Origin of the sequence: Pseudomonas sp. IPO3778 (assembly GCF_013386825.1) — a bacterium.
Lineage (GTDB): Bacteria > Pseudomonadota > Gammaproteobacteria > Pseudomonadales > Pseudomonadaceae > Aquipseudomonas.
In genome coordinates, this window is the sequence record NZ_JACARC010000034.1 from 372388 (window position 1) to 425513 (window position 53126).

At 61.2% G+C, this 53126-nt stretch carries 55 protein-coding genes and 7 pseudogenes (1 of these 62 running past the window's edge); 35 read left to right on the forward strand and 27 right to left on the reverse strand.

Translation table 11 applies throughout. From position 1 onward, the window contains the following. The 3 genes from alr to dadA form a co-directional block, all read right to left on the reverse strand. Window positions 1-882: the 5' portion of an alanine racemase gene (alr, locus tag HX855_RS17925; RefSeq protein WP_177086558.1), read on the reverse strand. It extends 195 nt beyond the left edge of the window; only the first 882 of its 1077 coding nucleotides appear in the window; it begins with the start codon at window positions 880-882; the stop codon falls past the left edge of the window. 79 nt (window positions 883-961) lie between these two features. Beyond that, window positions 962-1315, reverse strand: a complete 354-nt coding sequence (locus tag HX855_RS17930) for a RidA family protein (RefSeq protein WP_046034864.1) — start codon at window positions 1313-1315, stop codon at window positions 962-964. Beyond that, on the reverse strand, window positions 1287-2588 hold the full coding sequence (gene dadA / locus HX855_RS17935) for a D-amino acid dehydrogenase (protein WP_177086556.1): 1302 nt from the start codon (window positions 2586-2588) through the stop codon (window positions 1287-1289). The genes HX855_RS17930 and dadA overlap by 29 nt, the downstream gene beginning before the upstream one ends. 156 nt (window positions 2589-2744) lie before the next feature. Here dadA and HX855_RS17940 point away from each other — a divergent pair, with 156 nt between their 5' ends. Next, window positions 2745-3233 (forward strand): Lrp/AsnC ligand binding domain-containing protein, encoded by a 489-nt coding sequence (locus HX855_RS17940; protein WP_003206849.1) that lies wholly within the window; start codon window positions 2745-2747, stop codon window positions 3231-3233. A gap of 127 nt (window positions 3234-3360) precedes the next feature. Here HX855_RS17940 and HX855_RS17945 read toward each other — a convergent pair whose 3' ends face one another. Beyond that, complete coding sequence (locus tag HX855_RS17945; protein ID WP_177086554.1) at window positions 3361-3714, reverse strand: YkgJ family cysteine cluster protein; 354 nt, start codon at window positions 3712-3714, stop codon at window positions 3361-3363. 115 nt (window positions 3715-3829) lie between these two features. Here HX855_RS17945 and HX855_RS17950 point away from each other — a divergent pair, with 115 nt between their 5' ends. Beyond that, window positions 3830-5122, forward strand: a complete 1293-nt coding sequence (locus HX855_RS17950) for an FAD-binding oxidoreductase (protein WP_177086552.1) — start codon at window positions 3830-3832, stop codon at window positions 5120-5122. Window position 5123: 1 nt separating this feature from the next. Here HX855_RS17950 and HX855_RS17955 read toward each other — a convergent pair whose 3' ends face one another. After that, window positions 5124-5360, reverse strand: a complete 237-nt coding sequence (locus HX855_RS17955) for a DUF1127 domain-containing protein (protein ID WP_177086550.1) — start codon at window positions 5358-5360, stop codon at window positions 5124-5126. Window positions 5361-5525: 165 nt separating this feature from the next. Between HX855_RS17955 and HX855_RS17960 the strand changes: the two genes are divergently transcribed. Together HX855_RS17960 and HX855_RS17965 are read left to right on the forward strand one after the other, a co-directional pair. Next, window positions 5526-6950, forward strand: coding sequence for a PLP-dependent aminotransferase family protein (locus tag HX855_RS17960; RefSeq protein WP_177086548.1), 1425 nt, complete (start codon window positions 5526-5528; stop codon window positions 6948-6950). A gap of 62 nt (window positions 6951-7012) precedes the next feature. Next, window positions 7013-8575, forward strand: a complete 1563-nt coding sequence (locus tag HX855_RS17965) for a phospholipase D family protein (protein ID WP_177087105.1) — start codon at window positions 7013-7015, stop codon at window positions 8573-8575. A 125-nt stretch (window positions 8576-8700) separates the two neighbouring features. Here the strand turns inward: HX855_RS17965 and HX855_RS17970 are convergent, their stop codons facing one another. The 3 genes and pseudogenes from HX855_RS17970 to HX855_RS17975 all read right to left on the reverse strand — a co-directional run bounded on the left by HX855_RS17970 (window position 8701) and on the right by HX855_RS17975 (window position 11500). Continuing rightward, window positions 8701-9843, reverse strand: coding sequence for an MFS transporter (locus HX855_RS17970; protein ID WP_177086546.1), 1143 nt, complete (start codon window positions 9841-9843; stop codon window positions 8701-8703). Window positions 9844-9885: 42 nt separating this feature from the next. After that, a pseudogene (locus HX855_RS33370) lies at window positions 9886-9975 on the reverse strand (outer membrane lipoprotein carrier protein LolA); the annotation flags it as partial. Window positions 9976-10006: 31 nt separating this feature from the next. Next, window positions 10007-11500, reverse strand: coding sequence for an aldehyde dehydrogenase (locus HX855_RS17975; protein WP_177086544.1), 1494 nt, complete (start codon window positions 11498-11500; stop codon window positions 10007-10009). Window positions 11501-11730: 230 nt separating this feature from the next. Between HX855_RS17975 and HX855_RS17980 the strand changes: the two genes are divergently transcribed. Then, entirely contained in the window at window positions 11731-12093 is a 363-nt protein-coding gene (locus HX855_RS17980) for a cupin domain-containing protein (protein WP_177086542.1), read from the forward strand. Between the two features lie 72 nt (window positions 12094-12165). Here the strand turns inward: HX855_RS17980 and rpmG are convergent, their stop codons facing one another. Together rpmG and rpmB are read right to left on the reverse strand one after the other, a co-directional pair. Beyond that, complete coding sequence (gene rpmG, locus HX855_RS17985) at window positions 12166-12321, reverse strand: 50S ribosomal protein L33 (RefSeq protein ID WP_003176906.1); 156 nt, start codon at window positions 12319-12321, stop codon at window positions 12166-12168. An 11-nt stretch (window positions 12322-12332) separates the two neighbouring features. Further along, complete coding sequence (gene rpmB / locus HX855_RS17990) at window positions 12333-12566, reverse strand: 50S ribosomal protein L28 (protein ID WP_007920377.1); 234 nt, start codon at window positions 12564-12566, stop codon at window positions 12333-12335. Window positions 12567-13024: 458 nt separating this feature from the next. Here rpmB and HX855_RS17995 point away from each other — a divergent pair, with 458 nt between their 5' ends. After that, window positions 13025-14617: an ABC transporter substrate-binding protein gene (locus HX855_RS17995; protein WP_177086540.1), complete on the forward strand. Its 1593-nt coding sequence runs from the start codon at window positions 13025-13027 to the stop codon at window positions 14615-14617. A 116-nt stretch (window positions 14618-14733) separates the two neighbouring features. On the opposite strand, the pseudogene radC reads toward HX855_RS17995, so the two are convergent. After that, window positions 14734-15407, reverse strand: a pseudogene (gene radC, locus HX855_RS18000) (DNA repair protein RadC). 130 nt (window positions 15408-15537) lie between these two features. Here radC and coaBC point away from each other — a divergent pair. The 4 genes and pseudogenes from coaBC (at window position 15538) to argB (ending at window position 19809) form a co-directional block, all read left to right on the forward strand. Then, window positions 15538-16746, forward strand: a complete 1209-nt coding sequence (coaBC, locus tag HX855_RS18005) for a bifunctional phosphopantothenoylcysteine decarboxylase/phosphopantothenate--cysteine ligase CoaBC (protein WP_088422070.1) — start codon at window positions 15538-15540, stop codon at window positions 16744-16746. Between the two features lie 5 nt (window positions 16747-16751). Beyond that, window positions 16752-17207, forward strand: coding sequence for a dUTP diphosphatase (gene dut / locus HX855_RS18010; protein ID WP_046070088.1), 456 nt, complete (start codon window positions 16752-16754; stop codon window positions 17205-17207). A 258-nt stretch (window positions 17208-17465) separates the two neighbouring features. Then, window positions 17466-18881, forward strand: a pseudogene (locus tag HX855_RS18015) (phosphomannomutase/phosphoglucomutase); the annotation flags it as partial. Between the two features lie 22 nt (window positions 18882-18903). After that, window positions 18904-19809, forward strand: a complete 906-nt coding sequence (argB, locus tag HX855_RS18020) for an acetylglutamate kinase (RefSeq protein ID WP_003213275.1) — start codon at window positions 18904-18906, stop codon at window positions 19807-19809. 150 nt (window positions 19810-19959) lie between these two features. Here argB and pyrE read toward each other — a convergent pair whose 3' ends face one another. Continuing rightward, window positions 19960-20607, reverse strand: coding sequence for an orotate phosphoribosyltransferase (gene pyrE, locus HX855_RS18025; protein WP_177086536.1), 648 nt, complete (start codon window positions 20605-20607; stop codon window positions 19960-19962). 82 nt (window positions 20608-20689) lie between these two features. Here pyrE and HX855_RS18030 point away from each other — a divergent pair, with 82 nt between their 5' ends. After that, the gene (locus tag HX855_RS18030; protein ID WP_003195493.1) at window positions 20690-21469 is read left to right on the forward strand and encodes an exodeoxyribonuclease III; all 780 of its coding nucleotides are present in this window, start codon (window positions 20690-20692) and stop codon (window positions 21467-21469) included. Window positions 21470-21527: 58 nt separating this feature from the next. On the opposite strand, the gene HX855_RS18035 is transcribed toward HX855_RS18030, so the two are convergent. After that, window positions 21528-21896, reverse strand: coding sequence for a DUF4870 domain-containing protein (locus tag HX855_RS18035; RefSeq protein WP_177086533.1), 369 nt, complete (start codon window positions 21894-21896; stop codon window positions 21528-21530). A 22-nt stretch (window positions 21897-21918) separates the two neighbouring features. Next, the gene (gene rph / locus HX855_RS18040) at window positions 21919-22641 is read right to left on the reverse strand and encodes a ribonuclease PH (RefSeq protein WP_003213280.1); all 723 of its coding nucleotides are present in this window, start codon (window positions 22639-22641) and stop codon (window positions 21919-21921) included. Window positions 22642-22857: 216 nt separating this feature from the next. Here rph and HX855_RS18045 point away from each other — a divergent pair, with 216 nt between their 5' ends. From HX855_RS18045 to HX855_RS18075, 7 genes are all read left to right on the forward strand, one after another. Continuing rightward, complete coding sequence (locus tag HX855_RS18045) at window positions 22858-23721, forward strand: YicC/YloC family endoribonuclease (protein ID WP_177086531.1); 864 nt, start codon at window positions 22858-22860, stop codon at window positions 23719-23721. Between the two features lie 11 nt (window positions 23722-23732). Further along, entirely contained in the window at window positions 23733-24353 is a 621-nt protein-coding gene (gene gmk / locus HX855_RS18050) for a guanylate kinase (RefSeq protein WP_010168203.1), read from the forward strand. 167 nt (window positions 24354-24520) lie between these two features. Then, window positions 24521-24784 carry a DNA-directed RNA polymerase subunit omega gene (rpoZ, locus tag HX855_RS18055; RefSeq protein WP_003176920.1) on the forward strand — a complete coding sequence of 88 codons (264 nt, stop codon included), beginning with the start codon at window positions 24521-24523 and terminating at the stop codon, window positions 24782-24784. Between the two features lie 60 nt (window positions 24785-24844). Beyond that, entirely contained in the window at window positions 24845-26950 is a 2106-nt protein-coding gene (spoT, locus tag HX855_RS18060) for a bifunctional GTP diphosphokinase/guanosine-3',5'-bis pyrophosphate 3'-pyrophosphohydrolase (RefSeq protein ID WP_008439435.1), read from the forward strand. Between the two features lie 24 nt (window positions 26951-26974). After that, entirely contained in the window at window positions 26975-27355 is a 381-nt protein-coding gene (locus HX855_RS18065; RefSeq protein ID WP_003213288.1) for a RidA family protein, read from the forward strand. Between the two features lie 63 nt (window positions 27356-27418). Next, on the forward strand, window positions 27419-28162 hold the full coding sequence (locus HX855_RS18070) for a hypothetical protein (RefSeq protein ID WP_177086529.1): 744 nt from the start codon (window positions 27419-27421) through the stop codon (window positions 28160-28162). A 149-nt stretch (window positions 28163-28311) separates the two neighbouring features. Further along, window positions 28312-29046, forward strand: coding sequence for a hypothetical protein (locus HX855_RS18075; protein ID WP_177086527.1), 735 nt, complete (start codon window positions 28312-28314; stop codon window positions 29044-29046). A gap of 5 nt (window positions 29047-29051) precedes the next feature. Here the strand turns inward: HX855_RS18075 and HX855_RS18080 are convergent, their stop codons facing one another. After that, entirely contained in the window at window positions 29052-29903 is an 852-nt protein-coding gene (locus tag HX855_RS18080) for an SDR family oxidoreductase (RefSeq protein WP_177086525.1), read from the reverse strand. A gap of 189 nt (window positions 29904-30092) precedes the next feature. Here HX855_RS18080 and exbB point away from each other — a divergent pair, with 189 nt between their 5' ends. From exbB to HX855_RS18125, 9 genes are all read left to right on the forward strand, one after another. Beyond that, a complete protein-coding gene (gene exbB / locus HX855_RS18085; protein WP_177086523.1) occupies window positions 30093-31079 on the forward strand; it encodes a tonB-system energizer ExbB in 987 nt (328 codons plus the stop codon). Between the two features lie 6 nt (window positions 31080-31085). Next, complete coding sequence (gene exbD / locus HX855_RS18090; protein ID WP_017476711.1) at window positions 31086-31511, forward strand: TonB system transport protein ExbD; 426 nt, start codon at window positions 31086-31088, stop codon at window positions 31509-31511. Continuing rightward, window positions 31508-32257, forward strand: a complete 750-nt coding sequence (locus HX855_RS18095) for an energy transducer TonB (protein ID WP_177086521.1) — start codon at window positions 31508-31510, stop codon at window positions 32255-32257. Before exbD ends, HX855_RS18095 begins: the two co-directional genes overlap by 4 nt. 167 nt (window positions 32258-32424) lie before the next feature. Then, the gene (locus HX855_RS18100; RefSeq protein WP_177086519.1) at window positions 32425-32760 is read left to right on the forward strand and encodes a cupredoxin domain-containing protein; all 336 of its coding nucleotides are present in this window, start codon (window positions 32425-32427) and stop codon (window positions 32758-32760) included. Window positions 32761-32763: 3 nt separating this feature from the next. Then, window positions 32764-33582 carry an FTR1 family protein gene (locus HX855_RS18105; RefSeq protein ID WP_177086517.1) on the forward strand — a complete coding sequence of 273 codons (819 nt, stop codon included), beginning with the start codon at window positions 32764-32766 and terminating at the stop codon, window positions 33580-33582. Window positions 33583-33602: 20 nt separating this feature from the next. Continuing rightward, entirely contained in the window at window positions 33603-34133 is a 531-nt protein-coding gene (locus tag HX855_RS18110; protein ID WP_024078112.1) for an iron transporter, read from the forward strand. A gap of 113 nt (window positions 34134-34246) precedes the next feature. After that, entirely contained in the window at window positions 34247-35167 is a 921-nt protein-coding gene (locus tag HX855_RS18115; RefSeq protein WP_003213305.1) for a hydrogen peroxide-inducible genes activator, read from the forward strand. A gap of 8 nt (window positions 35168-35175) precedes the next feature. After that, a complete protein-coding gene (recG, locus tag HX855_RS18120; RefSeq protein WP_177086515.1) occupies window positions 35176-37251 on the forward strand; it encodes an ATP-dependent DNA helicase RecG in 2076 nt (691 codons plus the stop codon). 228 nt (window positions 37252-37479) lie between these two features. Continuing rightward, window positions 37480-38880 carry an aminoacyl-tRNA deacylase and HDOD domain-containing protein gene (locus HX855_RS18125; protein WP_177086514.1) on the forward strand — a complete coding sequence of 467 codons (1401 nt, stop codon included), beginning with the start codon at window positions 37480-37482 and terminating at the stop codon, window positions 38878-38880. Window positions 38881-39027: 147 nt separating this feature from the next. Here HX855_RS18125 and HX855_RS18130 read toward each other — a convergent pair whose 3' ends face one another. Together HX855_RS18130 and HX855_RS18135 are read right to left on the reverse strand one after the other, a co-directional pair. Continuing rightward, complete coding sequence (locus HX855_RS18130) at window positions 39028-39408, reverse strand: helicase (RefSeq protein ID WP_177086512.1); 381 nt, start codon at window positions 39406-39408, stop codon at window positions 39028-39030. Between the two features lie 125 nt (window positions 39409-39533). Further along, a pseudogene (locus HX855_RS18135) lies at window positions 39534-39707 on the reverse strand (type VI secretion-associated lipoprotein TagQ); the annotation flags it as partial. Here HX855_RS18135 and HX855_RS33895 point away from each other — a divergent pair. The 3 genes and pseudogenes from HX855_RS33895 to HX855_RS18145 all read left to right on the forward strand — a co-directional run. Next, window positions 39702-40193: pseudogene (locus tag HX855_RS33895) on the forward strand (RHS repeat-associated core domain-containing protein); the annotation flags it as partial. The pseudogenes HX855_RS18135 and HX855_RS33895 sit on opposite strands and share 6 nt — an antisense overlap. Beyond that, window positions 40181-40570, forward strand: a complete 390-nt coding sequence (locus tag HX855_RS33900) for a hypothetical protein (protein ID WP_256353029.1) — start codon at window positions 40181-40183, stop codon at window positions 40568-40570. The pseudogene HX855_RS33895 and the gene HX855_RS33900, both read left to right, overlap by 13 nt. Beyond that, window positions 40563-41324: a pentapeptide repeat-containing protein gene (locus HX855_RS18145; protein ID WP_177086510.1), complete on the forward strand. Its 762-nt coding sequence runs from the start codon at window positions 40563-40565 to the stop codon at window positions 41322-41324. Before HX855_RS33900 ends, HX855_RS18145 begins: the two co-directional genes overlap by 8 nt. Before the next feature lie 182 nt (window positions 41325-41506). Here the strand turns inward: HX855_RS18145 and HX855_RS18150 are convergent, their stop codons facing one another. The 3 genes from HX855_RS18150 to HX855_RS18160 all read right to left on the reverse strand — a co-directional run bounded on the left by HX855_RS18150 (window position 41507) and on the right by HX855_RS18160 (window position 43319). Beyond that, on the reverse strand, window positions 41507-41782 hold the full coding sequence (locus HX855_RS18150; RefSeq protein WP_003213368.1) for an HU family DNA-binding protein: 276 nt from the start codon (window positions 41780-41782) through the stop codon (window positions 41507-41509). A 191-nt stretch (window positions 41783-41973) separates the two neighbouring features. Then, window positions 41974-43122: an NAD(P)/FAD-dependent oxidoreductase gene (locus HX855_RS18155; RefSeq protein ID WP_177086507.1), complete on the reverse strand. Its 1149-nt coding sequence runs from the start codon at window positions 43120-43122 to the stop codon at window positions 41974-41976. Window positions 43123-43151: 29 nt separating this feature from the next. Beyond that, entirely contained in the window at window positions 43152-43319 is a 168-nt protein-coding gene (locus HX855_RS18160; protein ID WP_017476746.1) for a rubredoxin, read from the reverse strand. A 196-nt stretch (window positions 43320-43515) separates the two neighbouring features. Here HX855_RS18160 and HX855_RS18165 point away from each other — a divergent pair, with 196 nt between their 5' ends. Both HX855_RS18165 and ubiA read left to right on the forward strand, forming a co-directional pair. Next, window positions 43516-44079: a chorismate lyase gene (locus tag HX855_RS18165; RefSeq protein ID WP_177086505.1), complete on the forward strand. Its 564-nt coding sequence runs from the start codon at window positions 43516-43518 to the stop codon at window positions 44077-44079. Then, window positions 44079-44969 carry a 4-hydroxybenzoate octaprenyltransferase gene (gene ubiA, locus HX855_RS18170; protein WP_177086503.1) on the forward strand — a complete coding sequence of 297 codons (891 nt, stop codon included), beginning with the start codon at window positions 44079-44081 and terminating at the stop codon, window positions 44967-44969. Before HX855_RS18165 ends, ubiA begins: the two co-directional genes overlap by 1 nt. A 32-nt stretch (window positions 44970-45001) precedes the next feature. Here ubiA and HX855_RS18175 read toward each other — a convergent pair whose 3' ends face one another. After that, window positions 45002-45382, reverse strand: a complete 381-nt coding sequence (locus HX855_RS18175; RefSeq protein WP_177086500.1) for a hypothetical protein — start codon at window positions 45380-45382, stop codon at window positions 45002-45004. Between the two features lie 152 nt (window positions 45383-45534). On the opposite strand from HX855_RS18175, the gene phoB reads away from it, so the two are divergent. From phoB to HX855_RS18190, 3 genes are all read left to right on the forward strand, one after another. Then, window positions 45535-46224, forward strand: a complete 690-nt coding sequence (gene phoB, locus HX855_RS18180; protein WP_003195617.1) for a phosphate regulon transcriptional regulator PhoB — start codon at window positions 45535-45537, stop codon at window positions 46222-46224. A 79-nt stretch (window positions 46225-46303) separates the two neighbouring features. Beyond that, window positions 46304-47590: a phosphate regulon sensor histidine kinase PhoR gene (gene phoR / locus HX855_RS18185; RefSeq protein ID WP_218175864.1), complete on the forward strand. Its 1287-nt coding sequence runs from the start codon at window positions 46304-46306 to the stop codon at window positions 47588-47590. A 124-nt stretch (window positions 47591-47714) separates the two neighbouring features. Next, entirely contained in the window at window positions 47715-49055 is a 1341-nt protein-coding gene (locus tag HX855_RS18190; RefSeq protein ID WP_076013189.1) for a hemolysin family protein, read from the forward strand. Between the two features lie 117 nt (window positions 49056-49172). On the opposite strand, the pseudogene HX855_RS18195 reads toward HX855_RS18190, so the two are convergent. From HX855_RS18195 to pstB, 6 genes and pseudogenes are all read right to left on the reverse strand, one after another. Then, window positions 49173-49556, reverse strand: a pseudogene (locus tag HX855_RS18195) (M23 family metallopeptidase); the annotation flags it as partial. Continuing rightward, on the reverse strand, window positions 49550-49849 hold the full coding sequence (locus HX855_RS18200) for a helix-turn-helix domain-containing protein (RefSeq protein ID WP_177086496.1): 300 nt from the start codon (window positions 49847-49849) through the stop codon (window positions 49550-49552). The gene HX855_RS18200 and the pseudogene HX855_RS18195, both read right to left, overlap by 7 nt. 4 nt (window positions 49850-49853) lie before the next feature. Next, window positions 49854-50173: pseudogene (locus tag HX855_RS18205) on the reverse strand (type II toxin-antitoxin system RelE/ParE family toxin). Between the two features lie 190 nt (window positions 50174-50363). Further along, window positions 50364-51263, reverse strand: coding sequence for a response regulator (locus HX855_RS18210; RefSeq protein ID WP_177086494.1), 900 nt, complete (start codon window positions 51261-51263; stop codon window positions 50364-50366). Between the two features lie 124 nt (window positions 51264-51387). Then, entirely contained in the window at window positions 51388-52149 is a 762-nt protein-coding gene (phoU, locus tag HX855_RS18215) for a phosphate signaling complex protein PhoU (protein ID WP_177086492.1), read from the reverse strand. 72 nt (window positions 52150-52221) lie between these two features. Next, the gene (gene pstB / locus HX855_RS18220; RefSeq protein ID WP_065883786.1) at window positions 52222-53055 is read right to left on the reverse strand and encodes a phosphate ABC transporter ATP-binding protein PstB; all 834 of its coding nucleotides are present in this window, start codon (window positions 53053-53055) and stop codon (window positions 52222-52224) included. Between the last annotated feature and the right edge of the window lie 71 nt (window positions 53056-53126).

Sequence of the window (53126 nt, forward strand, 5' to 3'; positions counted from 1 at the left end):
GCTGCGCTGGCCGGCTACCAGCACCGGCGTACCCGTCGGTGCATGACGCGGGTAGCCGTCGGCATACCCCATGGCCACCACACCGATGCGCATCGGTTTCGGCGTGATGAATTTCGCGCCATAACCCACCGGCTCGCCGGCCGGCAGTTCACGCACGCAGATGACTTTCGATTCCAGGGTCATCACCGGCTGCAAACGCGCGGCAATGGCCTGGTCTTCGCCAAACGGCGTGGCGCCGTAGAGCATGATGCCCGGGCGTACCCAGTCGCTGGAAACGTTCGGCCAACCCAGCACGGATGGCGAATTGCGCAGGCTGACCTGGGCCGACAGGCCCTGGCGCGCCGCTTCAAACACGGCCACCTGTTCGTCGCTGCTGGTGCTGTCCAGTTCGTCGGCCCGGGCGAAGTGACTCATCAACACGATTTTCGCGACTTTGCCGCTGGCCAGCAGGCGCTGGTAAGCGTCGTGATAATCCTTGGGATGCAAGCCAACACGGTGCATGCCCGAGTCGAGCTTGAGCCACACGGTCAGCGGCTTGCTGAGTGGCGCCTGTTCGATCGCGTCCAGCTGCCACAGCGAATGCACCACGCACCAGAAATCATGCTCGATGATCAGCGGCAGTTCGTCGGCTTCAAAAAAACCTTCCAGCAACAGCACCGGCCCGCGAACCCCGGCAGCTCGCAGCTCCAGCGCTTCCTCGATACACGCCACCGCAAACCCGTCCGCCTCGGCTTCCAGCGCCTGGGCTACGCGCACGGCACCGTGGCCATAGGCATCCGCCTTGATCACGGCGAGGGCCTTGGCCCCACCCGTGACTTCACGGGCCAGTTGGTAGTTATGGCGCAGGGCTTGGAGGTCGATCAGGGCACGGGCAGGACGCATGGCGGCAGGCTTCTAGGCGGCAGTGAGAAGAAAAAACCGGCACCCGCTGACAACGCAGGCGCCGGGAGAGGAGTTTGGCTTAAGGCAGAGCGGCCACAACCGACAGCTCCACCAGGATTTCCGGTTCGCAGAGTTTCGCTTCAACCGTGGCACGGGCCGGCGCGACGCCTTTTGGCAGCCACTTGTCCCATACCGCGTTCATCCCGGCGAAATCGGCGTCGATGTCTTTCAGGTAGATGGTCACCGACAGCAACTTGCTCTTGTCGGTACCGGCCAGGTCCAGCAAACGCTCGATATTGACGAGGGTTTCGCGGGTCTGCTGTTCAATTCCGGCACTCATGTCGTCGCCGACTTGCCCTGCCAGATACACGGTACCGCTGTGAACAACGATCTGGCTCATGCGCTCATTGGTGAGCTGGCGCTGGATTGACATGTTTTGCGGACTCCTGGTGGTTGCCGTAACGGGAAATATCGAGACCGGCGGCGCTGATTTGCGGGGTTTTCTTCGCCATCAGGTCGGCCAGCAAACGACCAGAGCCACAGGCCATGGTCCAGCCGAGGGTGCCGTGGCCGGTGTTCAGGAACAGGTTTTTGAACGGGGTAGCACCGACAATCGGCGTGCCGTCTGGCGTGGTCGGGCGCAGGCCGGTCCAGAAACTGGCCTGGCTCAAATCACCGCCCTGAGGATAAAGGTCGTTGACGATCATCTCCAGGGTTTCCCGCCGACGCGGGTTCAGCGACAGGTCAAAACCGGCTATTTCAGCCATGCCACCGACGCGGATGCGGTTGTCGAAACGGGTGATCGCGACCTTGTAGGTCTCGTCGAGAATGGTCGAGGTCGGGGCCATCGCCGCGTTGGTGATCGGCACGGTCATCGAGTAACCCTTGAGCGGGTACACCGGCGCCTTGATCCCCAGTGGCTTGAGCAGTTTCGGCGAGTAGCTGCCGAGGGCCAGCACGTAGCGGTCGGCGGTTTCCAGCTTGCCGTCGATCCACACGCCGTTGACCCGGTCACCGGCGTAGTCCAGGCGCTGGATATCTTGCTCGAAGCGGAATTCGACACCCAGTTGCTTGCACATATCGGCAAGGCGGGTGGTAAACATCTGACAGTCGCCGGTCTGATCATTCGGCAGGCGCAGGGCGCCGGCGAGGATGTCGGTGACGCTGGCCAGGGCCGGCTCGACGCGGGCGATACCGGCGCGGTCCAGCAGTTCGTAAGGCACGCCGGACTCTTTCAACACGGCGATGTCCTTGGCGGCACCGTCCAGTTGGGCCTGGGTGCGGAACAGCTGCGTAGTCCCCAGGGTGCGACCTTCGTAGGCAATGCCGGTCTCGGCCCGCAGTTCATCGATGCAGTCGCGGCTGTACTCGGACAGGCGCACCATGCGCTCCTTGTTCACCGCATACCGGCTGGCGGTGCAGTTGCGCAGCATCTGCGCCATCCACAGGTACTGGTCGATGTCGGCGGTGGCCTTGATCGCCAGGGGCGCATGGCGCTCCAGCAGCCATTTGATGGCCTTGAGCGGCACACCCGGTGCAGCCCATGGCGAGGCGTAGCCCGGCGAGATCTGCCCGGCGTTGGCGAAACTGGTCTCCATGGCCACAGCCGGCTGACGGTCAACCACGACCACTTCAAAACCAGCTCGTGCCAAATAGTAGGCACTGGCCACGCCAATGACACCGCTACCCAAGACCAGAACGCGCATGTTTATTCCCTCATCACGGCTTGACCGCTGACGTTTGTTGTTCAGCACAAAGATGTGGGCAGTATAAAAAGCAATCACCAGTGCATTTCACTATATAACTGCCTATATTTGGCGACAATTCTCGGCAAAAACCCTTTTCACGGAGGAGCATCCCCTATGCGGACCAACACTCAGACCAAGCGGGAACTGGACAAGATCGACCGTAACATCCTGCGCATCCTGCAAGCAGACGGGCGAATTTCGTTTACTGAGCTGGGGGAGAAGGTCGGCCTGTCGACCACGCCGTGCACCGAGCGGGTCCGGCGCCTGGAGCGTGAAGGGATCATCATGGGCTACAACGCCCGGCTCAACCCGCAGCATTTGAAGGGCAGTTTGCTGGTGTTTGTCGAGATCAGCCTCGACTACAAGTCCGGCGACACCTTTGAAGAATTCCGACGTGCCGTACTGAAATTACCCCACGTGCTGGAGTGCCACCTGGTCTCCGGGGACTTCGACTACCTGGTCAAGGCACGGATCTCGGAGATGGCGTCGTACCGCAAGTTGCTGGGCGATATCCTGCTCAAGCTGCCCCACGTGCGCGAATCCAAGAGCTATATCGTGATGGAAGAGGTGAAGGAGAGCCTGAACCTGCCGATCCCGGATTAAGACAGCACCACTGGTCAATGTGGGAGCGGGCTTGCTCGCGAAGGCGGTGGATCAGTTGCTATAGGGTTGGCTGACACACCGCCTTCGCGAGCAAACCCCTCCCGCATTATTTGACCGGGGACAGCCGCTAGACCAATACCTGACGCGTCGACGCCATATATTCGTGAATCTGCTTCTCCACCCGTGGATGAATCAACTCCACCGGGCGCCGGTCGTTGGGGCATGGCAAGGTGGGTGTGGTGCCGAACAGCCGGCAAATCAGCGGGCGTTCGTCATACACGGTGCAGCCGCTGGGGCCCAGGTGCACGCAATTGAGTTCGTCCATCGCCGCTTCCTGCTCGGCAGCAGTCTTGCGTGGCAGGCGGGACATTTCCTCGGTGGAGGTGGTGACCGGCCCACAGCAGTCATGGCAACCCGGGACGCACTCGAACGAGGGAATCTGCCGGCGCAGCGCGTTGACTTTCTGGCTGTTGCAACTCATCGACACAGGGACCGAACGGCGAATAGACGTGGATTCTGCCCTAAAAGCCCCCGGTGAGACAGCTTCGCCCGACCGCTGTATCCTGCGTCAAATTTTCCAAACAGGGAGGCTCCCCATGACCGCCAGCGCCCGGCACGCCAACTCCTACTACGCCGCCAGCAGTTTCCCACAGCCTGATTATCCGGTGCTCACAGGGGAAATCGTGGCCGATGTGTGCGTGGTCGGCGGCGGTTTTTCCGGGCTGAACACCGCCCTGGAACTGGCCGAGCGTGGCTTCAGCGTGGTGCTGCTGGAAGCCCGCAAGATCGCCTGGGGCGCCAGCGGGCGCAATGGCGGGCAGTTGATCCGTGGCGTCGGGCATGGCCTGGATCAGTTCACTAACGTCATTGGCACCGACGGCGTGCGCCAGATGAAACTCATGGGCCTGGAGGCGGTAGAGATCGTGCGCCAGCGGGTCGAGCGTTCGCAGATCGCCTGCGACCTGACCTGGGGCTACTGCGACCTGGCCAACAAGCCCCGCGACCTGGAACACCTGGCCGCCGACGCGCAAGAGCTGCGAAGTCTGGGCTACCGCCATGAAGTACGCCTGTTGCAAGCGGGCGAGATGGGCAGTGTGATCGGCTCCAACCGCTACGTCGGCGGCATGATCGACATGGGTTCCGGCCACCTGCACCCGCTGAACCTGGCCCTCGGCGAGGCGGCTGCCGCACAGCAGCTGGGCGTCCAGCTGTTCGAACACTCCGAGGCGGTGCGCATCGACTACGGCCCTGAGGTCAACGTTCACACGGCCCAAGGCAACGTACGCGCCAAGACCCTGGTGCTGGGCTGCAACGCTTATTTGAACGGCCTCAACCCACACTTGAGCGGGAAGGTGCTGCCCGCCGGCAGCTACATCATCGCCACCGAACCGTTGAGCGAAGCCCAGGCGGCCGAGTTGCTCCCACAAAACATGGCGGTGTGTGACCAGCGGGTGACGGTGGACTACTTCCGGCTGTCAGCCGACCGACGCTTGCTGTTCGGCGGTGCCTGCCATTATTCCGGACGCGACCCACAGGACATCGGCGCCTACATGCGGCCGAAGATGCTGCAGGTGTTCCCGCAACTGGCCAGCGTGAACATCGACTACCAGTGGGGTGGCATGATCGGCATCGGAGCCAACCGCCTGCCGCAGATCGGCCGGTTGGCTGACCAACCCAATGTGTATTTCGCCCAGGCCTATGCCGGTCACGGCCTCAATGCCACCCACCTGGCGGGCAAACTGTTGGGCGAAGCCATCAGCGGCCAGCAAAGCGGGCGTTTTGACCTGTTTGCCAAGGTGCCGCACATCACCTTCCCGGGCGGCAAGCATTTGCGCTCGCCGCTGCTGGCGCTGGGTATGCTCTGGCACCGGTTGAAAGAACTGGTCTGAATCAACCGCGCCAGAAGGGTTTCAAGCCTTCCCGGCGCGCCTGCTCGGCGCTCAGGCCCACGTCACGCAGTTGCTCCGGGGTCAGCTCCAGCAAGGTCTTGCGCGTGTGCATACGGTGCCAGAACAACGCCCATGAACTGAGAGCCGGAGCCTGGGTACGCGCCGCCATGCGCCGCTCCTGCCCCGCTTCCAGTTCCTGACTGTGTAACGCCAACCGCACATCGCTCAAACCGCTCATTTTCCTGCCCCTCATTTACGTATTGCCATGAGTACACAGGATGAGCCGGCGCGCGAAACCATGACAGATTCAACCACCCAGTATTAAATCCATACAGATACTGCCTATCTGCGGCTGAATCCTGTATTTTCAGCCTATCTGTACTGGTAACCGGGAAGTATCGTCATGACGCTATACGTCAACCTCGCCGAACTGTTGGGCACGCGCATCGAGCAGGGCTTTTATCGCCCGGGCGATCGATTGCCGTCAGTGCGGGCCTTGAGTGTGGAGCATGGGGTGAGCCTGAGCACCGTACAGCAGGCCTATCGCATGCTGGAAGACAACGGCCTGGCGATGCCCAAGCCCAAGTCCGGCTACTTCGTACCGGTAGGCCGCGACTTGCCGGCACTGCCCGCCGTAGGCCGCCCGGCCCAGCGCCCGGTGGAAATTTCCCAGTGGGACCAGGTGCTGGAACTGATCCGCGCGGTACCCCGCAAAGATGCCATACAGTTGGGGCGCGGCATGCCGGATGTATTGTCGCCCACCATGAAACCCCTGCTGCGCAGCCTCGCCCGGATCAGCCGGCGCCAGGACATGCCGGGGCTGTATTACGACACCATCCACGGCAACCTGGAACTGCGCGAGCAGATTGCCCGGCTGATGCTTGATTCCGGCTGCCAACTGACGCCTCAGGACCTGGTGATCACCACCGGCTGCCACGAAGCGCTGTCCGCCAGCATCCACGCCATTTGCGAGCCGGGCGACATCGTTGCCGTCGACTCGCCAAGCTTCCACGGCGCCATGCAAACCCTGAAGGGCCTGGGCATGAAAGCCCTGGAAATCCCCACCGACCCGCTCACCGGCATCAGCCTGGAAGCGCTGGAGCTGGCACTGGAACAGTGGCCGATCAAGGTCATCCAACTGACCCCCAACTGCAACAACCCGCTCGGCTACATCATGCCGGAGTCGCGCAAGCGCGCCCTGCTGACCCTGGCCCAGCGCTTTGACGTGGCAATCATCGAAGACGATGTGTATGGAGAATTGGCCTACAGCTACCCCCGCCCACGCACCATAAAATCCTTCGACGAAGATGGCCGCGTCGTCCTGTGCAGCTCCTTCTCGAAAACCCTGGCGCCCGGCCTGCGGATCGGCTGGGTCGCACCCGGCCGGTACCTGGAGCGGGTGCTGCACATGAAATACATCAGCACCGGCTCCACGGCCACCCAACCACAGATCGCGATTGCCGAATTTCTGAAAAATGGGCATTTCGAGCCACATTTGCGGCGGATGCGCACCCAATACCAGCGTAATCGCGACTTGATGCTCGATTGGGTCAGCCGTTACTTCCCGCCAGGCACCCGCGCCAGCCGACCACAAGGCAGTTTCATGCTGTGGGTGGAGCTGCCGGAAGGCTTCGACACCCTGAAGCTCAACCGGGTGCTGGTGGATGAAGGTGTACAGATTGCCGTGGGAAGTATCTTTTCCGCTTCCGGCAAATACAGGAACTGTCTGCGCATGAACTACGCTGCCAAACCAACGCCGCAGATTGAAGAGGCTGTGCGCAAGGTCGGCGCCACCGCCATCAGGATGCTCGCCGAAGCCGCAGACTGACCTTTCACGGGAAATAGCCGTCATATGCCGACAACCGCCCTGATTCGGAACCCATGTCATTGATGACCCAACGGCTATTACCGTTTTTCCTGCTGGGCATCCTGGCCTTGGGCGGCTGCGCCAGCATCGATCCGCCGCGCACGCCCAGCGAGGCGCTGCCAGCCAGTGAGTCGTCCTTCGGCCGCTCGATCCAGGCCCAGGCCGCGCCCTACAAAGGCCGCTCCGGGTTCCGCCTGCTGCCCAACAGCAGCGAAGCCTTCATGGCCCGCGCCGAACTGATCCGCAACGCCCAGACCAGCCTCGATTTGCAGTACTACATCGTCCACGACGGCATCAGCACCCGGATGCTCGTGGATGAGCTGCTCAAGGCCGCCGACCGTGGCGTGCGCGTGCGCATCCTGCTGGACGACACCACCAGCGACGGCCTGGACCAGATCATCGCCACCCTCGCCGCTCACCCACAGATCCAGATTCGCCTGTTCAACCCGCTGCACCTGGGCCGCAGCACCGGCGTAACGCGGGCCATGGCGCGATTGTTCGACCTGTCCCTGCAACACCGGCGCATGCACAACAAGCTGTGGCTGGCGGACAACAGCGTGGCCATCGTCGGCGGGCGCAACCTGGGGGATGAGTATTTCGACGCCGAACCCAACCTCAACTTCACCGATATCGACATGCTCAGCGTGGGCCCGGTGGCCGAGCAACTGGGCCACAGCTTCGATCAGTACTGGAACAGCGCCCTGAGCAAGCCCATCGGTGACTTCGTCAGCGACGCCTCCAAAAGTGACCTGGCCAGCGCCCGCGTACGCCTGGAAGACTCCCTGGCCGAATCACGCCAGCAAAACCATGCGCTGTACAACCGCCTGCGCACCTACAAGACCCAACCACGCATGGACATCTGGCGCCGCGAGCTGATCTGGGCCTGGAACCAGGCGCTGTGGGATGCGCCGAGCAAAGTCCTGGCCAAGGCCGATCCCGATCCACGGCTGCTGCTGACCACCCAACTGGCACCGGAGCTGGAAGGGGTCAGCCATGAGCTGATGATGATTTCGGCGTACTTCGTACCGGGCCAACCGGGCCTGGTGTACCTGACCGGTCGTGCGGACGCCGGCGTCTCGGTGAGCCTGCTGACCAACGCCCTGGAGGCCACCGACGTGCCGGCCGTGCACGGTGGCTACGCGCCCTATCGCAAGGCGCTGCTGGAACATGGGGTGAAACTCTACGAGTTGCGCCGCCAGCCGGGAGACGGTGGTGGCAGCGGCCCTCATTTGTTCCGCAAAGGGTCGTTGCACGGCTCGGACTCCAGCCTGCACAGCAAGGCGATCATCTTTGACCGGGAAAAATCCTTCATCGGCTCGTTCAACTTCGACCCGCGCTCGGTGCTGTGGAACACCGAAGTCGGGGTGCTGGTGGACAGCCCCGAGCTGGCGGAACACGTGCGCAACCTGGCCCTGGAGGGCATGGCGCCAGCTTTGAGCTACGAGGCGAAACTACAGGATGGCCAAGTGGTGTGGGTAACCGAAGACAACGGCCAACTGCACACCCTGACTCGCGAACCGGGCAGTTGGTGGCGCCGCTTCAATGCCTGGTTCGCTACATCCGTTGGACTGGAACGCATGCTTTAAGAACAGCGCAGAGCCCTGTGGGAGCCGGGCTTGCCCGCGATTGCGGAGTGTCAGGCACAGGATGCGCAAGCTGACACTTCGCTATCGCAGGCAAGCCAGCTCCCACAGTTGTTCGCATTTCAAGTTCAGGCCGGCTGTGTAGCGCCGAACGCGCCTTGGCGCAGCAGCAGAATCACCAGCCCCAACGCCCCCGCCGCCATCAACAGCGGCAAGGCATGCCCGCTGATCCACTGGCTGCCCGCGCCGGCCACCAGTGGCCCGATCAGGCAGCCAATGCCCCACAGCTGCGCGATATGCGCATTAGCACGCACCAAAGCGTCGTCACGGTAGCGTTCGCCAATCAGGATCAGCGACAAGGTGAATAACCCGCCGGCACTGGCCCCGAACAGCACCCAAACCGGCCAGATCATTAGCGTATCCAGCAACGGTGGAATCGCCAGGCTCGTCGCCAGCAGCATCAGCGCGCAGCCGAGAAACAGCGTGCGCCGAGGCAGGTAGTCCGCCAGTGCGCCGATGGGCAATTGCAACAACGCATCACCGACCACCACCGTGCTGACCATCGCCAAGGCAATCTCGGCGGTAAAGCCTTGTTGCAGGCAATACACCGGCAACAGCGTAAGAATCATCGCTTCGAACGCGGCGAATAACGCTACCGCCCAGGCAATCGCCGGCAAGCCCTGGCAGAAGCGCAGCAAGTCGCCGAAGGTCACGCTGAAGGACTCGGCGGTGGGTGCACCGGAGCGGCCCAGCAGCAGGATCGGCGAGAACGTCAGCAGGCCAACGCCTACCCAGAAGCCAATGTCGTTATCCGTACCCAGCGCGCCCAGCAGCAACGGGCCCGACAGTTGGCTCAAGGCATAACTGCAGCCATACAGCGCCACCAGACGACCGCGCCAGCGCTCGATCACCAACTGGTTGATCCAGCTTTCACCGAGGATAAACACGATGGTCAGGATCACCCCGATCATCAGCCGCAGCACCAGCCACACCGGGTAGCTGGGCAATACCGCCAGCAACCCGATGGAAATCGCCCCGGCCCACAGGCACAGGCGCATCAGGTTCGCCGTGCCCAGGCGCGAGGCCAGGCCGCTGGAGACCTTGGCACCGAGCAGTACACCAAAAGCCGGCATCGCAGCCATTACCCCGATGGCGAAGCTGCCGTAGCCCCAGCTTTCCAGGCGCAGGGACACCAGCGGCATGCTCACGCCCAGGGCCAGGCCCACGCTCAAGACCGACGCCAACACGGCGAAATAGGTCGCCCAACGCATTTCCACGCTCCTGTGGATCATTATTTTTCAGGGCTGCAAACGAACTGTAGGAGCGAGCTTGCTCGCGAAAAACTTGAGAGCACCGCGTGCATCCAGAATGCCCGCGTCATCGTTCAAGTCCTTCGCGAGCAAGCTCGCTCCTACAGGGAGTCGCCGGGATTACTTACAACTTGATCCAGGTCGCCTTCAGCTCGGTGTACTTGTCGAACGCGTGCAGCGATTTGTCGCGGCCGTTACCCGACTGCTTGAAGCCACCAAACGGTGCGGTCATGTCGCCGCCATCGTACTGGTTGACCCACACGCTGCCGGCACGCAGTGCCTTGGCGGTGAGGTGCGCCTTGGAGATGTTCGACGTCCACACTGCAGCGGCCAGGCCGTATTGGGTGTCGTTGGCGATCGCAATGGCCTCTTCCACGCTGTCGAAGGCAATCACCGAGAGCACCGGCCCGAAGATTTCTTCCTGGGCGATCTTCATGGCGTTGGTCACGCCGTCGAAAATCGTTGGCTCAACGTAGGTCCCGCCGCTTTCCTGCAGGGTGCGCTTGCCGCCAGCCACCAGCTTGGCGCCATCGGCGTGCCCGGCTTCGATGTACGACAGCACGGTGTTCATCTGCTGGGTGTCCACCAACGCACCGACGGTGGTGGCCGGGTCCAGCGGGTTGCCCGGCTTCCAGGCCTTAAGGGCCTCGATCACCAGTGGCAGGAATTTATCCTTGATGGAACGCTCTACCAGCAGGCGCGAACCGGCGGTGCACACTTCGCCCTGGTTGAAGGCGATAGCGCCAGCGGCAGATTCGGCAGCGGCTTGCAGGTCCGGGGCATCGGCAAACACGATGTTCGGGCTCTTGCCGCCGGCTTCCAGCCAGACGCGCTTCATGTTCGACTCACCGGAGCGAATCAGCAGTTGCTTGGCGATCTTGGTGGACCCGGTGAACACCAGGGTGTCGACGTCCATGTGCAGCGCCAGGGCGTTGCCCACGGTGTGGCCATAGCCCGGCAGCACGTTGAACACGCCTTTGGGGATCCCGGCTTCAACGGCCAGGGCCGCGATGCGGATGGCGGTCAGCGGCGACTTTTCAGACGGCTTGAGGATCACCGAGTTACCGGTGGACAGCGCCGGCCCGAGTTTCCAGCAGGCCATCATCAGCGGGAAGTTCCACGGCACGATGGCCGCGACAACGCCGACGGGCTCGCGGGTCACCAGGCCCAGTTGGTCGTGGGGGGTGGCGGCGACTTCGTCGTAGATCTTGTCGATGGCCTCGCCGCTCCAGCTCAGGGCTTGCGCCGCGCCGGGAACGTCGATGTACAGCGAGTCACTGATTGGCTTGCCCATGTCCAGGGTTTCAAGCAGGGCCAGCTCTTCGGCGTTGGCCTTGAGCAAGCCAGCGAAACGGATCATGGTGGCTTTGCGCTTGGCCGGTGCCAGGCGTGACCAGGCACCGGAATTGAAGGTGGCGCGGGCGTTTTCAACAGCGCGCTGGGCGTCGGCGACGTCACAGCTGGCGACGGTTGCCAGCAGGCGGCCATCGACCGGGCTGAGGCATTCGAACGTGTCGCCGGACACGGCGGCGGTGTATTCGCCATTGATGTAGGCGCGGCCTTCGATCTTCAGATCCTTGGCGCGTTGTTCCCAGTCGGCACGGGTCAGGGTGGTCATGCGAGTGTCCTCCTCTTATTGAATACAAGGGCCGGGCGATGTACCCAGGCACCTTCGAAGAATTCTTGCCCGGCCAGCCAGCTGTTCGGCTCAAGGCAGCTGCCACCCTAAACCAGCGACGATGGATGTTTCAATATATTTGACATAACGGCAGCAAACGCCCTTGCGATGTTCATTTTAATAAACATAGACTTTGAGCTCTCCAACCGCAGGCCAGACGGGACACGCCCATGAACATCCAGAATATCGTCGACTTCAGCCAGGCCAGGACCGAACCTTACCGCTACCGGCCGGCTGCGGAGAAAATCCTCAAGGGCGACCCCGAGCAAACCGTCTACAACCACTACAACAGTCCGTGCGGCCAAATGAGCGCCGGGGTCTGGGAAGGTGAGGTCGGGCAGTGGAAGGTCAATTACACCGAACATGAGTACTGCGAGATCGTGCAGGGCGTTTCTGTGTTGCGCGACGCTGACGGCAACGCCAAGACCCTGCGGGCCGGTGATCGCTTCGTCATCCCGGCCGGCTTCAGCGGCACCTGGGAAGTGCTGGAGCCCTGCCGCAAGATCTACGTGGTGTTCGAAGAAAAGGCCTGATCACTTTTCCAGCGCACAAAAAAAAGCCCGCATCGTGAGATACGGGCTTTTTTTCACAAGGAAGAAAACCAATTACTTGATTTTGCCTTCTTTGTAGATCACGTGCTTGCGAACGCGCGGGTCGAACATTTTCTTTTCGAGCTTGTCCGGGGTAGTACGCTTGTTCTTGTCGGTAGTGTAGAAGTGACCAGTACCGGCGCTAGAGATCATTCGAATCAATTCACGCATGATTTAGCTCCTTAAATTTTGCCGTCGCGGCGCAGTTCGGCCAGCACGACAGTGATGCCACGCTTGTCGATGATACGCATGCCTTTGGCAGATACGCGCAGACGAACAAAACGTTTCTCTTCTTCAACCCAGAAGCGGTGATGCTGCAGGTTTGGCAGGAAACGACGACGGGTTTTGTTGTTTGCGTGGGAAATGTTATTCCCAGTCACCGGACCCTTACCGGTAACTTGACAGACTCTCGACATGCCTCAGCCCTCTAAAACCACATGCCCAACCCGGCATGGGTTGGCCGCTTAATCTCTCAGTCATTTGGCGCCAGGCGCCGCGTTTCTTTAGGGTCTTACCGGCTACACCTACTAGCGAAGGAACCGGGCCCCTAGAAAAGAGCGCTGCTTTATACCAGAAAGACCCCAGTGCAACAACAGGCCGTGTGTTTTTACACGCGTAAATCCAGGCTATGGACGCCTGAACCGTTGCCAGGGTGGGCCGCTATAGAAGCTAACCGCTCGTCGCACAGAATGATTTACAGCGCCCACGCGCACTGCAAAGTGCTCGGCAAAACGACCTGAGGCGCCATCAAAACAGTATTTGAGGCAAAAGCACAGGCAAAAATGGGCTAGTCATTTGTCAATCAGCCCACTACGGTAGGACTTTTCCAGACTGCACTCGCAGATGGGCCTTCGATCTGCAAAGGAAACCGAATATGCGCCTCGCTGCCCTACCGCTATTGCTAGCCCCTCTTTTTATTGCTGCACATGCCCAGGCGGCCACCACCCTGAGCGTCTGCACCGAAGCCAGCCCCGAAGGCTTCGACGTGGTGCAATACAACTCGCTGACCACCACTAACGCCTCGGCAGACGTATTGATGAACCGCCTGGTGGACTTCGACGCCACCAGCGGCAAGCTGGTCCCGAGCCTGGCAGACAGCTGGGACGTGTCGCCGGACGGCCTGACGTACACCTTCAAGCTGCACCCGGACGTTAAATTCCACCGCACCGACTACTTCACCCCAAGCCGCACCCTGACCGCCGAAGACGTGCGCTTCAGCTTCGAGCGCATGCTGGACCCGGCCAACCCGTGGCACAAGATCGCCCAGAGCGGCTTCCCCCACGCGCAGTCCCTGCAACTGCCCACGCTGATCAAGAAGATCGACGCCCTCGACCCGCTGACCGTGCGCTTTACCCTGGACCACGCCGACTCGACCTTCCTGGCCGCACTGAGCATGGGCTTTGCCTCGATCTACCCGGCGGAATACGCCGATAAACTGCTCAAGGCCGGCACCCCGGAGAAGCTCAACAGCCAGCCTGTCGGCACCGGGCCGTTCATTTTCGGGCGCTTCCAGAAGGACGCAACCATTCGCTACAAGGCCAACCCGGACTACTTCGCCGGCAAGCCTGCGGTGGACAACCTGATCTTTGCGATCACCCCGGACGCCAACGTGCGCCTGCAGAGATTGCGTCGCGATGAGTGCCAGATCGCCTTGTCGCCCAAGCCGCTGGATATCGATGCCGCCAAGAAAGACCCGGACCTGAAGATCGAGAAAACCGCGGCCTTCATGACCGCGTTTGTCGCCATCAACAGCCAGCACCCGCCTTTGGACAAGCCGGAAGTGCGCCAGGCAATCAACCTGGCCTTCGACAAGGCCAGCTACCTCAAGGCCGTGTTCGAAGGCACTGCCGAAGCCGCCAACGGCCCTTACCCGCCCAATACCTGGAGCTACGCCAAGGACTTGCCGGGCTATCCGCAAGACATCGCCAAGGCCAAGCAGCTGCTGGATCGTGCCGGGCTCAAGGATGGCTTCAAGACCACCATCTGGACCCGGCCGTCAGGCAGCCTGCTTAACCCCAACCCAAGCCTGGGGGCGCAATTGCTGCAAGCGGATCTGGCCAAGGTCGGCATCGAGGCTGAGATCCGTGTGATTGAGTGGGGCGAGCTGATCCGCCGCGCCAAGGCGGGTGAGCACGACCTGCTGTTCATGGGCTGGGCCGGCGACAACGGCGACCCGGATAACTTCCTCACGCCGCAGTTCTCCTGCGCGGCAGTGAAGTCCGGCACCAACTTCGCCCGTTACTGCGACCCGGCGCTGGACAAGTTGATCAGCGCCGGCAAGACCACCAGCGAACAGGGGGTGCGCAGCAAGCTGTATCAGCAGGCCCAGGCGCAGATCCAGCAACAGGCACTGTGGGTGCCGCTGGCCCATCCGACCGTTTTTGCGCTGACTCGCAAGAATGTCGAGGGGTACCAGGTGAGCCCGTTCGGGCGCCAGGATTACTCGAAAGTCAGCGTCAAGCCATAATCCTGGCCCCCTGTAGGCGCGAGCTTGCTCGCGCAGGTCGTCAACGATAAAGCGGGAAACCCGAGACCCAACGGTGCCCTCAGGTTTTTCGCGAGCAAGCTCGCTCCTACTGACCCCTAAATCCATCCATATTCCGCCATCGACAGCGGGTCACCCTCCCCCACAATGATGTGGTCCAGCACGCGCACGTCCACCATCTCCAGGGCCTTTTGCAGCACTTTGGTCATTTTTCGATCAGCGATGCTGGGCTCGGCGCTGCCGGAAGGATGGTTGTGACACAGGATCAGCGCCGCGGCGTTGTAGTCCAGGGCACGCTTGACCACTTGCCGGGGTAAACGGTGGCACTGTCGATGGTGCCTTGAAACAGCTTCTCGAACCCCAGCACCCGATGTTTGGAGTCGAGAAACAGGCAGCCAAATATCTCGTGAGGCTCATGGCGTAACAGCGCCTTCAGGTAGTCGCGCACCGCCTCCGGGCTTTCCAGCACCGAATCGCAGCGCAGGCGCTCAGCCAGATGGCGACGGGCCATTTCCAGCACGGCCTGGAGCTGGGCAAACTTCGCCGGCCCCAACCCCAGGTGCTGACTGAACACCAACTGCCGGGCCTCCATCAGTGCCCGCAGGCTGCCAAATTGCGCCAGCAGGTGCCGCGCCAGGTCGACGGCACTTTTACCGGCCACCCCGGTGCGCAGAAAAATCGCCAGCAATTCGGCGTCGGAAAGACTCGCCGCACCCAACTCCAACAGCTTCTCCCGCGGACGCTCTGCCGCAGGCCAATCGCGAATACTCATGGCACCTCCATGTGCATGTGCGCCGCTGTTGCATGGCGGGCGCTGTGGTATCTTAGGCCATCTTTTTGCGTGCGATTTCACCTGGGGAGGGGGCATCGCAACGCCATCACTGAACTGGAAAGGCAAGCCAATGCAGCGTCTGTATCGGAAACGCATCGTTCTCGGCGTCGGCGGCGGCATTGCCGCCTACAAAAGCGCAGAGCTGGTTCGCAGGCTCCTGGACCAAGGCGCCGAAGTGCGCGTGGTCATGACCCGTGGCGGCAGTGAATTCATTACCCCGCTGACCATGCAAGCCTTGTCCGGCCACCCGGTTCACCTCGACCTGCTGGACCCCGCGGCCGAAGCTGCCATGGGCCACATCGAGCTGGCCAAGTGGGCCGACCTGGTACTGATCGCCCCGGCCACCGCCGACCTGATCGCCCGCCTGGCCCAAGGCATTGCCGACGACCTGCTGACCACCCTGGTGCTGGCCACCGACGCCACCGTCGCCATCGCCCCGGCCATGAACCAGGCCATGTGGCGCGACCCGGCCACCCAGGCCAACACCCAACTCCTGCAAAGCCGCGGCCTCAAGGTCTTCGGCCCGGCCTCCGGCAGCCAGGCCTGTGGCGACGTGGGCATGGGCCGCATGCTCGAAGCCACCGACCTCGCCCAATGCGCCGCCGACTGCTTCCAGCACCTGGCCCTGACCGGCAAGCACGTGCTGATCACCGCCGGCCCGACCCAGGAAAACATCGACCCGGTGCGCTACATCACCAACCATAGCTCAGGAAAAATGGGCTTTGCCCTGGCTGAAGCGGCGGTCGAGGCAGGCGCCCGGGTAACCCTGATCACCGGCCCGGTGCATCTGCCGACCCCGGATCGTGTCACGCGAATCGACGTAGTCAGCGCCCGCGACATGCTGGCGGCCTGTGAGGCAGCGATTCCCTGCGACCTGTTTATCGCCTCGGCAGCGGTGGCGGACTACCGCCCGGAAGTGGTTGCACCGCAGAAACTCAAGAAAGACCCTACAAGCGGCGACGGCCTGCTCCTGCAAATGGTCCGTAACCCGGACATTCTGGCCACCATCGCCACCCGCGCAGACCGCCCGTTCAGTGTCGGCTTCGCCGCCGAAACCGAGCATTTGCTGGACTACGCCGCACGCAAATTGAAAGACAAAAACCTCGACCTGATTGTCGCCAACGATGTCGCCAACCCGAGCATCGGCTTCAACAGCGAGGAAAACGCCATCAGCGTGATCGACCGCGAGTTGCACGCTACCGTTTTCGCCCAGACCAGCAAGGGCAAGATTGCCCGCCAACTGATCTCTTTTATCGCCCTACGGCTGAACCAGGTTTAATTTCCATGCACGCTTTGCAAGCCAAGATCCTCGACCCCCGCATCGGCAACGAATTCCCGCTGCCGGCCTACGCCACGCCAGGCTCCGCCGGCCTCGACCTGCGCGCCATGCTCAAACAGGACACCGTGCTTGAGCCGGGCCAGACCATTCTGATTCCCACCGGCCTGTCGATCTACGTGGGCGACCCTGGCCTGGCGGCGCTGATCCTGCCGCGCTCCGGCCTGGGTCACAAACACGGCATCGTCCTCGGCAACCTGGTGGGCCTGATCGATTCGGACTACCAGGGCGAGTTGATGGTGTCGTGCTGGAACCGTGGCCAGACCGCGTTCAACATTGCCATCGGCGAGCGGATTGCCCAGTTGGTGCTCGTACCGGTGGTACAGGCGCACTTCGAGCTGGTCGAAGAGTTCGACGAAACCCAGCGCGGTGCAGGTGGCTTCGGGCATTCCGGCAGCCACTGACTAAGCTGAATTGACTTAGCCGAACACGCCGGGTGCCTCACCCGGCCTGACGCCAACGCATGGCCTTTCAGGATGAAGAATGCGCGGAACTTATCAGCAAGATTTCCCCAGTGAAATCAGGGCATTAAGCGGGCGAAAGGGCGGTGCTTCGGCGCCGATGGCACTTTTGCACCACGAACTCTATGCCAAAAACGCCGTCTTACCCTTCAGTTTGAGCCTGCCGGTCAGCACCCTTGAGGCCAGCCCCGCCCTTTTCAGATGGAGTTCCCCCCCGCAATGAGCAACGCAGCCCGAGTCGCCCCGACATTTCCCGACAGCATTTTCCGCGCCTATGACATCCGTGGCGTGGTCCCCAAGACCCTGACCGCCGAGACCGCCTACTGGATCGGCCGCGCCATTGGCTCCCAGAGCCTGGCCCAGGGCGAGCCTGACGTTTCCGTGGGCCGTGACGGCCGCCTGTCCGGCCCCGAGCTGGTGGAGCAACTGATCCAGGGCCTGGCCGACAGCGGCTGCCATGTCAGCGACGTGGGCCTGGTGCCGACGCCTGCGCTGTACTACGCGGCCAACGTACTGGCCGGCAAGTCGGGCGTGATGCTCACCGGCAGCCACAACCCGTCGGACTACAACGGCTTCAAGATCGTCATCGCCGGCGATACCCTGGCCAACGAACAGATCCAGGCCCTGCATACCCGCCTGAAAACCAACGACCTGACCAGCGGCGCCGGCACGATCACCCAGGTTGAGATCCTCGATCGTTATTCGGACGAGATCACCCGCGACGTCAAACTCGCCCGCCGCCTGAAGGTGGTGGTGGACTGCGGCAACGGCGCGGCCGGCGTGATCGCCCCGCAATTGATCGAAGCCCTGAACTGCGAAGTGATCCCGCTGTTCTGCGAGGTCGACGGCAACTTCCCGAACCACCACCCGGACCCGGGCAAGCCTGAAAACCTGGTGGACCTGATCGCCAAGGTCAAGGAAACCGGCGCCGACCTCGGCCTGGCTTTCGACGGCGACGGCGACCGCGTCGGCGTGGTGACCAACACCGGTAATATCGTGTTCCCGGACCGCCTGCTGATGCTGTTTGCCCGCGACGTGGTGGCCCGCAACCCGGGCGCCGAGATCATCTTCGACGTCAAATGCACCCGCCGCCTGACGCCGCTGATCAAGGAATACGGCGGTCGTCCGCTAATGTGGAAGACCGGCCACTCGTTGATCAAAAAGAAAATGAAGGAAACCGGCGCCCTGCTGGCCGGCGAAATGAGCGGCCACGTGTTCTTCAAGGAACGCTGGTTCGGTTTTGACGACGGCATTTACAGCGCCGCCCGTCTGCTGGAGATCCTCAGCAAGGAAAAATCCACCGCAGAAGACCTGTTTGCAACCTTCCCGGATGATATTTCTACGCCAGAGATCAATATCCATGTGACCGAAGAGAGCAAATTCAGCATCATTGACGCACTGCACGATGCGCAATGGGGCGAAGGCGCCAACCTGACCACCATTGACGGTGTGCGGGTCGATTACGCCAAAGGCTGGGGCCTGGTTCGCGCATCCAACACCACACCGGTGCTGGTGCTGCGTTTCGAGGCGGATTCCGAGGCTGAGTTGCAGCGCATCAAGGACGTGTTCCACGCCCAGTTGAAACGTGTTGCCCCTGATCTCCAATTACCGTTCTGATTTTTTTGCACCGGAGCCCTGAATGACCCTCGAACGCGAAGCCGCCGCCAACACCGCCAAGGTCCTTTCCGAAGCGTTGCCTTACATTCGACGCTACGTCGGCAAGACGCTGGTGATCAAGTACGGCGGCAATGCCATGGAAAGCGACGAGCTGAAAACCGGCTTTGCCCGCGACATCGTGTTGATGAAAGCCGTCGGGATCAACCCGGTGGTGGTGCACGGTGGCGGCCCGCAAATCGGTGACCTGCTCAAGCGCCTGTCCATCGAGAGTCACTTCATCGACGGCATGCGCGTCACCGACGCCCAGACCATGGACGTGGTGGAGATGGTCCTCGGCGGCCAGGTGAACAAAGACATCGTCAACCTGATCAACCGCCACGGCGGCAGCGCCATTGGCCTGACCGGCAAGGACGCCGAGCTGATCCGCGCGAAGAAACTCACCGTGACCCGCAAGACCCCGGAGATGACCCAGCCGGAAATCATCGACATCGGCCAGGTGGGCGAAGTGATCGGAATCAACACCGATCTGCTGAACCTGCTGGTGAAGGGCGATTTCATTCCGGTGATCGCGCCAATCGGCGTCGGTGCCAACGGTGAGTCCTACAACATCAACGCCGACCTGGTGGCCGGCAAGGTGGCCGAGGCGCTGAAGGCCGAGAAGCTGATGCTGCTGACCAACATCGCCGGCTTGATGGACAAGGAAGGCAAGGTCTTGACCGGCCTGACGACCCAGCAAGTGGACGACCTGATCGCCGACGGCACCATCTACGGCGGCATGCTGCCGAAGATCCGTTGTGCACTGGAAGCGGTGCAAGGCGGCGTCGGCAGCTCGTTGATCCTGGACGGCCGGGTGCCGAATGCGATCCTGTTGGAAATCTTCACCGACACGGGTGTGGGTACCCTGATCAGCAATCGCAAGCGCCCTTAAGCGCTAAAAAAAGCCCCACCTCTGTAGGAGCGAGCTTGCTCGCGAAGAACGTTAACGATGACGCGTTTATTCTGGATAAACGCGGCGCCTTCAAGTTTTTCGCGAGCAAGCTCGCTCCTACAAGGGATGGGGCTTTTTGTTGTGCCGCGATTATTGAACGCCGAACTGCTCGCGATAGGCCTTCACCGCCGGCAAATGCTGCTTGAGCTGTGGGTCATCTTCCAGGAACTGCAACACCTGGTTCAGGGACACGATACTCACGACAGGAATGCCAAAATCACGTTCCACTTCCTGGATCGCCGACAATTCACCGTTGCCGCGCTCCTGGCGGTTCAGTGCGATCAGCACGCCGGCAGCCTTGGCGCCGTCCTGGGAAGCGATGATCTGCATCACTTCGCGAATCGCCGTACCGGCGGTGATCACGTCATCGATGATCAGCACATCGCCCTTGAGCGGCGCGCCCACCAGGCTACCGCCTTCACCGTGGGCCTTGGCTTCCTTGCGGTTGAAGCACCAAGGCAAATCAAGCCCGTGATGTTCAGCCAACGCCACGGCAGTCGCTGCGGCCAGGGGAATGCCCTTGTAGGCCGGGCCGAACAGCACGTCGAAGGAAATACCGCTTTCAACGATGGCGGCCGCATAGAAACGGCCCAGCTGCGCCAGGGCAGAACCCGAGTTGAAAAGGCCGGCATTGAAGAAGTAAGGGCTGGTGCGCCCGGACTTCAAAGTGAACTCACCGAAGCGCAATACGCCGCGATCGATGGCAAAACGAATGAAATCGCGTTGATACGCCTGCATGAAAAAAGCCTCAGATACCACGGATTTAGCTAATTAGGTAGACGGCGTGTATCATACACGCACGCGATTTTTGGGGCCATTTATGCGGATCATCAGTGTGAACGTCAATGGTATTCAGGCTGCAGTCGAGCGTGGTTTGCTCAGTTGGCTGCAAGCCCAGAATGCCGACGTCATCTGCCTGCAGGACACCCGCGCCTCCGCCTTTGAACTGGACGACCCAGCCTTCCAACTGGATGGCTACTTCCTTTATGCCTGTGATGCCGAAGTCCCCACCCAAGGTGGCGTGGCTTTGTATTCGCGGTTGCAACCCAAGGCGGTCATCAGCGGCCTCGGCTTCGAGACAGCCGACCGCTACGGGCGCTACCTGCAAGCCGATTTCGATAAGGTCAGCATCGCGACCTTGCTGCTTCCATCAGGGCAGAATGGCGACGAAGACTTGAACCAGAAGTTCAAGCTAATGGACGACTTCGCCCGTTACCTGGATAAACAGCGGCGCAAACGTCGCGAGTACATTTACTGTGGCTCGCTGTACGTGGCGCAACAGAAGCTGGATATCAAGAACTGGCGCGACAGCCAGCAATCCCCGGGCTTTTTGGCGCCGGAACGGGCCTGGATGGACGAGATTGTCGGCAACATGGGCTATGTGGATGCCCTGCGGGAAGTCAGCCGCGAAGGCGACCAGTACAGCTGGTGGCCGGATAACGAACAGGCCGAGATGCTCAACCTGGGCTGGCGCTTTGACTACCAGCTGCTGACGCCTGGCCTGCGCCGTTTCGTACGCAGCGCACGCTTGCCACGCCAGCCGCGCTTCTCGCAGCACGCGCCGCTGATCGTGGACTACGACTGGACGCTGACCATCTAAGGTCTTTTTCCAGGCACAAAAAAACCGACATCGCTGTCGGTTTTTTTGTGGGCGGTGGTTATTTGATCAACCGCAACGTCCACGGATAACGATAAGCCACGCCCTTGTTGGCCTTGATGCCCGCAATGATCGTCATCACCACCGCGCCGATCACCAGGACGGTCATCAGCACAAAGCCGACCACGATGAAGCCCAACAGGAAGCAGACCGCCCAGGCAATGCCCACGGTGATCTGGAAATTCAGCGCTTCCTTGCCCTGGTCATCAATGAACGGGTCTGCGTCCTTCTTCACCTGCCAGAGAATCAAGGGCCCCAGCAGGCTGCCGAACGGGAACATCAACCCGAAGAACGCCGCGAAGTGACAGAGCATCGCCCACTGGCGAACTTCCTTGGACGGTGTCGGCAGTGGAAGTTGGCTGTCACTCATGGCGTAGCTCCTTGGGATTGACTCAGTCCGCCAGGGCGGCGTTCTGCAGTTCGAAGATCTCGGTCATGCCTTTCTGGGCCAGGGCCAGCATGGCGTTCAGGTCCGCCGGCTGGAATGGCGCGCCTTCGGCGGTGCCCTGCACTTCGATGAAACCACCGGTGCTGGTCATCACCACGTTCAGGTCGGTCTCGGCAGCCGAATCTTCAAGATAGTCCAGATCCAGCACAGGCTCGCCCTGATACATGCCGACCGACACCGCCGCGATCATCTGCTTGAGCGGATCGCCGCCTTTCAGGCCGCCGCGCTTCTTGATGACTTTGAGCGCGTCAACCAGGGCAACCATGGCGCCGGTGATGGACGCCGTGCGGGTGCCGCCGTCGGCCTGGATCACGTCGCAGTCGACGTACAGGGTCACGTCGCCCAGCTTGGACATGTCCAGCGCAGCGCGCAGGGAACGACCGATCAGGCGCTGGATTTCCAGGGTGCGGCCGCCTTGCTTGCCACGGCTGGCTTCACGCTGGTTACGCTCGCCAGTGGCGCGGGGCAGCATGCCGTATTCGGCGGTCAACCAACCCTGGCCCTGGCCCTTGAGGAAACGCGGCACGCCGTTTTCGACGCTGACGGTGCAGATAACCTTGGTATCGCCAAACTCGACCAGTACAGATCCCTCGGCGTGTTTGGTGTAGTTGCGGGTGATGCGGATCGAGCGGAGCTGATCGGCAGCGCGACCACTTGGACGTTTCATAGGGGATACCTGTACGGAGGACGAAAAACTGCCGAGCATTATAGAGCCGCCAGCCCTGATCGGCACGGCTAAAAAATCCTGTTACAAACCCGCGGCCCGAAGCCACTGTTTGGGGCACCCGTCCCGTTGAGCTACAATCCTGCGCCTTCGCAGCCTGTCGGCTTCAATCTACCCATCAGCCCGCCCGTTTGCGGGACTGCATCGCGAGGTACCTCCATGGTGCACAGCATGACCGCCTTCGCCCGCGTCGAAAAAGCCGGCGTCCAAGGCACCCTGAGCTGGGAATTGCGCTCGGTCAACAGCCGCTACCTGGAGCCGCACCTGCGCCTGCCGGAATCGTTTCGCGACCTCGAAGGCGCGGTCCGTGAAGCGCTGCGCCAGGGCATTTCCCGCGGCAAGCTGGAATGCACCCTGCGCTTTACCGAAGAAACCACCGGCAAGCCGCTGCAGGTTGATCGCGAGCGCGCCGCTCAACTGGTCGCCGCCGCCGAAACCATCGCCGGCCTGATCAAGCAGCCTGCCGCCATCAACCCGCTGGAAGTGCTGGCCTGGCCTGGCGTGCTGGTGGCCGACGCCAGCGACCCGCAAGCCCTGAATGCCGAAGCCCTGGCGCTGTTCAACCAGGGCTTGAAGGAGCTCAAGGCTGGCCGCGAACGCGAAGGTGCCGAACTGGCCCGCCTGATCAGCGACCGCCTGACTTCCATCGAAGGCGACGTGGTGACCCTGCGCGAACTGGTGCCGCAGATGCTCGCCACCCAGCGCCAGAAGGTCCTCGACCGCTTCGCCGACATGCAGGCCGAGCTGGATCCGGTGCGCCTTGAGCAAGAGATGGTCCTGCTGGCCCAAAAGAGCGACGTGGCCGAAGAACTCGACCGCCTGAGCACCCACATCCTGGAAGTGCGCCGGGTGCTGAAATCTGCCGGTGCCGCCGGTCGGCGCCTGGACTTCCTGATGCAGGAACTCAACCGCGAAGCCAATACACTGGGCTCCAAAGCCTTTGATCCGCGCAGCACACAGGCGGCGGTCAACCTCAAAGTGTTGATCGAGCAAATGCGCGAACAAGTACAGAATATCGAGTAAGGCACCCTGACATGACCCACAGCACCGGCACCCTCTACATCATTTCTGCCCCATCGGGCGCGGGCAAAAGCAGCCTGGTCAAAGCCCTGACCGACGCTGACGAGCAGATCCGCATCTCGGTGTCCCACACCACCCGCGCCATGCGCCCGGGTGAAGTGAACGGCGTGCACTACCACTTCGTCGAGCGCACCGAGTTCGTGAAGATGATCGAGCACGGTGATTTCCTGGAGCGCGCTGAAGTCTTCGGCAACCTCTACGGCACCTCCCAAAGCCACCTGCAGCAGACCCTGGACGAAGGCCACGACCTGATCCTGGAAATCGACTGGCAGGGCGCCGAGCAAGTGCGCCAGCTGATGCCCAAGGCCCGTTCGATCTTCATCCTGCCGCCGTCGCTTGAAGCGCTGCACCAGCGCCTGACCAACCGTGGCCAGGACAGCGACGAGATCATCGAAGGCCGCATGCGCGAAGCCGTCAGTGAAATGAGCCACTACGTCGACTACGACTACCTGATCATCAATGACGATTTCGCCCACGCCCTGGACGATCTGAAGGCGATTTTCCGCACCAATCAGCTCCAGCAAAAGCGTCAGCAGCAGCGTTTCGGTAAATTATTGGCCGAACTGCTCGGCTGATTGGCTCTTCCCAAAACCGCTGCAAGGGCTTTACATTGGCACTTGTAGCGCGTTTGCGATGGCCTGCGAAAAATCAGCGCTTCCCTAAACGCTGGTGATTTTTTAAACTGTTCAGTCCGCTCGCCCAACCGGGCAGCGCGCATATTGCATTCGCTCCGAGGAATACCATGGCCCGCGTAACCGTTGAAGACTGCCTAGAACACGTGGATAACCGCTTTGAGCTGGTCATGCTCTCTACCAAGCGTGCCCGTCAACTGGCCACTGGCGGCAAAGAGCCCCTGGTCCAGTGGGAAAACGACAAGCCTACCGTTGTAGCCCTGCGTGAAATCGCTGAGGGCCTGATGAGCTACGAGTTCATCGCCAACGCCGAAATCGTTGAAGACGAACCGCTGTTTGCAGCGTTCGAGGACGAGTCCAACGAGGCCGTCTAAGCCTATGCCTGGTCGACGTAGCACGGCGCGGGGTCACAGCCAACGGCAGGAGTTAATACTTTGCCGAGCATAGACGCCCTCGCCGATCGCTTATCGACCTACCTCGGCCCAGACCAGGTCAACCTGGTCCGCCGAGCGTATTTCTACGCCGAACAAGCCCACGACGGCCAACGCCGCCGCAGTGGCGAGGCGTATGTCACCCATCCTCTTGCGGTGGCAAATATTCTGGCCGACATGCACATGGACCATCAGAGTTTGATGGCCGCGATGCTGCATGACGTGATCGAAGACACCGGCATTGCCAAGGAAGCGCTCAGTGCGCAATTTGGCGAAACCGTGGCCGAACTGGTCGACGGGGTCAGCAAACTGACCCAGATGAACTTCGAGACCAAGGCCGAAGCCCAGGCGGAAAACTTCCAGAAAATGGCCATGGCCATGGCCCGGGACATCCGGGTGATCCTGGTCAAGCTGGCCGACCGGCTGCACAACATGCGCACGCTGGAAGTGCTGTCCGGTGAAAAACGCCGGCGCATCGCCAAGGAAACCCTGGAAATCTACGCGCCCATCGCCAACCGGCTGGGCATGCACGCCATTCGTATCGAGTTCGAAGACCTCGGCTTCAAAGCCATGCACCCGATGCGTTCGGCGCGCATCTACCAGGCGGTCAAACGCGCCCGGGGCAATCGCAAGGAAATCGTCAACAAGATCGAAGAGTCCCTGAGCCATTGCCTGGCGATCGACGAGATCGAGGGCGAAGTCAGCGGCCGGCAGAAACACATCTACGGCATCTACAAGAAGATGCGCGGCAAGCGTCGGGCCTTCAACGAAATCATGGACGTGTACGCGTTCCGGATCATCGTCGACAAGGTCGATACCTGCTACCGCGTGCTGGGCGCTGTACATAATTTGTACAAACCCCTGCCGGGACGCTTCAAGGACTACATCGCGATTCCCAAGGCCAACGGCTATCAGTCGCTGCATACCACGCTGTTTGGCATGCACGGGGTGCCGATCGAGATCCAGATTCGCACCCGCGAAATGGAAGAGATGGCCAACAACGGCATCGCCGCCCATTGGCTGTACAAGTCCACCGGCGACGAGCAGCCAAAAGGCACCCACGCCCGCGCACGCCAGTGGGTCAAGGGCGTGCTGGAAATGCAGCAACGTGCCGGCAACTCTCTCGAATTTATCGAAAGCGTGAAGATCGACCTGTTCCCGGACGAGGTCTACGTGTTCACGCCCAAAGGCCGGATCATGGAGCTGCCCAAAGGCTCCACAGCGGTCGACTTTGCCTACGCGGTACACACCGACGTGGGTAACAGCTGCATAGCCTGTCGGATCAATCGCCGACTGGCCCCGCTGTCGGAACCGCTGCAGAGTGGTTCCACGGTGGAGATCGTCAGCGCACCGGGCGCACGCCCGAACCCGGCCTGGCTGAACTTCGTGGTCACCGGCAAAGCCCGCACCCACATCCGCCACGCCCTGAAACTGCAACGCCGTTCCGAGTCCATCAGCCTGGGCGAACGCCTGCTGAACAAGGTGCTCAACGGCTTCGACAGCTCCCTGGACAAGATCCCGGCCGAACGCGTGCAGGCGATGCTCCACGAGTACCGCCAGGAACTGATCGAAGACTTGCTGGAAGACATCGGCCTGGGCAATCGCATGGCCTATGTGGTCGCCCGCCGCCTGCTGGGCGAAGGCGAACAATTGCCAAGCCCCGAAGGCCCGCTGGCGATTCGCGGCACCGAAGGGCTGGTGCTCAGCTACGCCAAGTGCTGCACGCCGATCCCGGGCGACCCGATTGTCGGTCACCTGTCCGCAGGCAAAGGCATGGTGGTGCACCTGGACAACTGCCGCAATATCAGTGAAATCCGTCATAACCCCGAGAAATGCATCCAGCTTTCGTGGGCCAAGGATGTCACCGGCGAATTCAACGTCGAGCTGCGGGTGGAGCTGGAACACCAGCGCGGCCTGATCGCTTTGCTGGCCAGCAGCGTCAATGCGGCCGACGGCAATATCGAGAAAATCAGCATGGACGAACGCGATGGCCGCATCAGCGTGGTCCAACTGGTGGTCAGCGTGCACGACCGTGTGCACCTGGCCCGCGTGATCAAGAAACTGCGCGCCCTGACCGGGGTGATCCGCATCACCCGCATGCGCGCCTAGCCCATCCATTACAAGGAGTCATTCATGACCAAGACTGTTATCACCAGCGACAAGGCACCAGCAGCAATCGGTACTTACTCCCAGGCGATCAAGGCGGGCAATACCGTCTACATGTCCGGCCAGATTCCACTGGACCCAAAAACCATGGAGCTGGTTGAAGGCTTTGAAGCCCAAACCATCCAGGTCTTCGAAAACCTGAAGTCGGTAGCCGAAGCCGCAGGCGGTTCGTTCAAGGACATCGTCAAACTGAACATCTTCCTCACCGACCTGAGCCACTTCGCCAAGGTCAACGAGATCATGGGCAAGTACTTCGAACAACCGTACCCAGCCCGCGCCGCCATCGGCGTTGCCGCCCTGCCAAAGGGTGCACAGGTTGAGATGGACGCCATTCTGGTCATCGAGTAAAACATCCGGCGCAGCACTTCCACAGGAAGGCTGCGCCGAATTGGTTCTTGGAAGGATTTCGTAATGCGCAAAGCGCTCGTTGCCTCTTCGTTGCTCGCCCTGCTGCTCGGCGGCTGCGCCAGCAATCCCGCCGACCTGGATGTGAGCGGCACCTGGATCAACCAGGCCGCCATCGATGCGGCAGCCAAGGGCGGCCCTTTGCGTGAAGCCCTGCAGAGCTATGGTCCAAACCTCGAATGGGAGGTGAACACCAAGGCCTCTCAGGCCCGCTACTACAACGGCTTTGAAGTGGCTGAAGGCAAGTTGCTGGGTGAAAAATCCGGCGCCTGGAGTGTGGATTTCTACGGCAGCTCCGCCACCGAGCTCAAGCGTAAAGGCAAACAACTGCTGCAAACGGCCAATGACAATGAGCCCGAACAACTGTTCGCCCGCGCCAAGGACCCCGCCCCCGAAGGCGCGCCACTGGGCGCCAACTTCGAGCGCACGCTGTACGCCGCCTACATGGGCGGCACCTGGAAAATCAGCAGCGGCAATGGCGAAGGCGCGACGGTGCAGTTCCAGGCCAATGGCCAGGTAACCGGCTTGCCGGGCGCCGATCAGTACTCGTTGTGCCTGGCGGGCGATTGCGCCTCCATGAGCGGTGGCTACGACAGCATCTGGCTGCAGCTGAACGGCCAGGGCAACCCGTGGATCTTTGCGCGCAAGGGCAAGCAACTGGAGATTTTCCAGGCGATCAACACCGCTCAGGCTGACGAGGTCCCCTCGTTTACTCCCGGGCCGCGACAGTGGTTGCTGGAAAAACAGTGATACCTGCTTTCTGTAGGAGCGAGCTTGCTCGCGAAGGGCGTCAACGATAACGCTGGCATCCTGAATTAACGCGGTGTCTTGGCGTTTTTCGCGAGCACGCTCGCTCCCACATTGGGCCCCATGGTTTTTACCGTCCAGGGATTGCCCCCATGCGCACATTACTGGTCATTAGCCTGATCCTGCTGGGCGGCTGCATGCATGCGCCGCAAACACCGGACATCAGCGGGCTGTGGATCAACCAGGCAGCCATCGACTCAGCCGCCCAAGGCAGGCCCTTGCTGCGAGCCCTTGATGCTCACGGCATGAACCTGGAATGGAACATCGACACCCGCAACGGCAAGGCACAAGTCAGCAATGCGTTCGAGCTGGGCGAAGGTCAATTGCTGCCGAAGGCGCCGGGCGCATGGACCGTCGACTACAACGGCCATGGCGCCGACGAGCTTCGATCGGATGGCAAGCAGTTGATCCAGCTCCCCACAGAACGTTACGCCGGGCAAGTGTTTATACGCCCTGACCCGCCGCCCCCCTCGGGAGAGAAATGGGGCACAACCTTCCGGCAGGCGCTGAACTCAGCCTATATGGCCGGCCAGTGGAAAATCATTGAAGGCCAAGGCACCGGCAACATCGTGGTGTTCACGGCGGATGGCCGCGTGTCAGGCCTGGCGCAAAACGACCGGTACGAGCTGTGCCTGGGCGGCGATTGCGCCACCCAGGGTGCTGGCAATGACACCCTCTACCTGGGCAAGGGCGATGTCGGCGACGGCTGGATTTTCGTCCGCTACGGCAAGCGACTCGAGATTCTCAAGGCGATCAACCTGTCCCAGCCCGACGAAATCCCCCAACTCACTCCGGGCCCGCGCCGGTGGCTACTGGAAAAGCGCTGAAGCGATCAACCCTCAAGAATCGCCGCGTAGCCTTCGCGATAACTTGGGTACCTCGGCACCCAGCCCAACGCCTTGGCACGGGCATTACTGCACTGCTTGCTGCCCGCCCGCCGTACGCTGGCGTTCTCGGCCCATTCGGTCACACCAAGGTACTCGCGCAACCAGCCCACCACGTCGGCCAACGGTGCCGGAGCATCATCAACGCCGATGTAGCACTTATCCAGCACACCGCCCTGCTCCACACGTTGCAACAAAAACGCCAGCAACCCTGCGGCGTCATCCGCGTGGATCCGGTTGCCATATAACGGCGGATCGATCGCCACGCGATAACCCTGGCGCACCTGGCTCAACAGCCATTCACGACCCGGACCATAAATGCCGGTGAGGCGTACGACACTCGCTGGAATGCCGCTGTTCAACGCCACTTGCTCGGCTTCCAGCATCACTTGCCCGGAATAACCGCCCGCCTGGGTCTCGGAGCTTTCGTCCACCCACTCACCGTTCTGCTGCCCATACACACTGCTGCTGGATACAAACAGCAGATGCTTGGGCGCCTGGCCGTAGTCGTTCAACCACTCCAGCACATGCTGCAACCCTTGCACGTACGCTGCGCGATAGCCGGCTTCGTCGTGATCAGTGGCCGCCGCGCAATACACCAGGTAATCCACCCCGCCCACCGGCCAGGTGTCGGGGCAGTCTTCATTGAACAGGTCGCCGGCAATCCCGATAACGCCCTTGGGCAGGCGCGAGGTATCCCGGCGCAGGCCATGAACCTCCCAACCCTGGGCCAGCAATTGGGTGGCCAGACGGCTACCGACATCGCCGCAACCGGCAATCACCACAGAAGGCGCAGACATCACAAAACTCCGTTCTTAAAGGTGAAGATTAGCCCCCGCACATGACCAGCGGCCAGCAAAACGACAAATAAAGTAACCGTATTGCTTCTGTTAACAAGAATTACTTGCAATAATGACCGCCCTTTTGTCCTCGGCCCGCCAGGGTCTGGAAGGACGACCACTCATTTTTTTCTCTCAGGTCCGGCCAGCATGACACGCAATATATTCCCCGCTTCGCCAACCAAGACTCACAGCCCAACCCGCGCCTGGCGTGCGATTGCCGCAGTGCTGTTCAGCGTTCTGCTGGCACCGACCGCCGCGTTCGCCGACAACACCGCGCCGGCCACCCAGCCTGCTGCCACCGCGCCAGCTCACGAGCAAAACGCTCCTGCGCCGGCGGCTGCACCCGCTGCCACCGACCCGGCACTGGCCGCCGAAGGCGCACCGGCTGACGGTTCCGGCGCTGTGCTGGAAGAAGACAACAGCCTGGGCATGGCCCACGACCTGTCGCCCTGGGGCATGTACCAGAACGCTGACATCATCGTGAAGATCGTGATGATCGGCCTGGCCATCGCCTCGATCATCACCTGGACCATCTGGATCGCCAAAGGCTTCGAGCTGCTGGGCGCCAAGCGTCGTCTGCGTACTGAAATCGTCCACCTGAAAAAAGCCGCCACCCTGAAAGAAGCCAGCGAAAGCGCGGCGAAAAAGGGCACCCTGGCCCATCTGCTGGTTCACGACGCACTCGAAGAAATGCGCCTGTCGGCCAACAGCCGCGAAAAAGAAGGCATCAAGGAACGCGTCAGCTTCCGCCTGGAGCGCCTGGTTGCCGCCTGCGGTCGCAACATGAGCAACGGCACCGGCGTGCTGGCCACCATCGGTTCCACCGCGCCCTTCGTCGGCCTGTTCGGCACCGTGTGGGGCATCATGAACAGCTTTATCGGCATCGCCAAAACCCAGACCACCAACCTTGCCGTCGTGGCGCCCGGCATCGCCGAAGCCCTGTTGGCAACCGCCCTGGGCCTGGTTGCGGCGATTCCTGCGGTGGTCATCTATAACGTCTTCGCCCGTTCGATCGCCGGCTACAAGGCCCAGGTGTCGGACGCTTCGGCGGAAGTCCTGTTGCTGGTCAGCCGTGACCTCGATCACCTGCCTTCCGAGCGCAGCTCGCAACCGCATATGGTGAAAGTGGGGTAATCGGCCATGGGCCTGCATTTGAATCAAGGCGACGACGAGCTCGTCGAGAACCACGAAATCAACGTCACACCGTTTATCGACGTGATGCTGGTGCTGCTGATCATCTTCATGGTGGCCGCACCGCTGGCCACCGTGGACATCAAGGTCGACCTGCCTGCTTCCAGCGCGAAACCTGCGCCGCGGCCAGAGAAGCCGATATTCCTCAGCGTCAAGGCAGACCAGCGTCTGTTCCTGGGCGAAGAAGAAGTCAAATCCGAAACCCTGGGCGCGGTGCTTGACGCCAAGACTCAGGGCAAGAAAGACACGACGATCTTCTTCCAGGCCGACAAGGGCGTGGACTACGGCGACCTGATGAGCGTGATGGATGCCCTGCGGGCAGCCGGCTACCTCAAGGTAGGCCTGGTCGGACTTGAGACGGCAGCCAAGAAATGATCACGACGCGCCACAAACTGACGCGTTATGGCACCAGCCTCGCCGTCGTACTGGGCGTCCACGCCGTCGCGATCATCATCGCGCTCCAGTGGTCGGCGCCACATACGGTCCAACTGCCACCGGCGGCCATGGTCATCGACCTGGCACCCCTGCCGGCGCCGCCACCTCCGGCCCCGCCGAAGGTGATTACGCCGCCACAGCCGCCAGCGCCGGTGGAAGAGTTGCCATTGCCGAAACTGGCCGAGGCACCGAAGCCGACGATCCAGGTACCCAAGCCGGTCAAGCCCAAGCCGAAACCACAGCCGCCCAAGCCGGTGGAGAAGAAGCCCGACCCGCCCAAGGAAAAACCTTCCGAAGAGCCGCCGAGCGAAACTCCGCAGAACAACGCGCCTACGGAAAAGTCCGCTCAGCCACAACCGGGCCCTTCACCGCAGCAGATCGCGGCCAAGGCCACCTGGGAAAGTACCCTGCTGGGCCACCTGCAGAAGTACAAGAAGTACCCGCCGGGCGCCCAGGCGCGTGGCAAGGAAGGCCTGAACCGCTTGCGTTTCGTGGTGGATGCCGATGGCAACGTGCTGTCCTATGAGCTGGTGGGCCGCTCCGGCAACGCCGACCTGGACCGCGCCACCCTCGACATGATCCGTCGCGCCCAGCCGCTGCCCAAGCCGCCGGCCGACATGTTGAAAGGCGGTAGCATCGAGATCGTTGCGCCGTTCGTTTACAACATCGAAAAACGTCGCCGGTAACCCTCACCGTGGGCACTCTCGGGTGCCTACGGCGGTTGCTTCATCCTCGCGCTTCACCGCAACCTGAACCAGGGTTGAACGGGCCTCTACCTAACGCCATCTTCACTTGTAACATTTAACGACAACATTAATCATCCGCGAATAATTCTCATTAGCGGACGTTCGGCATGCCTATCCTTGCCCGGCTGGCTCTCCTCCTACTGGCTTTTCCCGTCGCAGCGCAGGCGGATCATCTGGTCACCCTGGTCATTCAAAACCACACCTTCAGTCCCTCACATTTCGAGGTGCCGGCCGGTGAGCGTTTTCGCATTCAACTCACCAGCCATGACGAAAGCGTCGATGAGTTCGAAAGCTATGACATGAAATTCGAAAAAATCATCGTCCCCGGTAACACCATCACGGTGTTTGCCGGCCCGCTCCATCCCGGCACCTACACGTTCTTCGATGACTACCACCCGGACCAGGCCAAAGGCACGGTCACTGCCGTCGCGGCCAAGGAGTAAGCCATGCTGGCCTGTCTGTTGATCGTGTTTCGTGAAGTACTGGAAGCCGGGATCGTGGTGGGGATCGTAATGGCCGCCACCCAGGGCCTGGCAAGACGCGGGCTGTTTATCGGCGGAGGGATCGCGGCCGGCGTGCTGGGCGCGGGCATCCTGGCGCTGTTTACCGGCGCGATCACCCAGGCGCTGCAAGGCTTCGGCCAGGAGATTTTCAACGCGGCCATTCTGGTGGTCGCTGTGGTCATGCTGGGCTGGCACAACCTGTGGATGGCCAGCCATGGACGTGAGCTGGCCACCCAACTGCGCAGCGCCGGCAATGCGGTACTCAACGGCGAAAAATCACTCTGGGCCCTGGCCGTGGTCATCACCGTGGCCGTGCTGCGCGAAGGCTCGGAAATCGTGCTGTTCCTCTATGGCATCGCCGCATCGAGCCAGGCAGATCCGCTGTCGATGCTGACCGGCGGCGTGCTCGGCATCGCCGCCGGCGCGGCGCTGTCCTGGTTGATGTACCGCGGCCTGGTTGCCATCAGCCTCAAGCGCCTGTTCTCGATTACCGGCTGGATGATCGCCTTGCTCGCCGCCGGCATGGCCGGTCGGGCCGCCGCGATCCTAGCCGGTATCGACCTGATTCCCGCCTGGGGCTACCAACTCTGGGACACCTCCTGGCTGGTCTCCGATGGCAGCCTCACCGGCCGCGCCCTGACCGCGCTGGTGGGCTACACCGACCGGCCGCTGGGCGTCCAACTGGTCGCCTGGTCCGTCACCCTTGCGCTCCTGGTGCTGGGTAACCGCTTGCTGCATTCACGCCCGACGCAATCCCGTTAACTGTCCCAAGGAGCCCCACCATGAAACACCTGCGCAACCCCTTGGCCACCGCACTGGTACTTGTCAGCGCCCTGGCCGCTTCCACCCTGACCCAAGCCCGCGAGTACCCGATTGGCGGGCCCGTCCAGGTCAACGACATGGAAATCGCCTCCTCCTACCTGGTGGGCATCGAAATGGCCCCCATGCCACCGGGCATGGTGATGAGCAAGGATTCGGTGCACCTCGAGACGGATGTGCATGCCACCGCCGACAATAAGTACGGCCTGTCCAACGGCGAGTGGGTGCCCTACCTGACCATCACCTACTCGCTGGTCAAGCAGGGGTCGCCCGATTACAAGGAAATCGGCACGCTGCTGCCGATGGTGGCCAAAGACGGTGCCCACTACGCCAACAACGTGAAGATGGACGGCCCTGGCACCTACACCGTGGTGCTGCGCTATGAAAGCCCGCAAATCAAAGGTTTCTTCCACCATGTGGACAAGGAAACCGGCGTACCGGAATGGTGGGGCCCCTTCACCAAAACCTTCACCTTCAAATACCCGCAAAGCTGACAGCCTGCACACGACACCTGATTACCAGGTGTCGTAAACCCCATGCTGTCTGATAACGTGCGTCTATCGATTGCAGCCGGTATGCTTGGCCCGCAACCTCATGGACGCCCGCTATGACTCTTACAGAATTACGCTACATCGTTACCCTCGCCCAAGAGCAGCACTTCGGCCACGCGGCCGAGCGTTGCCACGTCAGCCAGCCGACGCTGTCGGTGGGTGTGAAGAAGCTTGAAGACGAACTCGGTGTGCTGATTTTCGAGCGCAGCAAAAGCGCCGTGCGCCTCACGCCCGTCGGCGAAGGCATCGTCGCCCAGGCCCAGAAGGTCCTGGAACAGGCCCAAAGCATTCGCGAGCTGGCCCAGGCCGGCAAAAACCAGCTGACCGCACCGCTGAAAGTCGGCGCCATCTACACCGTCGGCCCGTACCTGTTCCCGCACTTGATTCCGCAACTGCACCGCGTCGCGCCGCAGATGCCGCTGTATATCGAAGAAAACTTCACCCACGTGCTGCGGGACAAACTGCGCAACGGCGAGTTGGACGCAATCATTATCGCCCTGCCGTTCAACGAGGCCGACGTGCTGACCCTGCCGCTCTACGATGAGCCGTTCTACGTGCTGATGCCGGCGTCCCACCCTTGGACGCAGAAAGACACCATCGACGCGGGCCTGCTCAACGACAAGAGCCTGCTGTTGCTGGGCGAAGGCCACTGCTTCCGCGACCAGGTACTGGAAGCCTGCCCGACCCTGACCAAGGGCAACGACGGCGCCAAGCACACCACCGTGGAATCCAGTTCCCTGGAGACCATTCGCCATATGGTCGCCTCCGGCCTGGGCATTTCGATCCTGCCGCTGTCGGCGGTCGACAGCCATCACTACGCCCCGGGCGTGATCGCCGTGCGCCCACTGACGCCGCCGGTACCGTTCCGCACCGTGGCGATTGCCTGGCGTGCGAGCTTCCCGCGGCCCAAAGCCATTGAAATCCTCGCCGACTCGATCCGCCTGTGTTCGGTGGCCAAGCCGCCTGCTGCGAGCTAAGTAACGGTATGACTGAGCTGTCGCAGGTGTCGGTGACGGCACTCAAGGGTGTCGGGGAGGCCATGGCCGAGAAATTGGCCAAGGTCGGCCTGGAAAATCTCCAGGACGTGCTGTTCCACCTGCCCCTGCGTTACCAGGACCGCACCCGCGTGGTGCCCATCGGCCAGTTGCGCCCCGGGCAGGACGCGGTGGTCGAAGGCACCGTCAGCGGCGCCGACGTGGTAATGGGCAAGCGCCGCAGTCTGGTGGTGCGCCTGCAGGACGGCACCGGCGGCCTGAGCCTGCGCTTCTACCATTTCAGCAACGCCCAGAAAGAAGGCCTCAAGCGCGGCACCCGCGTGCGCTGCTACGGCGAAGCCCGGCCCGGCGCGTCGGGGCTGGAAATCTACCACCCGGAATACCGCGCCATTACCGGCGACGAGCCGCCGCCGGTGGACACCACGCTCACGCCGATTTACCCGCTCACCGAAGGCCTGACTCAGCAGCGCTTGCGCCAATTGTGCACGCAGACCCTGACGATGCTCGGGCCAAAAAGCCTGCCCGACTGGCTGCCTCAGGAACTGGCGCGCGACTACCAACTGGCGCCGCTGGATGATGCGATCCGTTACCTGCATCACCCACCGGCCGACGCCGACGTCGACGAACTGGCCCTAGGTCATCACTGGGCCCAACATCGCCTGGCGTTCGAAGAACTGCTGACCCACCAACTGTCCCAGCAGCGCCTGCGCGAGAGCATGCGTTCGCTGCGGGCGCCGGCCATGCCCAAGGCCACGCGCCTGCCGGCGCAATACCTGGCCAACCTGGGGTTTGCACCCACCGGCGCCCAGCAGCGGGTGGGCAATGAAATCGCCTACGACCTGAGCCAGAAAGAACCGATGCTGCGGCTGATCCAGGGCGACGTAGGCGCGGGTAAAACCGTGGTCGCCGCCCTCGCCGCGCTGCAAGCCCTCGAAGCCGGCTATCAGGTGGCGCTGATGGCACCCACCGAGATTCTCGCCGAGCAGCACTTCATCACCTTCAAGCGCTGGCTCGAACCCCTGGGCCTGGAAGTCGCGTGGCTGGCCGGCAAGCTCAAGGGCAAGAACCGCGTAGCCGCCCTGGAGCAGATCGCCGCCGGCGCCCCGATGGTGGTGGGCACCCACGCGCTGTTCCAGGACGAAGTGAAGTTCAAGAACCTGGCGCTGGTGATCATCGACGAGCAGCACCGCTTTGGCGTGCAGCAGCGCCTGGCCCTGCGCCAGAAAGGCGTGGGCGGCCGCATGAGCCCGCATCAGTTGATCATGACCGCCACACCGATCCCGCGCACCTTGGCCATGAGCGCCTACGCCGACCTCGACACCTCGATCCTCGACGAACTGCCGCCGGGCCGAACGCCGGTCAACACCGTGCTGGTCACCGACACCCGCCGGGTGGAAGTGATCGAACGGGTGCGCGGCGCCTGCGCCGAAGGCCGTCAGGCGTATTGGGTGTGCACGCTGATCGAAGAGTCGGAAGAGCTGACCTGCCAGGCCGCCGAAACCACCTACGAAGACCTCACCAGCGCCTTGGGCGAACTCAAGGTCGGGCTGATCCACGGCCGCATGAAGCCGGTGGAAAAGGCCGCGGTGATGGCGGAGTTCAAGGCCGGCAACCTGCAACTGCTGGTGGCGACCACGGTGATCGAAGTGGGCGTCGACGTGCCCAACGCCAGCCTGATGATCATCGAAAACCCCGAGCGCCTGGGCCTGGCGCAGTTGCACCAGTTACGCGGCCGCGTGGGCCGAGGCAGCGCCGCCAGTCATTGCGTGCTGCTGTACCACCCGCCACTGTCGCAGATCGGGCGCCAGCGCCTGGGCATCATGCGTGAGACCAACGACGGTTTCGTGATCGCCGAAAAAGACCTCGAACTGCGCGGCCCCGGCGAAATGCTCGGCACCCGCCAGACCGGCCTGCTGCAATTCAAGGTGGCCGACCTGATGCGCGATGCCGACCTGCTGCCCGCCGTGCGCGATGCCGCCCAGGCGTTGATCGAGCGCTGGCCGGAACATGTCAGCCCATTGCTCGATCGCTGGCTTCGACATGGCCAGCAATACGGCCAAGTGTGACGGCTGACTCACTGTAGGAGCGAGGGGGACGCCTAGTTCTTGCTCGCGAAAAACCTGAGGGCGCCGCGTTGAATCAGAATACCCGCGTCAGCGTTAACGACCTTCGCGAGCAAGCTCGCTCCTACAGGCGCCTGCAATAGCCGACAGTGTCACAAACCGCACTTAGTCAACCAACACTTGTATCAAGCTGGTTATACTCCAATGACTGTAGGAAATTGGATTCAGGCCATGTCAGAAGTTGCCCTCGCCACAGCCCCGCCGACCGCTCCCTCGGTGATTCGGACGCTGCTTGCAAAGCTCGCCATCAGCTACACGGAAGTTACCGACCGCCCTGGCCTGAACCCGGCACAAAAGGTTCAGGCCGTGCTGCTCGATGATGCCGTGGGTGCACTCATGGTGATGTTTCCGCAGAACCAGCTGCTTGACCTCAATCGCCTGGCCGAGCTCACCGGCCGGCGCCTCACGGCGGTGTCGGCGGAACGTCTCGAGCGCATGCTCGGCAAGCACAGCCTGAGCCTGCTGCCCGGCCTGCCGCCGCTGACCAGCTCCCCGTGCCTGTACGAAGAAAGCCTGCTGCGTGAACCCACCGTGCTGGTTCACTCGGGCGAGGCCGGGCTGCTGCTGGAGATCTCCAGCGACGCCTTCAAGAGCATGCTGACCAAAGCCAGCGCCGCCAGTTTCGGCGAGCCGCTGAGCAGCATCCGACCGAACCTGGATCGCCCCAACGACGACCGCGAAGAAATCACCCAAGCGATGCAGGCGTTCACCGCCCGCCGCATCCAGCAGCGCCTGGAAGCGACCATCGAGATTCCACCGCTGGCCGACACGGCGCAGAAGATCATCAAGCTGCGGGTCGACCCCAACGCCACCATCGACGACATCACCGGTGTGGTGGAAACCGACCCGGCCCTGGCGGCCCAAGTGGTGAGCTGGGCGGCATCGCCCTACTACGCCTCGCCGGGCAAGATCCGCTCGGTGGAGGACGCCATCGTGCGCGTGCTGGGCTTTGACCTGGTGATCAACCTTGCACTGGGCCTGGCCCTGGGCAAGACCCTGAGCCTGCCCAAGGACCACCCGCAACAGGCCACGCCGTACTGGCACCAGTCGATCTACACCGCCGCCGTGATCGAAGGCCTGACCCGCGCCATGCCCCGCGCCCAGCGCCCGGAAGCCGGCCTGACCTACCTGGCGGGGCTGCTGCACAACTTCGGCTACCTGTTGCTGGCCCACGTGTTCCCGCCGCATTTCTCGCTGATCTGCCGGCACCTGGAGGTCAACCCGCACCTGTGTCACAGCTACGTCGAACAGCACCTGCTGGGCATCAGCCGCGAGCAGATCGGTGCGTGGTTGATGCGTTATTGGGACATGCCGGACGAACTGTCCACCGCCCTGCGCTTCCAGCACGACCCGACTTACGACGGGCAATACGCCGAATACCCGAACCTGGTGTGCCTGGCCGTGCGTTTGTTGCGCAGCCGAGGGATCGGTTCAGGGCCGGATGAAGACATCCCGGACGAACTGCTTGAACGCCTGGGGCTGACCCGGGACAAGGCGGAAGACGTGGTGGCTAAAGTGCTGGATGCGGAAACGTTGTTGCGGGAGCTGGCATCCCAGTTCAGCCAGGCCTGAAGCCTCAGGAGATCAATGTGGCGAGGGAGCTTGCTCCCGTTGGAGTGCGCAGCACTCCCAAAAAAGCCGGGGCCGCTTCGCAGCCCAGCGGGAGCAAGCTCCCTCGCCACAGTAAGCATTCTCACCCCATGAATTGGGGTGCAGCCATCAAGCCTTCGGCTTTTTCTTCGGCTTCAAATACTTGGTCAACCCCTGGAACCAGATCACCAGCGCCGGGTTGCCCTTGATCTGGATCAACTTGTCCTGAATCCCCGTCATGAACGCCAGTTGCTTGTTCTTCGCTTGCATCGTGGCGAAGCCGTAGGCGGCGTCTTTAAAGGCGATAGCAAATGCAGGCGCGGGATGAACACCCGAACGGCTGGTGATGCGCTGGTCTTTGACGATGAAGTGACGGGCAACCTTGCCGTCGAGGGTCTGCAGCTGGAACGCCAAGTCCTTGTCACCCAACTGCTGCTGGAACGCAGGATTGGTGCGGCTGGCTTTGCCCATCAACAGGCCAAGCATCCAGAGAAGAAAACGAAATTTCATGCACACGGCCTCAGTGTAATTATTGGGTGGCCGGAGCAGTTTAACGATTTGTGCAAATAACGCTACCGATCTCCCGTTTTAGCAGGAGATCGGCTAGCGTTTACCGCTTATAGCAACAACTTGCCTTAGACGTCAGGGCAAGGAACCGGTGCCCAGTCAACCAGGTCCGGATCGCGGCAGGTGCCTTCGATCTGCGCTTTACCGGCGCTGGCGACCTGCTTGCTTTCAGCGTGCTTGGTCTGGGCGGTCTGGAGGGTTTTCTCGGTGGCGACTGCTTCTTTCGGCACGGTTGGCAGCACCACGACAATGGCAATCCACTGGGCCAGACGCGTTTCATCTGGGATGGTTTACGCCTACTGCAGGAACACAAACACAGCCAGACCAGCCTTTATGGTTATGAAGGGGAAAGCTACGAACCTCTGGCCCGAATAGACGATACCGGGTCGCTGCAAAAAATCCGCTACTACCACAATGATCTGAACGGGCTCCCTGAGCAGTTGACCGAGACCGATGGACACACACTCTGGCCGGCCAGTTACCAAGTGTGGGGCAATACGTCGGAGGAGGTTCACGAGCCTTACTACCTTGAAGAGCAGAACCTACGATTTCAGCGACAGTACCTGGATCGGGAGACGGGGCTGCATTTCAATACATTTCGGTTTTATGATCCGGATGTGGGGCGTTTTACAACGCCCGACCCTGCTGGGCTAGCAGGCGGTTTTAACCTTTATCAGCATTCTCCTAATCCGTCGGGATGGATCGATTCGTTGGGATGGGCACCTTGCGGCTCACAACTGCCAAGCTTCAGGCACACGCCAATGCCGCTAGAAAGGCTGTTTACAGTAACCCTCAACGCTCGCTGACCCCGAAACAAAGAGCAGCAGTAAAACGAGCCTATGACAGCGGTGATCTCGGACAAGCACGTTCACGCTATCGTCGGTATGTAGGGCAGAGAATAGATACAGACTTCAAAACAAGAGTGAAAAATGCCCCATCATTGGGGCATTTGGAGGTATCAAAATCAGGGCAACGTCTACCCGATGTGTATGAAACTAAAAAACCTGGTGGGATCTCACGACGAAGGCTGACCGGAAAAGAGGCACGCATCAGCGGCGTTACGGGGACTGGGGCAATGGTTATGAAGGAATATTATGGTGAGTGAAAAAATTCCATCAAAAGTGCTGTCTGGTGTTGAGCAGGACGGACTCGTTTTGCCTAAAAAAACACGCTTTGAAAACGAGCTCATCAGTGGTTGCAAACTGAAAAACGCGAAACTCTGCGATCCGATTTTTGATCAATGTGTTCTGGAAAATTGCGACTTTGAGAAAGCTGACTTTTCCGGCTCGCGATTCTTCAATAAAACATCCTTGACCCATTGCTCGTTCAAGAATACGGATTTTCAAGCATCCGGTTTCAGCAATAGCAAATTTGAGAACTGCACGTTTGTGAAATGCAACTTTCGAGAAGCATCGTTGAAGGATTGCACCTTTGCAAACTGCACCTTCTCTCAATGCAAAATCATTGATAACTCATTTAACGCAAAAAATATCACCCACATTAAATTTATTGGAAAACTCCAGGAAGTAAATTTCATATCAGACCAGGCCTACACCCCACTTTCTGCAGACTTTGAACTTTGCAAACTCGATTATGTAACCTTTGAAAACTGCAACTTAGAAAACATCACTGCCCCCACCGAGGCCAAGCACATTTTTTTCAAGGACGTGGCAGCCCGTGCAAAAAAAGCACTCACTATCATATCTTCTGAACCTGAAAGCCAGATCAATAAAATATTAAAGCGACGACTGTTAAATCTCACAACTCAACGAGGTGCCGTTTTCAACACTGACAATCTAGAAGATTATGAAGGCGTGGAATTCACCGCACGATTTATTTCACTTCTTCAGGATGCTTAGGCAATACAAAGGGGGAAGACAAGTTATCGACGTCTACGCGCTGCAATCACTCAGCGACGACTCATCCGGCCAAGTAAGAAAAGGCATTTTATACCAACAAAAAATGGGCACCCGACCCAGTCGGCGTGCCCATTTTTCATCCCGCGCTCACACTCGCATGTGCGTAGCGCGTGCTCTGTTACTTACGGATTGACGCTGTCTTTAAGCGACTTGCCTGGCTTGAACGCCACGGTGTTGCTCGCCTTGATTTTCACCGGCTCGCCGGTTTGCGGGTTTTTGCCGGTGCGGGCGCCGCGGTGGCGCTGCAGGAAGGTGCCGAAGCCGACCAGGGTGACGCTGTCCTTGCGATGCAGCGCGCCGGTGATTTCTTCGAGTACGGCGTTGAGTACGCGGTTGGCCTGTTCTTTGGTCAGGTCTGCTTTTTCAGCAATAGCGGCTGCGAGTTCTGGTTTACGCATAAGTGAAGCCTCTTTGACGGTTTTTTGTTGTTATGTCCGTGCTGCTCTCTTTCGGAGCAGCGCCCAAGGCGCCGCAGGCTCTACTCTGCGGCAGACGGGAGTGAGGATGGCATGCCATCGGGGCCTGCGCCAGTCTCACGGCGACCTTTCTACGGTCAAAATGATGCTTATTCCGACAGAACGACCAGCATTTACGCCAGCAACGGCGGAAGTTCTTTGTTGAGGGCCAGTTTTTCCATTACGGCGCTGCCGGTCAGGGCATAACCCAGCAGGCGCCCGCTGCCGTCGCGGCATAGGGCCTTGATGTCGCCGCCCTGCCCTTCGACGCTCCACACGCCTTCGGTGCCCCGTGGCGGTGGCGAGACGACCAGCGGGCAGACCGGGGTTTTTACCGTGACCGGCATCGGGCCGTAGCTGACGGCCGTCGCGTTGCCCGCCAGGGTCTGGGCCAGGGCGCGGGCGCAGCTCATCAGCGGCATCACGTACAGCAGGTTCAGGCCATCGACCTCGGCACAGTCGCCCAGGGCGTAGATGTTCGCGTGGGAGGTCTTGAGGTGGCGGTCCACCATGATCCCGCGGTTGATCTGCAAGCCGGCGGCCGCAGCCAGGTCCACCCGCGGGCGCAGGCCGATGGCGGACACCACCAGGTCGCACTGGATCACTTCACCGTCAGACAGGTGGGCTTCCAGGCCTTCAGCGTTGCGTTGCAGGCGATTGAGCACCGGGCCCAGGTGGAAACGCGCCCCCAGGCCTTCGAGCCCGGCCTGCACCGCTGCGGCCGCCGCCGGGTGCAGCAGGGTCGGCATGACTTGCTCGCACGGCGCCACCAGGTCGATCTCGTAGCCGCCGAGGATCAGGTCGTTGGCGAACTCGCAACCAATCAACCCGGCCCCCAGCAGCAACACCCGGCGTTTACCCGCCGCCGCCGCCCGGAAGCGTGCGTAGTCTTCGAGGTCGTTGATCGGGAAAATCAGGTCGGCAGCGTCGCCCTGTACCGGCACCCGCACGGTTTCTGCGCCCCAGGCCAGGATCAGGTCGCGGTAGGCCACCGCTTCCTCACCGATCCACAAGCGCTTGTGGCCCGGGTCGATGCCGCTGATGCGGGTGTGGGTGCGCACTTCGGCCTTTAACTGCTCGGCCATGGCACCGGGTTCAGCCATGCTCAGGCCGTCGGCTTCCTTGTTCTTGCCAAAGCCGGTGGAGAGCATGGGCTTGGAGTAGGAGCGCCCGTCATCTGCGGTGATCAGCAACAGCGGGGTTTCGCTATCGAGCTTGCGAAACTCCCGAGCCAGGTTGTAACCGGCCAACCCCGTGCCGACGATCACGACAGGTGCGTTCATTCCTCTCTCCTTGTAGTTAAATTCTGGATTCAGCCGATTTCGATCATTTCGAAATCCATTTTGCCCACGCCACAATCCGGGCACAGCCAGTCTTCGGGGACGTCCTGCCACAGGGTGCCCGGAGCGATGCCGTCATCCGGCCAACCGTCTTTTTCGTCGTAGATCAGGCCACAGACGATACATTGCCACTTCTTCATTACGTGTTTCCTCAGGGTCCAGGCGTGTTGGCCGACGGTCGATAGATCCAGCCTTGCCGTGCGGCTCAGGGCGTTTTGTACTGATCGGCACGCGCAGATGCAAGCGTGATCGACGCATGGCCCTGGCGCGCCCCGGCAAAAGTTCAGGGCACCATGGTAAGCTCGCCGCCTCATTAACTGCCAATAATGACCCTCCGTGCCGCATTCAAACGCCCTTCCCGATGCTTGCCGATGGCTGGCCCAGAGCCTTCTGAGCCCACTGCCCGCGCCGCTGACACTCAACTGGCTGTTCGATGAAGGTTCGCTGACCCGGCGTCTCACACGCCTGTCCGGCGGTGGCTTCAGCGTGACGCCGCTGTTCGAAGGCTGGCAGCCACTGCGAGACGACGAATGCGCCGCCCTGGCCTTGCCGGCCGCCAGCATGGGCTGGGTGCGCGAGGTGTATTTGCGCGGCCATGGCCAGCCGTGGGTGTTTGCCCGCAGCGTGGCGGCCCGCAGCGCTTTGCAGGGCGACGGTTTGCACATGGATGAGTTGGGCAGCCGGTCGCTGGGGGAGTTGCTGTTTTGTGACCACGCCTTCACGCGCCAAGCCATTGAGGTGTGCCGCTATCCACGGGAATGGCTGCCCTCGGCGGACCAGGCCGATCACCTGTGGGCGCGGCGCTCACGCTTTGATCGCGGGCCGCTGAGCGTGCTGGTGGCCGAAATCTTCCTGCCGACCTTGTGGCAAGCCGTGCACGATCACCCGGAGAATTGCTGATGTACCAGCGCCTGCTCAAATCCCTGAATCACTTGAACCCCAGGGCCTGGGACTTCGTTCAACTGACCCGCATGGACAAGCCCATCGGCATTTACCTGCTGCTGTGGCCCACGCTGTGGGCGCTGTGGATTGCCGGCAAGGGGTCGCCATCGCTGCTCAATATCCTGATCTTTGTGCTCGGCGTGGTACTCACCCGGGCCGGCGGTTGCGTGATTAATGACTGGGCCGACCGCAAGGTCGACGGCCATGTGAAACGCACCGAACAGCGCCCGCTGGTGAGCGGTAAGATCAGCTCGAAAGAGGCGCTGGTGTTCTTCGCGGTGCTGATGTTCATCAGTTTCCTGCTGGTGCTGCTGACCAATTCCATGACGATCTGGCTGTCCCTGGGCGGCCTCGCGCTGGCGGCCAGCTATCCGTTCATGAAGCGCTACACCTATTACCCGCAGGTGGTGCTGGGCGCTGCGTTCTCCTGGGGCATGCCGATGGCGTTCACCGCCGAGACGGGCAGCCTGCCCGCTGCGGCATGGCTGTTGTACATCGCCAACCTGCTGTGGACGGTAGGTTACGACACGTACTACGCCATGACCGATCGCGACGACGACCTGAAAATCGGGGTCAAATCCACGGCCATTCTGTTTGGCGATGCCGACCGGGTGATCATCCTGACGCTACAGGGCCTGGCGCTGGTGTGCCTGTGGCTGGCGGGGCTGCGTTTCGAGCTGGGCGGCTGGTTCCACCTGGGTTTGCTGGCAGCGGCCGGGTGTTTTGCCTGGGAGTTCTGGTACACCCGGGACAAGGACCGGCTTAAATGCTTCAAGGCGTTTTTGCACAACCACTGGGCCGGGTTGGCGATTTTTGTCGGGATTGTGGCGGACTACGGGTTTCGGTGAAGGGCCACGCCCCTCACCGTTAACCGGTTGACTCAGGGCTTGGCGACCTTCCAGGCCCCGTCCATTTTGCCTTCGCCGGTCATGTCGCCGGCCTTCTTGTCCATGACGAAGGTGTAGAGCGGCTTGCCACTGTAGGCCCATTGGCTTTTCTGGTCGTCACGGGTGATGACGGTCCACTTGCCCATGGGCTTGGCGGTGGAGTCCGCCATCAACGGCGGCCAGTTGGTGGCGCACTTATCGTTGCACATGGACTTGCCGTCGGAATCCTTGGCGAAGGTGTAAAGGGTCATGCCCTTGTGGTCCACCAGCATCCCGTCTTTGGTCATTGCCGGGTCCGCGGCAAAGGCCAGTGTCGGCAACGTTAACGCAGCCGTTACCAGCAGGGCTTTCCAAGAAAAAGTACTGTGAGTCATGGGAACCTTCCTTTTGTGGTTGTCAGGATTCGGACCCAAAGCGTAGTCCAGAGAGGCACCGATTGCCCAAGCGACTAAATTACTGTCACACGACTGCAATAATTCCGTTATCTAATGCGGCGCAAGACAGTTAAATGACAAGAGGATTTAGCATGGTTGGCAGGAGCATTCTGATCGTTGACGACGAAGCGCCCATTCGCGAGATGATCGCCGTTGCGTTGGAAATGGCCGGCTATGACTGCCTGGAGGCGGAGAACTCCCAGCAGGCCCATGCCATTATCGTCGACCGCAAGCCGGACCTGATCCTGCTGGACTGGATGCTGCCCGGCACCTCCGGCATCGAGTTGGCCCGCCGCCTGAAGCGCGATGAGCTGACCGGGGATATCCCGATCATCATGCTCACCGCCAAGGGTGAAGAGGACAACAAGATCCAGGGCCTGGAAGTCGGTGCCGATGACTACATCACCAAGCCCTTTTCCCCACGGGAACTGGTCGCCCGTCTGAAAGCCGTGCTGCGTCGCGCCGGCCCTACCGATGGTGAAGCGCCGATCGAAGTCGACGGCCTGATTCTGGACCCGATCAGCCACCGCGTGACCATTGACGGCAAGCCGGCCGAGATGGGCCCCACGGAATACCGCCTGCTGCAATTTTTCATGACCCACCAGGAACGCGCCTACACCCGTGGCCAGTTGCTGGACCAGGTCTGGGGCGGCAACGTGTATGTGGAAGAGCGCACCGTCGACGTGCATATCCGCCGCTTGCGCAAAGCCTTGGGCGACGCTTACGAGAATCTGGTACAAACCGTGCGCGGCACCGGCTACCGGTTCTCCACCAAAGGCTGAACCGCACCGAACTGCCCAAACAGCTGAAAGGACGCGTGTTTAAGTGAATCAAAACTGGCATGGCACCCTGATCCGCCACATGCTCCTGCTGATCACCGGCTGCCTGCTGGTGGGCCTGGTCAGCGGCTATTACGGCTGGAGCCTGGCCGTCGGCCTGGGCCTCTACCTGGGCTGGACCCTCAAGCAATTGCTGCGCCTGCACGAGTGGCTGCGCCAGCACAAACCCGACGAAGCGCCACCCGACGGCTACGGCCTGTGGGGCGAGGTGTTCGACAGCATCTACCACCTGCAACGCCGCGACCAACGCGTACGCGGACGCCTGCAAGCGGTAATCGACCGGGTGCAGGAGTCCACTGCCGCCCTGAAAGACGCGGTGATCATGCTCGACAGCGACGGCAACCTCGAATGGTGGAACCGCGCCGCCGAAACCCTGCTGGGCCTCAAGACGCCCCAGGACAGCGGCCAGCCGGTGACCAACCTGGTTCGCCACCCGCGCTTCAAGGAGTACTTCGAGCAGGACAACTACGAAGAAGCCCTGGAGATCCCGTCGCCGACCAACGACCGCGTGCGCATCCAGCTGTACCTGACGCGCTACGGCAACAACGAACATTTGATGCTGGTGCGCGATGTCACCCGCATCCATCAGCTGGAACAGATGCGCAAGGATTTCGTCGCCAACGTCTCCCACGAACTGCGCACGCCGCTGACCGTGATCTGCGGCTACCTGGAAACGTTGCTCGACAACGTCGAGGACGTAAACCCCCGCTGGACCCGCGCCCTGCAGCAAATGCAGCAGCAAGGCTCGCGCATGCAGACCCTGCTCAACGACCTGCTGTTGCTGGCCAAGCTGGAAGCCACCGACTACCCCTCGGACAACCACCCGGTGCCAGTGGAAAGCCTGTTGCAGACCATCAAGAGCGACGCCCAGGCGCTGTCCGGGCAACGCGAACAGAACATCACCCTGGACGCCGACCCGTCGATCCTGCTCAAGGGCAGCGAAGGCGAACTGCGCAGCGCCTTTTCCAACCTGGTGTTCAATGCCGTCAAATACACCCAGGACAAGGGCAACATCCGCGTCCGCTGGTGGGCCGATGACCAGGGCGCACACCTCAGCGTGCAGGACTCCGGGATGGGCATCGACGCCAAGCACTTGCCGCGCCTGACCGAACGTTTCTACCGCGTGGATTCCAGCCGTAACTCCAACACCGGCGGCACCGGACTCGGCCTGGCCATCGTCAAGCATGTGCTGCTGCGCCATCGCGCACGGCTGGAAATCAGCAGTGTGCTGGGCCATGGCAGCACCTTCACCTGCCATTTCCCGCCGGCCCAGGTGACGCGTTCACGGGTGATTCATCAGGACGAGTGACCCTCCACCCGGCAGCCGCCACTAGGCAAGCGCCCCGTCAGCCGCTACATTGGCTGACTTGTGCCTGCCTTTCAGGCCCACCTGCTAACCCTTATTGATTAGACGGAACCCGCAAAACCCCATCATGGACCCTTCCCCTGGCATCACCCTCGCGACACTCTTCGCCGACTTCGGCATGATTCTTTTTGCACTGATCCTGGTACTGCTCAACGGCTTCTTCGTTGCGGCGGAATTTGCCATGGTCAAACTGCGCTCGACCCGGGTCGAGGCCATCGCCCACAAAAACGGCTGGCGCGGGCAGATCCTGCGCACCGTACACAGCCAGCTCGACGCGTACCTGTCGGCCTGCCAGTTGGGTATCACCCTGGCATCCCTGGGCCTGGGCTGGGTCGGTGAGCCGGCCTTCGCGCACATCCTCGAGCCATTGCTGGGCGCGATCGGCGTGCAATCGCCGGAAGTGATCAAGGGCGTGTCGTTCTTTGCCGCCTTCTTCGTGATCTCCTACCTGCACATCGTGGTGGGTGAACTGGCGCCCAAGTCCTGGGCCATCCGCAAGCCTGAGCTGCTGTCGCTGTGGACTGCCGTGCCGCTGTACCTGTTCTACTGGGCCATGTACCCCGCGATTTACCTGCTCAACGCCAGTGCCAACGCCATCCTGCGCATTGCAGGCCAAGGCGAGCCTGGCCCGCACCACGAACACCACTACAGCCGCGAAGAACTGAAACTGATCCTGCACTCCAGCCGTGGCCAGGACCCGAGCGACCAAGGCATGCGTGTACTGGCCTCCGCCGTGGAAATGGGCGAGCTGGAAGTGGTGGACTGGGCCAACTCCCGGGAAGACCTGGTGACCCTGGACTTCAACGCCCCGCTCAAGGAAATCCTGGCGCTGTTCCGTCGCCACAAGTTCAGCCGCTACCCGGTGTACGACGCCGTGCGCAACGAGTTCGTCGGCCTGCTGCACATCAAGGACCTGCTGCTGGAACTGGCGGCCCTGGACCACATCCCCGAGTCGTTCAACCTGGCTGAACTGACCCGCCCGCTGGAGCGCGTTTCGCGTCACATGCCGCTGTCGCAATTGCTCGAGCAGTTCCGCAAGGGCGGCGCGCACTTTGCCCTGGTGGAAGAAGCCGACGGCAAGATCATCGGCTACCTGACCATGGAAGACGTGCTCGAAGTGCTGGTAGGCGACATCCAGGACGAACACCGCAAGGCCGAGCGCGGCATCCTCGCTTACCAGCCGGGCAAGTTGCTGGTGCGCGGCGATACGCCGTTGTTCAAGGTGGAGCGCCTGCTGGGCGTCGACCTGGACCACATCGAAGCCGAAACCCTGGCAGGGCTGATCTACGACACCCTGAAACGGGTACCGGAAGAGGAAGAAGTGCTGGAGGTCGAAGGCCTGCGGATCATCATCAAGAAGATGAAAGGGCCGAAAATCGTGTTGGCCAAGGTGCTGCTGCTCGACTAGGGCACACCCCCTGTAGGAGCGAGCTTGCTCGCGAAGGACGTTAACGATAACGCTGGGGTCCTGACACCCGGCAGCGCCCTCAGGTTTTTCGCGAGCAAGCTCGCTCCTACAAAAGCCTTACCGCGTGCCCAACGCAAAGTTGGGCAACGCCTGCACCGGCTGGTTGAATTCATACGGAATCGACACTCGCCCCACCGCCGTCGTGCGCAGCACCACAGCATGCAGATGCGGCCCGCTGCTTTAGCCGGTGTTGCCCCACAGCGCCAGCGGGCTGGCTACCGCCACACGCTGCCCTTCCCTGACGCTGACCGAGCCTTGCTTGAGGTGCAGGTACACGCCTTGCGTGCCGTCATCGTGCTGCACCCGCACGAAATTGCCCGATGGATCGCTGCCGCGCCCGGTTTGGGCACTCTCGGTTTTCACCACCACACCTGCGCGCGCCGCGATGATCGGCGTGCCTTCAGGCATGGCGATGTCCATTGCGTAGCGGACTTTCAGGCCGGCAGTGGTGTGAAACAGATATCCACGTCCATATGGGCCGCAGCGGACAAATTGACCAAAGCATCCAGTGAGAACTTGTCGATTTTCCCGCCCAGAATGTCATTGAGGCGCGGCTGGCTGATGTGAAGCCTCTGGGCCGCGTCCTTCTGGGAAAGCTCCCACCTGCGAATGGTTTTGCACAGTTCCAGAAGCAGCTTTGAGCGCAAACGCATGTTGGCTGCCTGCTGGGGAGTATCCTCCAGGGCATCCCAGACGCTGCTGAAACGTTCTGATTGAATCTTTTGGTCTGTCATGGCTTTAACCTAACTCCTGCAGCCTGGTGCGAGCCAATTCGATATCCCGCATTTCGGTTTTCTGAGTGGTCTTGCGCAACGCATGCAGCACATAGATGGCCTCAGGCCGGTTGACCACATAAAAAACCCGAGAAGCGCCTGACTCGTCGAAAACCCTGATCTCATGAACCGGCCGATGGTCTTCATCGGATTACAGTCAAAAGGCTGTTCACCCTGCTGCAAGAGATCCAACTGAAAACCAGCCGCTCGTCGCGCATCAAGCGGGAACGACTTCAGATCCTTGAGTGAGCTTCCCACAAACACCACGTCCTTGTGCCTCGGCATCCACTTCTCCCTTTCAGGAAAGGAGAAGCGTAATAGACGATGCAGCTCATGCCGCGAGCGGTGTGTTTCAAGGCGTAGCGAACAACCGACAACGACAGTGCGTTAACGAAAAGTTATATCGAAACCGATATAAATCAAGCCGGACACCGAGAATCAGACGGTTGGCCGATTCCCGGTATTGGAAGAAAAATCACGCACCCGGCACAAAATGCTTCTGCGCGGTGCCGCGGGCAATCAGCCGTGAGATGTAGTCGAGCTTCTGCGCGTCCTGGTCGATAAACCGGAAGGTCAGTTGCAACCAATCACTGTCCGGCTTGGGCTCGTAAGCCACGACGGCGTGCAGGTAGCCATTCAAACGGGCCACTTCAGCGTTCTCGCCCTGCTCCAGGTCGAGCACGGCGCTTTCCAGTACCTGAGGCAGGACTTCACCGCGACGCACCACCAGCAGCGCCTCCTTGATGCTCAAGGCCTTGATCACACATTGCTGGGTGCCGCTGGACAGGCGCAACTGGCCCTGGCCACGACCGCCGGCAGGCGATGCTGCAGAAGCGACCTGCACCGGCGGGCTGTTGAGCAGGCCTTTGCTGGGCGCGGCCACCGGAGCCGGCTTGACCGCCTCAGGCTTGCCCCCCGTCAGGGCGCTGAGGGAATCGTTGCCGAACGCCGAGTTCATCTTGGTCGGCGCGCTGGCGATCAACGCGTCGAGGCGACCAATCTTGTTGAGTGCCTGCTTGACCTTGTTCAGCAGCTGTTCATTGGTGAAGGGCTTGCTGACGTAGCCGGAAACCCCGGCCTGGATCGCCTGTACCACGTTTTCCTTGTCGCCACGGCTGGTCACCATGACAAAAGGCATGGCCTTCAGATGAGGTTGTTCACGGCACCAGGTCAACAGTTCCAGGCCAGACATCTCCGGCATTTCCCAGTCGCACAGCACCATGTCGAAGGTTTCGCGCATCAGGATGGCCTGGGCCTTTTTGCCGTTCACCGCATCTTCGATCTTGATTCCCGGGAAGTAGTTGCGCAGGCACTTCTTCACCAGGTCGCGAATAAACGAGGCGTCATCCACCACCAACACACTGACTTTGCTCATCGACCCTTCATCCTATAAAAACCCCGGCAAGCATAACGCTTCGCTGATGGCATTTTGCCAAAAATTCAAACACCACAAACGAAAACGCCCGACCAAGGGCCGGGCGTTTATTTCTCGGGCAATCTTACTTATCGTCAGGAACGCCCGGAACATTAGGGATTTGATCGGCGGTGCCTTCAACTTCGGCTTTCATGCGCTTGAGGCCCATGTGCCGCACGTCGGTACCCCGGACCAGGTAGATCACCAGTTCCGAGATATTGCGCGCGTGGTCGCCGATGCGCTCCAGGGACCGAAGCACCCAGATGATATTCAACACCCGCGAGATAGAGCGCGGGTCTTCCATCATGTAGGTGGCCAACTCACGCAAGGCGGTCTTGTATTCGCGGTCGATGATTTTGTCATACTGGGCCACTGACAACGCCAGCTCAGCGTCAAAACGGGCAAACGCATCGAGGGCATCACGGACCATGTTGCGCACCTGGTCACCGATGTGGCGCACTTCCACATAGCCCCGCGGCGCTTCGCCTTCTTCGCACAACAGGATCGCGCGACGGGCAATCTTCGTCGCTTCATCACCGATGCGCTCCAGGTCGATCACCGACTTGGAGATGCTGATGATCAAACGCAGGTCGGACGCCGCCGGCTGACGACGGGCCAGGATGCGCAGGCATTCTTCGTCGATGTTGCGTTCCATCTGGTTGATCTGGTCATCAATCTCGCGCACTTGCTGGGCCAGGCCCGAGTCGGCCTCGATCAGCGCGGTGACGGCGTCGTTGACTTGCTTCTCCACCAGCCCGCCCATGGCCAGGAGGTGGCTGCGCACCTCCTCAAGCTCGGCGTTGAACTGCGCGGAGATGTGATGGGTAAGGCCTTCTTTGCTAATCATGTTGGCGTCCTTGGAACGTCCAGTAAGGTGCGGTTGACCGCAGCATCAGTTCAGTGAGCAACCCGTCACCTGCTAGCCGTAGCGACCGGTGATGTAGTCTTCGGTCTGCTTCTTCGCCGGGTTGGTGAACAGGGTATCGGTGTCGCCAAATTCCACCAGTTTGCCCATGTACATGAACGCGGTGTAGTCGGAAACCCGCGCCGCCTGTTGCATGTTGTGGGTCACGATCACGATGGTGAACTTGGATTTCAGTTCGTAGATCAGCTCTTCGACTTTCAATGTGGAGATCGGGTCGAGTGCCGAGCACGGTTCGTCGAGCAGCAGCACTTCCGGCTCCACGGCGATGGTACGGGCGATCACCAGACGTTGCTGCTGGCCGCCGGACAAACCAAGGGCCGACTCGTGCAGGCGGTCCTTGACCTCATCCCACAGTGCCGCGCCTTTCAACGCCCATTCAACGGCTTCGTCGAGGATGCGTTTTTTGTTGATGCCCTGGATGCGCAGGCCGTAGACCACGTTTTCGTAGATGGTCTTGGGGAACGGGTTGGGCTTCTGGAACACCATGCCCACCCGGCGACGCAGCTCGGCCACGTCTTCACCCTTGCGGTAGATGTTGGTGCCGTAGAGGTTGATCGCGCCCTCGACGCGGCAGCCGTCCACCAGATCGTTCATCCGGTTGAAGGTACGCAGCAAGGTCGACTTGCCGCAGCCCGACGGGCCGATAAAGGCGGTCACGCGCTGCTTGGGGATATTCATGCTGACGTCGAACAGCGCCTGCTTGTCGCCGTAGTACAGGCTCAGGCCCGGGACTTCGATGGCGACGGTTTCCTGGGCCAGGCTCAGGCTCTGCTTATCGCGACCCAGGGCGGACATGTTGATGCCGTGGGAATGGGTTTCATGTTGCATGGGATGCTCCCTGTGCTACCAATTCGTTTCATTGAACCGCCGGGGCGGCTTACTCAAAATCTGTGTCCAGC

Excerpts from the sequence above, each read along its gene's own strand:
- HX855_RS17930 (WP_046034864.1), bottom strand. The coding sequence starts at position 1,315 with ATGTCAATCCAGCGCCAGCTCACCAATGAGCGCATGAGCCAGATCGTT.
- dadA (WP_177086556.1), bottom strand. The coding sequence starts at position 2,588 with ATGCGCGTTCTGGTCTTGGGTAGCGGTGTCATTGGCGTGGCCAGTGCC.
- HX855_RS17940 (WP_003206849.1), top strand. The coding sequence starts at position 2,745 with ATGCGGACCAACACTCAGACCAAGCGGGAACTGGACAAGATCGACCGT.
- HX855_RS17945 (WP_177086554.1), bottom strand. The coding sequence starts at position 3,714 with ATGAGTTGCAACAGCCAGAAAGTCAACGCGCTGCGCCGGCAGATTCCC.
- HX855_RS17950 (WP_177086552.1), top strand. The coding sequence starts at position 3,830 with ATGACCGCCAGCGCCCGGCACGCCAACTCCTACTACGCCGCCAGCAGT.
- HX855_RS17955 (WP_177086550.1), bottom strand. The coding sequence starts at position 5,360 with ATGAGCGGTTTGAGCGATGTGCGGTTGGCGTTACACAGTCAGGAACTG.
- HX855_RS17960 (WP_177086548.1), top strand. The coding sequence starts at position 5,526 with ATGACGCTATACGTCAACCTCGCCGAACTGTTGGGCACGCGCATCGAG.
- HX855_RS17965 (WP_177087105.1), top strand. The coding sequence starts at position 7,013 with ATGACCCAACGGCTATTACCGTTTTTCCTGCTGGGCATCCTGGCCTTG.
- HX855_RS17970 (WP_177086546.1), bottom strand. The coding sequence starts at position 9,843 with ATGCGTTGGGCGACCTATTTCGCCGTGTTGGCGTCGGTCTTGAGCGTG.
- HX855_RS17975 (WP_177086544.1), bottom strand. The coding sequence starts at position 11,500 with ATGACCACCCTGACCCGTGCCGACTGGGAACAACGCGCCAAGGATCTG.
- HX855_RS17980 (WP_177086542.1), top strand. The coding sequence starts at position 11,731 with ATGAACATCCAGAATATCGTCGACTTCAGCCAGGCCAGGACCGAACCT.
- rpmG (WP_003176906.1), bottom strand. The coding sequence starts at position 12,321 with ATGCGTGAATTGATTCGAATGATCTCTAGCGCCGGTACTGGTCACTTC.
- rpmB (WP_007920377.1), bottom strand. The coding sequence starts at position 12,566 with ATGTCGAGAGTCTGTCAAGTTACCGGTAAGGGTCCGGTGACTGGGAAT.
- HX855_RS17995 (WP_177086540.1), top strand. The coding sequence starts at position 13,025 with ATGCGCCTCGCTGCCCTACCGCTATTGCTAGCCCCTCTTTTTATTGCT.
- coaBC (WP_088422070.1), top strand. The coding sequence starts at position 15,538 with ATGCAGCGTCTGTATCGGAAACGCATCGTTCTCGGCGTCGGCGGCGGC.
- dut (WP_046070088.1), top strand. The coding sequence starts at position 16,752 with ATGCACGCTTTGCAAGCCAAGATCCTCGACCCCCGCATCGGCAACGAA.
- argB (WP_003213275.1), top strand. The coding sequence starts at position 18,904 with ATGACCCTCGAACGCGAAGCCGCCGCCAACACCGCCAAGGTCCTTTCC.
- pyrE (WP_177086536.1), bottom strand. The coding sequence starts at position 20,607 with ATGCAGGCGTATCAACGCGATTTCATTCGTTTTGCCATCGATCGCGGC.
- HX855_RS18030 (WP_003195493.1), top strand. The coding sequence starts at position 20,690 with ATGCGGATCATCAGTGTGAACGTCAATGGTATTCAGGCTGCAGTCGAG.
- HX855_RS18035 (WP_177086533.1), bottom strand. The coding sequence starts at position 21,896 with ATGAGTGACAGCCAACTTCCACTGCCGACACCGTCCAAGGAAGTTCGC.
- rph (WP_003213280.1), bottom strand. The coding sequence starts at position 22,641 with ATGAAACGTCCAAGTGGTCGCGCTGCCGATCAGCTCCGCTCGATCCGC.
- HX855_RS18045 (WP_177086531.1), top strand. The coding sequence starts at position 22,858 with ATGGTGCACAGCATGACCGCCTTCGCCCGCGTCGAAAAAGCCGGCGTC.
- gmk (WP_010168203.1), top strand. The coding sequence starts at position 23,733 with ATGACCCACAGCACCGGCACCCTCTACATCATTTCTGCCCCATCGGGC.
- rpoZ (WP_003176920.1), top strand. The coding sequence starts at position 24,521 with ATGGCCCGCGTAACCGTTGAAGACTGCCTAGAACACGTGGATAACCGC.
- HX855_RS18065 (WP_003213288.1), top strand. The coding sequence starts at position 26,975 with ATGACCAAGACTGTTATCACCAGCGACAAGGCACCAGCAGCAATCGGT.
- HX855_RS18070 (WP_177086529.1), top strand. The coding sequence starts at position 27,419 with ATGCGCAAAGCGCTCGTTGCCTCTTCGTTGCTCGCCCTGCTGCTCGGC.
- HX855_RS18075 (WP_177086527.1), top strand. The coding sequence starts at position 28,312 with ATGCGCACATTACTGGTCATTAGCCTGATCCTGCTGGGCGGCTGCATG.
- HX855_RS18080 (WP_177086525.1), bottom strand. The coding sequence starts at position 29,903 with ATGTCTGCGCCTTCTGTGGTGATTGCCGGTTGCGGCGATGTCGGTAGC.
- exbB (WP_177086523.1), top strand. The coding sequence starts at position 30,093 with ATGACACGCAATATATTCCCCGCTTCGCCAACCAAGACTCACAGCCCA.
- exbD (WP_017476711.1), top strand. The coding sequence starts at position 31,086 with ATGGGCCTGCATTTGAATCAAGGCGACGACGAGCTCGTCGAGAACCAC.
- HX855_RS18095 (WP_177086521.1), top strand. The coding sequence starts at position 31,508 with ATGATCACGACGCGCCACAAACTGACGCGTTATGGCACCAGCCTCGCC.
- HX855_RS18100 (WP_177086519.1), top strand. The coding sequence starts at position 32,425 with ATGCCTATCCTTGCCCGGCTGGCTCTCCTCCTACTGGCTTTTCCCGTC.
- HX855_RS18105 (WP_177086517.1), top strand. The coding sequence starts at position 32,764 with ATGCTGGCCTGTCTGTTGATCGTGTTTCGTGAAGTACTGGAAGCCGGG.
- HX855_RS18110 (WP_024078112.1), top strand. The coding sequence starts at position 33,603 with ATGAAACACCTGCGCAACCCCTTGGCCACCGCACTGGTACTTGTCAGC.
- HX855_RS18115 (WP_003213305.1), top strand. The coding sequence starts at position 34,247 with ATGACTCTTACAGAATTACGCTACATCGTTACCCTCGCCCAAGAGCAG.
- recG (WP_177086515.1), top strand. The coding sequence starts at position 35,176 with ATGACTGAGCTGTCGCAGGTGTCGGTGACGGCACTCAAGGGTGTCGGG.
- HX855_RS18125 (WP_177086514.1), top strand. The coding sequence starts at position 37,480 with ATGTCAGAAGTTGCCCTCGCCACAGCCCCGCCGACCGCTCCCTCGGTG.
- HX855_RS18130 (WP_177086512.1), bottom strand. The coding sequence starts at position 39,408 with ATGAAATTTCGTTTTCTTCTCTGGATGCTTGGCCTGTTGATGGGCAAA.
- HX855_RS33900 (WP_256353029.1), top strand. The coding sequence starts at position 40,181 with ATGGGCACCTTGCGGCTCACAACTGCCAAGCTTCAGGCACACGCCAAT.
- HX855_RS18150 (WP_003213368.1), bottom strand. The coding sequence starts at position 41,782 with ATGCGTAAACCAGAACTCGCAGCCGCTATTGCTGAAAAAGCAGACCTG.
- HX855_RS18155 (WP_177086507.1), bottom strand. The coding sequence starts at position 43,122 with ATGAACGCACCTGTCGTGATCGTCGGCACGGGGTTGGCCGGTTACAAC.
- HX855_RS18160 (WP_017476746.1), bottom strand. The coding sequence starts at position 43,319 with ATGAAGAAGTGGCAATGTATCGTCTGTGGCCTGATCTACGACGAAAAA.
- ubiA (WP_177086503.1), top strand. The coding sequence starts at position 44,079 with ATGTACCAGCGCCTGCTCAAATCCCTGAATCACTTGAACCCCAGGGCC.
- HX855_RS18175 (WP_177086500.1), bottom strand. The coding sequence starts at position 45,382 with ATGACTCACAGTACTTTTTCTTGGAAAGCCCTGCTGGTAACGGCTGCG.
- phoB (WP_003195617.1), top strand. The coding sequence starts at position 45,535 with ATGGTTGGCAGGAGCATTCTGATCGTTGACGACGAAGCGCCCATTCGC.
- phoR (WP_218175864.1), top strand. The coding sequence starts at position 46,304 with ATGCTCCTGCTGATCACCGGCTGCCTGCTGGTGGGCCTGGTCAGCGGC.
- HX855_RS18190 (WP_076013189.1), top strand. The coding sequence starts at position 47,715 with ATGGACCCTTCCCCTGGCATCACCCTCGCGACACTCTTCGCCGACTTC.
- HX855_RS18200 (WP_177086496.1), bottom strand. The coding sequence starts at position 49,849 with ATGACAGACCAAAAGATTCAATCAGAACGTTTCAGCAGCGTCTGGGAT.
- HX855_RS18210 (WP_177086494.1), bottom strand. The coding sequence starts at position 51,263 with ATGAGCAAAGTCAGTGTGTTGGTGGTGGATGACGCCTCGTTTATTCGC.
- phoU (WP_177086492.1), bottom strand. The coding sequence starts at position 52,149 with ATGATTAGCAAAGAAGGCCTTACCCATCACATCTCCGCGCAGTTCAAC.
- pstB (WP_065883786.1), bottom strand. The coding sequence starts at position 53,055 with ATGCAACATGAAACCCATTCCCACGGCATCAACATGTCCGCCCTGGGT.